The organism is Ancylobacter dichloromethanicus, assembly GCF_018390645.1.
In the GTDB taxonomy this organism is placed as follows: domain Bacteria; phylum Pseudomonadota; class Alphaproteobacteria; order Rhizobiales; family Xanthobacteraceae; genus Ancylobacter; species Ancylobacter dichloromethanicus.
Genome location: NZ_JAHBGC010000046.1, coordinates 114,170 through 159,101 on the forward strand (window position 1 = coordinate 114,170; position 44,932 = coordinate 159,101).

General features: G+C 68.8%; 38 protein-coding genes (1 of these 38 only partly in view). 31 read left to right on the forward strand and 7 right to left on the reverse strand.

Annotation, left to right across the window (positions count from 1 at the left end; all coding sequences use genetic code 11):
• Both parE and KHC23_RS19380 read right to left on the reverse strand, forming a co-directional pair.
• Positions 1–1,506, reverse strand: the 5' portion of a protein-coding gene (parE, locus tag KHC23_RS19375) for a DNA topoisomerase IV subunit B (RefSeq protein WP_213374851.1). The gene continues 528 nt to the left of window position 1, outside the view; 1,506 of the gene's 2,034 nt are visible here — the first part of the coding sequence; its start codon is at positions 1,504–1,506; its stop codon lies beyond the left edge, outside the window.
• 122 nt (positions 1,507–1,628) lie between these two features.
• Positions 1,629–1,913: a hypothetical protein gene (locus tag KHC23_RS19380; RefSeq protein ID WP_213374853.1), complete on the reverse strand. Its 285-nt coding sequence runs from the start codon at positions 1,911–1,913 to the stop codon at positions 1,629–1,631.
• A 201-nt stretch (positions 1,914–2,114) separates the two neighbouring features.
• Between KHC23_RS19380 and argC the strand changes: the two genes are divergently transcribed.
• Positions 2,115–3,170, forward strand: a complete 1,056-nt coding sequence (gene argC / locus KHC23_RS19385) for an N-acetyl-gamma-glutamyl-phosphate reductase (RefSeq protein WP_213374855.1) — start codon at positions 2,115–2,117, stop codon at positions 3,168–3,170.
• A gap of 12 nt (positions 3,171–3,182) precedes the next feature.
• On the opposite strand, the gene KHC23_RS19390 is transcribed toward argC, so the two are convergent.
• Together KHC23_RS19390 and phaC are read right to left on the reverse strand one after the other, a co-directional pair.
• The gene (locus KHC23_RS19390; protein WP_271188666.1) at positions 3,183–3,539 is read right to left on the reverse strand and encodes a lysozyme inhibitor LprI family protein; all 357 of its coding nucleotides are present in this window, start codon (positions 3,537–3,539) and stop codon (positions 3,183–3,185) included.
• Complete coding sequence (gene phaC / locus KHC23_RS19395; protein WP_213374937.1) at positions 3,536–5,269, reverse strand: class I poly(R)-hydroxyalkanoic acid synthase; 1,734 nt, start codon at positions 5,267–5,269, stop codon at positions 3,536–3,538. Before phaC ends, KHC23_RS19390 begins: the two co-directional genes overlap by 4 nt.
• Positions 5,270–6,131: 862 nt before the next feature.
• Here phaC and KHC23_RS19400 point away from each other — a divergent pair.
• The 5 genes from KHC23_RS19400 (at position 6,132) to KHC23_RS19420 (ending at position 10,788) form a co-directional block, all read left to right on the forward strand.
• Positions 6,132–6,482, forward strand: coding sequence for a hypothetical protein (locus tag KHC23_RS19400; protein WP_246544781.1), 351 nt, complete (start codon positions 6,132–6,134; stop codon positions 6,480–6,482).
• Between the two features lie 121 nt (positions 6,483–6,603).
• Positions 6,604–7,821, forward strand: coding sequence for an LL-diaminopimelate aminotransferase (locus tag KHC23_RS19405; RefSeq protein ID WP_213374859.1), 1,218 nt, complete (start codon positions 6,604–6,606; stop codon positions 7,819–7,821).
• A 57-nt stretch (positions 7,822–7,878) separates the two neighbouring features.
• Complete coding sequence (locus tag KHC23_RS19410; protein ID WP_213374861.1) at positions 7,879–9,198, forward strand: homoserine dehydrogenase; 1,320 nt, start codon at positions 7,879–7,881, stop codon at positions 9,196–9,198.
• A gap of 13 nt (positions 9,199–9,211) precedes the next feature.
• Entirely contained in the window at positions 9,212–10,207 is a 996-nt protein-coding gene (gene glpX, locus KHC23_RS19415) for a class II fructose-bisphosphatase (RefSeq protein WP_213374863.1), read from the forward strand.
• A gap of 239 nt (positions 10,208–10,446) precedes the next feature.
• On the forward strand, positions 10,447–10,788 hold the full coding sequence (locus KHC23_RS19420; protein ID WP_213374865.1) for a hypothetical protein: 342 nt from the start codon (positions 10,447–10,449) through the stop codon (positions 10,786–10,788).
• A 111-nt stretch (positions 10,789–10,899) separates the two neighbouring features.
• On the opposite strand, the gene KHC23_RS19425 is transcribed toward KHC23_RS19420, so the two are convergent.
• On the reverse strand, positions 10,900–11,595 hold the full coding sequence (locus KHC23_RS19425; protein WP_246544782.1) for an alpha/beta hydrolase: 696 nt from the start codon (positions 11,593–11,595) through the stop codon (positions 10,900–10,902).
• 239 nt (positions 11,596–11,834) lie between these two features.
• Here KHC23_RS19425 and KHC23_RS19430 point away from each other — a divergent pair, with 239 nt between their 5' ends.
• Entirely contained in the window at positions 11,835–12,710 is an 876-nt protein-coding gene (locus tag KHC23_RS19430; protein ID WP_213374868.1) for a DMT family transporter, read from the forward strand.
• A gap of 55 nt (positions 12,711–12,765) precedes the next feature.
• On the opposite strand, the gene KHC23_RS19435 is transcribed toward KHC23_RS19430, so the two are convergent.
• Positions 12,766–14,127, reverse strand: coding sequence for an esterase-like activity of phytase family protein (locus KHC23_RS19435; RefSeq protein WP_213374870.1), 1,362 nt, complete (start codon positions 14,125–14,127; stop codon positions 12,766–12,768).
• 184 nt (positions 14,128–14,311) lie between these two features.
• On the opposite strand from KHC23_RS19435, the gene recJ reads away from it, so the two are divergent.
• The 21 genes from recJ (at position 14,312) to KHC23_RS19540 (ending at position 39,596) form a co-directional block, all read left to right on the forward strand.
• On the forward strand, positions 14,312–16,132 hold the full coding sequence (gene recJ, locus KHC23_RS19440; protein ID WP_213374872.1) for a single-stranded-DNA-specific exonuclease RecJ: 1,821 nt from the start codon (positions 14,312–14,314) through the stop codon (positions 16,130–16,132).
• 245 nt (positions 16,133–16,377) lie between these two features.
• Positions 16,378–17,700 carry a TIGR03862 family flavoprotein gene (locus KHC23_RS19445; protein ID WP_271188669.1) on the forward strand — a complete coding sequence of 441 codons (1,323 nt, stop codon included), beginning with the start codon at positions 16,378–16,380 and terminating at the stop codon, positions 17,698–17,700.
• A gap of 327 nt (positions 17,701–18,027) precedes the next feature.
• Positions 18,028–18,315: a hypothetical protein gene (locus KHC23_RS19450; protein ID WP_213374874.1), complete on the forward strand. Its 288-nt coding sequence runs from the start codon at positions 18,028–18,030 to the stop codon at positions 18,313–18,315.
• A 174-nt stretch (positions 18,316–18,489) separates the two neighbouring features.
• Positions 18,490–19,782 (forward strand): imelysin family protein, encoded by a 1,293-nt coding sequence (locus KHC23_RS19455; protein ID WP_213374876.1) that lies wholly within the window; start codon positions 18,490–18,492, stop codon positions 19,780–19,782.
• A gap of 7 nt (positions 19,783–19,789) precedes the next feature.
• The gene (locus tag KHC23_RS19460) at positions 19,790–21,259 is read left to right on the forward strand and encodes a multicopper oxidase family protein (RefSeq protein WP_213374878.1); all 1,470 of its coding nucleotides are present in this window, start codon (positions 19,790–19,792) and stop codon (positions 21,257–21,259) included.
• Complete coding sequence (locus KHC23_RS19465; protein ID WP_246544783.1) at positions 21,259–22,521, forward strand: di-heme oxidoredictase family protein; 1,263 nt, start codon at positions 21,259–21,261, stop codon at positions 22,519–22,521. Before KHC23_RS19460 ends, KHC23_RS19465 begins: the two co-directional genes overlap by 1 nt.
• Before the next feature lie 13 nt (positions 22,522–22,534).
• A complete protein-coding gene (locus KHC23_RS19470; RefSeq protein ID WP_213374880.1) occupies positions 22,535–23,659 on the forward strand; it encodes an imelysin family protein in 1,125 nt (374 codons plus the stop codon).
• Positions 23,660–23,670: 11 nt separating this feature from the next.
• The gene (locus KHC23_RS19475) at positions 23,671–24,795 is read left to right on the forward strand and encodes a DUF1513 domain-containing protein (RefSeq protein WP_213374882.1); all 1,125 of its coding nucleotides are present in this window, start codon (positions 23,671–23,673) and stop codon (positions 24,793–24,795) included.
• Between the two features lie 106 nt (positions 24,796–24,901).
• The gene (locus KHC23_RS19480; protein ID WP_213374884.1) at positions 24,902–26,107 is read left to right on the forward strand and encodes an aminotransferase; all 1,206 of its coding nucleotides are present in this window, start codon (positions 24,902–24,904) and stop codon (positions 26,105–26,107) included.
• Between the two features lie 245 nt (positions 26,108–26,352).
• Positions 26,353–27,630, forward strand: a complete 1,278-nt coding sequence (gene urtA / locus KHC23_RS19485) for an urea ABC transporter substrate-binding protein (RefSeq protein ID WP_373878520.1) — start codon at positions 26,353–26,355, stop codon at positions 27,628–27,630.
• 201 nt (positions 27,631–27,831) lie between these two features.
• Positions 27,832–29,466, forward strand: coding sequence for an urea ABC transporter permease subunit UrtB (gene urtB, locus KHC23_RS19490; protein WP_246544784.1), 1,635 nt, complete (start codon positions 27,832–27,834; stop codon positions 29,464–29,466).
• Positions 29,467–29,498: 32 nt separating this feature from the next.
• Complete coding sequence (gene urtC, locus KHC23_RS19495; protein ID WP_213374888.1) at positions 29,499–30,647, forward strand: urea ABC transporter permease subunit UrtC; 1,149 nt, start codon at positions 29,499–29,501, stop codon at positions 30,645–30,647.
• A gap of 26 nt (positions 30,648–30,673) precedes the next feature.
• On the forward strand, positions 30,674–31,471 hold the full coding sequence (gene urtD / locus KHC23_RS19500) for an urea ABC transporter ATP-binding protein UrtD (protein WP_213374945.1): 798 nt from the start codon (positions 30,674–30,676) through the stop codon (positions 31,469–31,471).
• A gap of 4 nt (positions 31,472–31,475) precedes the next feature.
• Positions 31,476–32,171, forward strand: coding sequence for an urea ABC transporter ATP-binding subunit UrtE (gene urtE / locus KHC23_RS19505; RefSeq protein WP_213374891.1), 696 nt, complete (start codon positions 31,476–31,478; stop codon positions 32,169–32,171).
• Positions 32,146–33,036, forward strand: a complete 891-nt coding sequence (locus KHC23_RS19510) for an urease accessory protein UreD (RefSeq protein WP_213374893.1) — start codon at positions 32,146–32,148, stop codon at positions 33,034–33,036. The genes urtE and KHC23_RS19510 overlap by 26 nt, the downstream gene beginning before the upstream one ends.
• 90 nt (positions 33,037–33,126) lie before the next feature.
• Positions 33,127–33,747, forward strand: coding sequence for an urease subunit gamma (locus tag KHC23_RS19515; RefSeq protein WP_213374895.1), 621 nt, complete (start codon positions 33,127–33,129; stop codon positions 33,745–33,747).
• A 59-nt stretch (positions 33,748–33,806) separates the two neighbouring features.
• Complete coding sequence (ureC, locus tag KHC23_RS19520) at positions 33,807–35,519, forward strand: urease subunit alpha (protein WP_213374897.1); 1,713 nt, start codon at positions 33,807–33,809, stop codon at positions 35,517–35,519.
• A 55-nt stretch (positions 35,520–35,574) separates the two neighbouring features.
• Positions 35,575–36,291 carry an urease accessory protein UreE gene (locus tag KHC23_RS19525; protein ID WP_213374899.1) on the forward strand — a complete coding sequence of 239 codons (717 nt, stop codon included), beginning with the start codon at positions 35,575–35,577 and terminating at the stop codon, positions 36,289–36,291.
• 9 nt (positions 36,292–36,300) lie between these two features.
• Positions 36,301–37,008, forward strand: a complete 708-nt coding sequence (locus KHC23_RS19530) for an urease accessory protein UreF (protein ID WP_213374901.1) — start codon at positions 36,301–36,303, stop codon at positions 37,006–37,008.
• A 16-nt stretch (positions 37,009–37,024) separates the two neighbouring features.
• A complete protein-coding gene (gene ureG / locus KHC23_RS19535) occupies positions 37,025–37,684 on the forward strand; it encodes an urease accessory protein UreG (protein WP_213374903.1) in 660 nt (219 codons plus the stop codon).
• Positions 37,685–37,823: 139 nt separating this feature from the next.
• Positions 37,824–39,596, forward strand: a complete 1,773-nt coding sequence (locus KHC23_RS19540; protein WP_213374905.1) for an ArnT family glycosyltransferase — start codon at positions 37,824–37,826, stop codon at positions 39,594–39,596.
• Between the two features lie 6 nt (positions 39,597–39,602).
• Here the strand turns inward: KHC23_RS19540 and metC are convergent, their stop codons facing one another.
• The gene (gene metC, locus KHC23_RS19545; RefSeq protein ID WP_213374907.1) at positions 39,603–40,793 is read right to left on the reverse strand and encodes a cystathionine beta-lyase; all 1,191 of its coding nucleotides are present in this window, start codon (positions 40,791–40,793) and stop codon (positions 39,603–39,605) included.
• A gap of 282 nt (positions 40,794–41,075) precedes the next feature.
• Between metC and KHC23_RS19550 the strand changes: the two genes are divergently transcribed.
• The 3 genes from KHC23_RS19550 to KHC23_RS19560 all read left to right on the forward strand — a co-directional run bounded on the left by KHC23_RS19550 (position 41,076) and on the right by KHC23_RS19560 (position 44,790).
• Positions 41,076–42,098, forward strand: coding sequence for an amino acid ABC transporter substrate-binding protein (locus tag KHC23_RS19550; RefSeq protein WP_213374909.1), 1,023 nt, complete (start codon positions 41,076–41,078; stop codon positions 42,096–42,098).
• A gap of 113 nt (positions 42,099–42,211) precedes the next feature.
• A complete protein-coding gene (locus tag KHC23_RS19555; protein WP_213374911.1) occupies positions 42,212–43,402 on the forward strand; it encodes an amino acid ABC transporter permease in 1,191 nt (396 codons plus the stop codon).
• A gap of 11 nt (positions 43,403–43,413) precedes the next feature.
• Positions 43,414–44,790 carry an amino acid ABC transporter permease gene (locus KHC23_RS19560; protein WP_213374913.1) on the forward strand — a complete coding sequence of 459 codons (1,377 nt, stop codon included), beginning with the start codon at positions 43,414–43,416 and terminating at the stop codon, positions 44,788–44,790.
• Positions 44,791–44,932 lie beyond the last annotated feature (142 nt).

A 44,932-nucleotide genomic window follows, 5' to 3' on the forward strand; every position in this document is an offset into this window, starting at 1 on the left:
GTTCGCCGCCAGCTTGTCGCGGCCGGCGCTGGCGACGTTGAGGATTTTTCCGCGCAGCGGCAGCACCGCCTGGGTCTGGCGCTCGCGCGCCTGCTTGGCCGAGCCGCCGGCCGAATCGCCCTCGACGATGAAAAGTTCGGAGCCGGCCGCCGAATTGTTGGAGCAGTCGGCCAGCTTGCCGGGAAGACGCAGCTTGCGCACCGCGGTCTTGCGGGAGATTTCCTTCTCCTGCCGCCGCCGAAGCCTTTCCTCGGCCCGCTCCACCACCCAGTCCAGCAGGCGGTTGGCCTGCGTCGGGTTGCCGCCGAGCCAGTGGTCGAACGGGTCGCGCAGCGCCGCCTCGACGATGCGGGCGGCCTCGGCGGTGGCGAGCTTTTCCTTGGTCTGGCCCTGAAATTCCGGCTCGCGCACAAAAACCGAGAGCATGGCGACGCAGCCGGCCATGATATCGTCGGCGGTGACGATGGCGGCGCGCTTGGCGCCGCCGGTGCGCTCGGCATGGTCGCGCAGGCCCTTCAGCAGCACCGCGCGCAGGCCGGTCTCGTGGGTGCCGCCCTCGGCGGTGGGGATGGTGTTGCAGTAGGAGGAGATGGCGCCGTCGGCATCGCCGAGCCACGCCACCGCCCATTCCGCCGAGCCATGGCCGCCGGGCCGGGTGGTCTTTCCGGAGAAGATGTCGGGATGGACCAGCGTGTGGCCCTCGATATCGGCGCCGAGATAGTCGCGCAGGCCGCCGGGAAAGCGGAACACCGCCTTTTCCGGGATGTCGGTGCCGGCCACCAGCGTGGCGTCGCAGCTCCAGCGGATTTCGACGCCGCCGAACAGATAGGCCTTGGAGCGGGCCATCTTGAACACGCGGGCCGGCTTGAAGCGGGCGCTCTCGCCGAAGATCTGCGGGTCGGGGTGGAAGCTCACCCGCGTGCCGCGCCGGTTGAGGATGCGCCCGACCTCCTGGATCGGGCCCTGCGGTTGCCCGCGCGAATAGGTCTGGCGGTAGAGCGTCTGCCCGCGCGCCACCTCGATCTCCAGCACGTCGGACAGCGCGTTGACCACCGAGACGCCGACACCGTGCAGGCCGCCCGACGTCTCGTAGACCTTCGAATCGAACTTGCCGCCGGCATGCAGCGTGGTGAGGATGACCTCCAGCGCCGACTTGCCGGGATATTTCGGATGCTCCTCGATCGGGATGCCGCGCCCGTTGTCGGTGACGGTGAGGAAGCCGTCCTCGGTCAGCTCCACCTCGATGAAGCTGGCATGGCCGGCCACCGCCTCGTCCATCGCATTGTCCACCACTTCGGCGAACAGGTGGTGCAGCGCCTTCTCGTCGGTGCCGCCAATATACATGCCCGGCCGCCGTCGTACCGGCTCCAGCCCTTCCAGCACCTCGATGTCGGCGGCGGTATAGCCTGCCTCGCCGGGTGTGCCCTCGCGCAAGGCGGTGGGCCGCGCGGCGGCGCGCGGGCGCGGGGCGGGGACGGCGGCGAAGAGGTCGTCGGAATTCGACATGGGCGCGGGCAGTCTCGTCTTAGGGCAACCGATTCGGTCTCCATAGCACTATGGCAGGCATGGCGCGAAACCGGAACGCTCCGTGAACATGGCAGGCCGCGCGGGCGGGGACAGCTACAGGGTCAGCGCTTCAGCCGTCGCCGATTGGCCCGCACCTTGCGGCTGTAGAGGGCGACGATCTCGGGTCCGGCACGCTCGATATGGCCGGCCGCGGCCGCCGCGACGAGGTGCGCGTTGGCCTCGCCGAGCGCCAGCGCCTTCTCCGTCACCATGCGCACCGCCTCCACCCCGGCGGCGGCATCGCCCCGGGCGAGGCGGCTCATGCGTTCGGCCATCACGATCTGCATGTCCATGCCGAGGCGCGCCAGCTGCATGCCGGTCTCGAACCAGGAAAGGGGATCGGTCATCGGGAGGACTCCGTGCGCCGTGAAGATGGGCCGGACGAGAAGCGGCGGCCGGCGCTTTCGGTTCCGCCAGCCCGCGCGCAGCCGCCATGCGCGGGACGAGGACCCTCCCGTCTTTCGCCGGACATGCGAAAGGTGTAATGGCGCAAATCCACGCGCGCCTTTCCCAAGCAAGGCGGCGCGCCAGCAGGAGAGGTCGCCACCATGACGGACAGCAAGGCGCGGATCGCCATCCTCGGGGCTTCGGGCTATACCGGCTCGGAACTGCTGCGCCTGCTGCTGCGCCATCCGCGGGTCGAGATCGTCGCCCTCACCGCCGACCGCAAGGCGGGGCAGGCGGTGGCCGATGTTTTCCCGCAATTCGCGCCGTTCAAATTGCCGAACCTCATCACCATCGAGCAGGTGGCATGGAAGGACGTGGACCTCGTCTTCTGTGCCCTGCCGCACGGCACCACGCAACTCGTCATCAAGAACGTGTTCGAGACCGCGCCGCATGTGAAGGTGGTCGACCTCTCCGCCGACTTCCGGCTGCGCGACGATGGCGCCTATGAGCGCTGGTACGGCCATCCGCACCAGGCGCTGGAGCTGCAGCAGGAAGCCGTCTACGGCGTTGTCGAGCTGTATCGCGACGACATCCGCAAGGCGCGGCTGGTCGCCAATCCCGGCTGCTACACCACCACCGCCATCCTGCCGGTGGTGCCGCTGATCGAGGCCGGCGCCATCGAGCCCGAGCACATCGTCATCGACGCCAAGAGCGGCGTCACCGGGGCGGGACGTTCGGCGAAGGAGAACCTGCTGTTCACCGAGGTGACCGACGGCATGCACGCCTATGGCGTCGGCGGCCACCGCCACATGGCCGAATTGGACCAGGAATTCTCCAAGGCCGCCGGGCGCATGATCGCGCCCAGCTTCACCCCGCATCTGGTACCGATGAGCCGCGGCATCTACGCCACCATCTACCTGAAGACCGGCGCCGGCGTCGGGGCGGAAGGGGTGCACCGCGTGCTCGCGGACTTCTATCATGGCGAGCCCTTCGTGCACGTGCTGCCGCTCGGCCAGGTGCCGCAGTCGCGCTTCGTCAAGGGCTCCAACATGGCCTTCATCGGCGTGATCAAGGACCGCGCGCCGGACCGGGTGATCGTGATCTCGACCACCGACAATTTGGTGAAGGGCGCTTCCGGCCAGGCGGTGCAGAACATGAACCTCGTGCTCGGCTATCCCGAGACGACGGGGCTGGAGCAGATCGCGCTGTTCCCGTGAGGGGAGCGCGCGCTACCGGGGCGGCATCGACTTGAGGAAGTCGGCGATCTGCCCTTTCAGCGTCGCGATGCGCTGGCGGTAGAGCGCCGTCAGGCAAGCGGTATCCCCGCCGCATTTGCCGCGCGCCTCGAGGAAGGCGCGGGCATCGTCCTGCCGGACCCCGTTCGCGCCCATGAGCAGCGGGATGCGGCTATAGGCGTACCACAGCCCGCCCATCTCGCTGTCGAGCGCGGAAAGCTCCGGATCGGCGCACACCGCCCGCTCGTCCGGGGACTGCGCCCGGGCGCAGTCGAAGCTCGCGGCCTGCAAGGGCGCCGCCGCGGCGGACGCCAGCAGCAGGGCGAGAGGGATGGCGTGGCGCGCCCTCACGACTTCACCTTCACATAGCTGCCCGGGGCGTCCTCGATCGGCTTGTACAGGCCGGCGCCGGGGATGCGGCGGGCGGCGGGCACGTGCCTGCCGTCCTGCGCCTCGATCCAGCCGCGCCAGTCCGGCCACCATGAGCCGGGGTGCATCTCGGCTTTGGCGATCCAGTCTTCCAGCTTCCCCGCCGGCGGGCCGCCGGTCCAGTACTGGTACTTGCCGCGCGCGGGCGGGTTGATGACGCCGGCGATGTGGCCGGAGCCGGCCAGCACGAAGCGGCCCGGATTGCCGAACATCTGCAGGCCGAGGAAGACGGATGCCGCCGGGGCGATGTGGTCCTCGCGCGTCGCCACGCTGTACATCGGCAGGTCGATGGTCTTGAGGTCGAGCGTCTCGCCGGCCAGCATCAGGCTGCCCTGCGCCAGCTTGTTGTCGAGGTAGCAATTGCGCAGGTAGAACGAGTGGTTCGCCGCCGGCAGCCGGGTCGAATCCGAGTTCCAGTAGAGAATGTCGAACGGGAAGGGCGCCTGTCCCTTCAGGTAGTTGTTCACCACATAGGGCCAGATCAGGTCGTTGGCGCGCAGCATATTGAAGGCGTTGGCCATCTGCCGGCCTTCCATGAAGCCGGATTCCAGCATCTTGCGCTCAAGGCTGGCGACCTGCTCCTCGTCGATGAACACCTTGAGGTCGCCGGCGAAGGTGAAGTCGACCTGGGTGGTGAGGAAGGTGGCGCTGGCGAGGCCCGGCTTGCGCCCCCTGGCGGCCAGCCAGGCCAGCGTCATCGCCAGCATGGTGCCGCCGACGCAATAGCCGACCGCGTGGAAATCCCTGGTGCCGGCCGCCTTCTTCGCCACCTCGAAGGCGGTGAGCACGCCGTCCTTCATGTAGTCTTCGAAGCCCTTGCCGGCGAGTTCCGGGCCGGGATTGACCCAGGACACCATGAACACGGTGAGCCCGTTGGCGACCGCCCAGCGCACGAAGGATTTCTCCGCCGTGAGGTCGAGCACGTAGAACTTGTTGATCCAGGGCGGGATGATCACCACCGGCGTCGCCAGCACGGTCTCGGTCTGCGGCGCGTACTGGATGAGCTGCATCAGCTCGTTCTGGAAGATCACCTTGCCCGGAGTCGTCGCCAGGTTTTCGCCGACGCGGAACTTCGAATCGTCGGTCTGGCGGATCTTCAGGTCGCCGCCGCCGGCCTCGATGTCCTCGGCCAGCATCTTCATGCCGCGCACGAGATTTTCGCCATTGGAGGCCAGCGTGGTGCGCAGCAGTTCCGGATTGGTCAGCACGAAGTTGGAGGGCGAGACCGCGCTGGCGATCTGGCGCACATAGAACTCGGCCTTGTGCTTGGTGCGGGGGTCGATCTCGGCCTCGCCGACCATGTCCTCGGCCCAGTTGGCGGTGAGCAGATAGGCCTGCTTGAGCGCGTCGAAGAACGGGTTGGTGTTCCATTCCGCGTCGGCGAAACGGGCGTCGCGCGCGGTCGGCTCCACCACCGGCCGGGTCTTCTCGCCTCCGAGCTTCTTCAGCGCCGAGGACCACAGGTCGAGATAGCCACCGATCAGGCGCGACTGCGCCTCCAATGTGCGCTGCGGGTCGGAGAGCCAGTATTCGGCGACATTGCCGATGGTCTTGGCGACGTCGGCGAGGTCCTCGGCCACCTCGTTCTTGATGCGGCCATCCTCGCGCGGGCGCAGATAGGCGGCCATGGCGCGCCCGCCTTCCTCCATCATCCGGGCGAGATTGGCCGCGAAAACTTCGAGGTCGATCGGGCTCGCGGCGGCGCGCGCGGCCTCGGCCGGCGTCGTCTCGTGGGCGGAGGCCGCCGCGGGGGCAGGTGCCGCCGTCGGCGCGGGCCGGGCGTCGATTCGCGCCTCGGCGGTGCGGGCCGGCGTGGCGGCGGGCGCCGCCGCACGCGCGGGTTTGGCCGGAGCGGGCTTGGTTGCGGCCACAGGCTTCGGCGCAGGAAGAGGCCCGGCGGCGGCCACGGGGATCGTGGCCGTCGGCCGCCTGCGGGGCGTCGTCCCGCCCGGCGCGGCCGGTGCCGCCATCGTTTTCGTCGGCTCTGCCGCCGCCACAGCGGGCGGGGAGACCCTGGCCGAGGCGGCCTTGGTGCCGGCCGCCTTTGCGGCGGGGCGGGCCGGCGCAGGCTTTGCCGCTGGCTTGCTCCTTGCGGGCTTGGCCGCCGCTGGCTTAACCGAGACCGGCTTCCCGGCTGGCTTGGCCCCGGCGGCTCTCGCCACCGCTGGCTTTTCTACCGCTGGCTTGGCCGCCCGGCTCGCTGACGTGACCTTCTTCGCCGTGGCAGGCTTGGCCGGATCGGCGGAGGGAGGCGAATCCGTCCCCGACCGTGGCCTGGAGGAGGGTGCCGGTATCGTGCTGCTGCGTCGGTTGCTCAACGCTTGTCCCCGCGGGTAGGTGCGTTCATAGGTGGCCATAATAGACGCGCCATGCGGTGCTAGCGAGTGCGGAACGGGACGGAGACGTGCGACCTATGCACGGGGGGAGGCCGGTACTTTGAATCAGGGGGAAACCAGGCAATGCGGCGCGGCCGACCGGCGCCTGCGGGTACTTGCCTGCGTCGGCATGGCCGGCATGCTGCTGGCCGGCTGCGCCTCGGCGGGTGGAACGTCGGATCTGATCAGCGGCGCGGCGGTGGAGTCGTCTGCTCCGGAGGCGGGCGCGGTCGAATCGGCCGCGCTCCCGGTCGCCGCCGAAACGCCGGCCTCGGCCACCGCGGGCAATGGCCTGTCGCGCGCCGCGCCGGCGCCGAAGGGCCGCGAGAAGACGCCGGAACCGGAGTATCCCACCTTCGGTGCCCCGGCGCAGATCGGTGACCGCCCGGTCATGACCAAGGAGCAGACCGAGGCGATGCAGAAGAACCTCGAAGGTCTGGCGCAGCAGCGCGAAAACCAAATGCTGCGCGCCATCGAGGCGGACCAGTAGCCACCGACCATTCTTCCGCCCCTTTGCGCTGACATCGGTCGCTGTGCGGGCGCGCGAACGGTGATATGAAGCGCGTGTGACGCCGCCGCCGGGGAACGGGGTGGCCTGGAGCTTGAGACCCATGACCGATTTTCATCGTATCCGCCGGCTGCCGCCCTATGTGTTCGAACAGGTCAACCGCGTGAAGGCTACCGCCCGCAATGGCGGCGCCGACATCGTCGACCTCGGCATGGGCAACCCGGATCTCGATGCCCCGGCCCATGTGGTCGAGAAACTCAAGGACACTATCGGCCGCCCGCGCACCAACCGCTATTCGGCCTCCAAGGGCATTCCCGGCCTGCGCCGCGCGCAGGCGGCCTATTATGAGCGCCGCTTCGGCGTGAAGCTGAACCCCGACACCCAGGTGGTGGCGACGCTGGGTTCGAAGGAAGGCTTCGCCAACATGGCGCAGGCGATCACCGCCCCGGGCGACGTGATCCTGGTGCCCAATCCCAGCTACCCGATCCATGCCTTCGGCTTTCTGATGGCCGGGGCGGCGATCCGCTCGGTGCCCTGCGAACCGGGGCCGGAGTTCTTCCACGCGCTGGAGCGGGCGGTGGCGCATTCGATTCCCTCGCCGCTGGCGCTGGTGCTTTGCTACCCGTCCAACCCGACGGCGCAGGTCGCCGACCTCGATTTCTACCGCGACGTGGTCGCCTTCGCGAAGAAGCACGACCTCATCGTGCTGTCCGACCTCGCCTATTCCGAGGTCTATTTCGACGACAACCCGCCGCCCTCGGTGCTGCAGGTGCCGGGCGCGATGGACGTGACGGTGGAGTTCACCTCCATGTCGAAGACCTTCTCCATGGCCGGCTGGCGCATGGGCTTCGCGGTCGGCAATGACCGCCTCATCGCCGCGCTGGCGCGGGTGAAGTCCTATCTCGACTATGGCGCCTACACGCCGATCCAGGTGGCGGCCACCGCGGCTCTGAACGGCCCGCAGGACTGCATCGCCGAGATGCGCAGCGTCTACAGGAAACGCCGCGACGTGCTGGTGGACAGCTTCGGCAAGGCCGGCTGGGAGATTCCCGTCCCCACCGCCTCGATGTTCGCCTGGGCGCCGATCCCGGAAAAATTCCGCCATCTGGGCAGCCTCGAATTCTCCAAGCTGCTGATCGAGAAGGCGGATGTCGCGGTCGCCCCCGGCGTCGGCTTCGGCGAGCATGGCGACGATTATGTGCGTATCGCCCTTGTGGAGAACGAGCAGCGCATCCGCCAGGCGGCGCGCGGCGTCCGCCGCTTCCTTGAAACCGGCGCGGAAACATTGCACAACGTCGTCCCTCTCGCCGCGGCGCGCTGACACCCGGTCCTTTCGGGTGGCGCCGCATTCGGAACGATTGTTGAGTTCGGACACATAATGGCGCCGCCGCTGAAAATTGGCATCGCCGGCCTCGGTACGGTCGGCGCGGGTGTGGTGCGCATGCTGGCCCGCCGCGCGGACGCGATTTCCGCGCGGGTCGGGCGGCCGGTCGAGGTGGTCGCCGTCAGCGCCCGCAACCGTGCGCGCGATCGCGAGTGCGATCTTTCCGGCATGCGCTGGTACGACGACGCGGTCGAACTGGCCCGCGATCCCGACATCGACGTGTTCGTCGAATTGATCGGCGGCCCCGACGGCATTGCCAAGGCGGCGGTCGAGGCCGCCATCGCGGCCGGCCATTCCGTCGCCACCGCCAACAAGGCGCTGCTCGCCCATCACGGCGTTGAGCTGGCCGCCGCTGCCGAGGCCGCGGGTGTCGCCCTCCATTTCGAGGCGGCGGTCGCTGGCGGCATTCCGGTGATCAAGACCCTGCGCGAGGCGCTGCTCGGCAACGAGATCGCCCGCGTTTCCGGCATTCTCAACGGCACTTGCAACTACATCCTCACCCGGATGCAGGAGGAGGGGCTGTCCTTCGACACCTGCCTCGACCAGGCGCAGAAGCTCGGCTACGCCGAGGCCGACCCGACCTTCGACGTCGACGGCTTCGACACCGCCCACAAGCTGGCGCTGCTCGCCGCGCTGGCCTTCGGCGTCAAGCCGGACCCGGAGGCGATCCATGTCGAGGGCATCCGCTCGATCACGCTGGCCGACATCGAGGCGGCGGACGAGCTCGGCTACCGCATCAAGCTGCTCGGCGTCGCCGCCCGTATCGGCGGTCAGGTCGAGCTGCGGGTGCACCCGACCATGGTGCCGAAACATTGGCCGATCGCGCAGGTCTCCGGCGTTACCAACGCGGTGGCGATCGACGGCGACGCGGTGGCGCTGACCCTTGTCGGCCCGGGCGCCGGTGGCGACGCCACCGCGTCCGCCGTGGTCGCGGATCTCTGCGATGTCGCTGCCGGCAGGGGTGGCGCGCCATTAGGCTGGCGGGCCGCGAGCCTGCAGCCGGCCGAGAAGGCCGCCATCCGCCGTCACGAGGGCGGGTACTATATCCGCCTCGCGGCGGTCGACCGGCCCGGAACGGCGGCAGCTATTGCCCGCCATATGGCCGAGCAGAACATCTCGCTCGAGTCCATCATGCAGCACCGTCGCGGCCGGCCTCATGGCGGCGAGCGCGCGGAAAGCGCGGAGGACCCGGCACCGGTGGTGCTGGTCACCTACGCCACCAATGAGGACGCGGTGCGCCGCGCGATCGACGCCATTGAGATCGACGGTGTCATCGCCCTGCCGCCGCAGGTGATACGGATCGAGAAGGACTGAGGGGCTGGGGACGATGGCGGAGATCACGGTCAAGGCGGACCAGGCGCTCGAGCGCATCCTGACGCTCGAACTGGTGCGCGTCACCGAGCGCGCGGCGGTGGCGTCGGCCAGTCTGCGCGGGCGCGGCGACGAGAAGGCGGCGGACAAGGCGGCGGTGGACGCCATGCGCCGCGAACTGAACCGCCTGCCCATCGCCGGCCGCATCGTCATCGGCGAGGGCGAGCGCGACGAGGCGCCGATGCTGTTCATCGGCGAGGAAGTCGGCACCGGCAAGGGGCCGGATGTGGACATCGCCGTCGATCCGCTGGAAGGCACCACCCTGTGCGCCAAGGACATGCCCGGCTCCATCGCCGTGATGGCGATGGCCGAGGGCGGCACGATGCTCTACGCGCCCGACGTCTACATGGAGAAGATCGCCATCGGGCCCGGCTACCCCCGGGGCACGATCGACATCGACGCCTCGCCCGAGGACAACATCCAGTCGCTCGCCCGTGCCAAGGGCGTGAAGCCCTCCGAGATCACCGCGCTGATCCTCGACCGGCCGCGCCATGCCGCGATCATCGAGGCGGTGCGGCGCACCGGCGCGGCGGTGCAGCTCATCGCCGATGGCGACGTCGCCGGCGTGATCCACACCACCAATCCGGACGAGACCGGCGTCGACCTCTATCTCGGCACCGGCGGCGCGCCGGAAGGCGTGCTGGCGGCGGCGGCGCTGCGCTGCATCGGCGGCGAGATGTACACCCGCCTGATCCTCGACAGCGAGACCAAGCGCGAGCGTGCCAAGAAGATGGGTGTCGCCGACCCGAAGAAGATCTACACCATCACCGACATGGTGCGCGGCGACTGCCTGATCGCGGCCACGGGCGTCACCACCGGCAACCTGCTCAAGGGCGTGAAATACGAGAAGGGCGTGGTGAAGACCCACACCGTCGTCATGCGCTCGGCCACCGGTACGGTGCGCTGGATCGAGGCCGAGCACCGCGACCTCTCCAAGTTCCACCTCGGCTGAGGCTCCCCCTCGATCCCGACGCACCGCTTCGCGGTGGCCGCGATGAGGGAATTTCCCGCGGGACGCGCGAGTGCCCCGTTTTCGCTTCACCAGCCCGTGCCCGGCAAAAGGCGGCGCCGGTTCATCTCGCGCTTTGGCCGCGCGCCGGTGTGCTGTATACCAGAGCGGTGCCGAGGCGCGGCCCGCGAGGGACGCCCGGCACCCGAACGCCAAGCCAATTGCCAAGGGAACGCCCCATCATGACCGCTCCTCATTCGCTGCTTCCGCCCCTGCTGTCCAAGATCGACGCGCTGATCGGCGCCGAGAAGTACCAGGAGGTCGCCGAGGCCTACACGGCTTTCGTGAAGGAGCACCCGACCACCAACTACCTCGCCTCCGAGCCGATTCCGTTCAAGCTGAACACGGCCTTCTCGACCAAGTACGGCTCCTCGGCCACCAACACCTTCACGCTGCGCAACACCACCTGGGCGTCGGACGTGAAGGGCGCGCTGAAGGCCGGCCCGAGCGATTTCGCCGCGCTGATCGCCAAGTACGAGGCGGAAATCGCCGAGATCGCCAAGTCGGCGAAGAAGGCCGCGTGAGCCTCTGACGGCTGCGCACTGTCTGCGGAAAGGCCGGCGGCGCGCCGGCCTTTTTCGTTTTGTGTCCCGGACCGGCGCCGCGCCGGGCGCGGTTTGTCCGGGTGGCGGGGCTCAGCCGGCCGGCGCGACGTCCTTGAGAAAAAACTCCACCCCGAGCTGCACCATGTCCGGCTGCGAGGCGTGCGGGCCCGGGTGCTCGACATAGGTCAGTTCATAGCCGGCGGGGCGCAGCTTGGCGGCATGGGCGCGGCCGGCGGTGGCGATCGGGGTCTGGGTGTCGTTCTGGCCGTGGGCGATGAACACCCTGGGTGCGCCTTCCTGCGCCAGCACCGTCATGAAGCCGGCGGAGAAGGCGAGGATATGGGTGACGATCCGCCCGTTGCTGAGCCCGGTGGAGAGCGAATAGCTGCCCCCGTCGGAATGGCCGGCGAAGGCGAAATGGGTGGGGTCGAGCGCAAAGCGTGCGGCGACCTCGGCGAGGCCGAGATCGAGCCGCTCCAGGTCCGGTCCGTTGCCGGCGATGACGATGTCCCAGGTCGGCAGCAGCGATTGCGGCACCATGAGCAGGAAGCCGCGCGCCTCGGCATGCGCGCGCATGATCGGCAGGATCTTCTCCGCGCTGCCGCCGCCGCCATGGAACAGCACCATCAGCGGCGCCGGGCGGGCCTGTTCGAGGCCCTCCGGCACGATCAGCACGGTGTCGCGGGTCTCGAACAGGCCGAGATCGTGACGGCCGGGCGGGAGCGCCGGCCTGGTCGGCGCGGCATGGGCGAAGGTGAGGCGACCGAGCAGGGACAGGTTCAGCATGGCGCGCACCATAATCTGCCCAGCCGCCCGCGCAACCCGCCCGCGCAACCCTGGCTGCACGGGCCGGGCGAACCGCGCCATGAGGGCGGCGCAGGGCAGGCATGGGAGCGTGGAGCTTTGCAGATGCGGGGCTGTGGACTATCAGCGGAAGGTCGATGCGCGACTCGTCGCGCCGTCGGCCGCGGCTCATGTGGGGCCGCCCCACCGCCGTCTTGTCGCCTCCCGCCGCCGCCGGTCTCATGCCGCTCACGCACAAGCTGCTCGCCCTCACCGTGATCTGCGTGTGGGCGCTCAACCTGATCGTCATCAAGCTGGGCATCGCGGAAATTCCGCCGATGCTGATGAGCGCGCTGCGCTTCACGCTGGTGGCGGCGCTGCTGTGCCCGGCGCTGCGCATCACCCGCGACCAGATCAAGGGCGTGCTGCTGGTCTCGCTCACCTTCGGCACGCTGCATTTCGGGCTGCTTTTCGCGGCGCTGGCCGATTCCGAGGCGGGCACCAGCGCGGTGATCATCCAGCTCGGCGCGCCGATCGCCACGCTGCTCGCCTGCCTGGTGCTGCGCGAGCCGCTGGGCAAGGTGCGCCTCGCCGGCCTGCTGGTCTCGGTCGCCGGCATAGGCGTGCTCGCCATCGGGCCGACCCTGCCGCCGCCGCTCTCGCTTTTCCTGCTGCTGGTCAGCGCCACCGGATGGGCGGTGACCAACCTCATCGTCAAGGAACTCAGGGGCGTCCGGCCAATGACGATGATGGGGTGGTCGTCGCTGTTCGCCATCCCGCAGATTCTGCTGATGTCGTGGATCTTCGAATCCGACCGCTGGTGGATGGTGGGCACGGCAGGTTGGCACGGCTGGTTCTGCGTCGCCTACAGCGCCATCGGCTCGTCGATCGTCGGCTACGGCATCTGGTACTGGCTGCTGCAGCGCCATTCGATCAATGCCGTCGTGCCCTATTCGATGCTCAACCCGCTGCTCACCGTGCTGTTCGGCATCGTGCTGATCGGCGACGATCCCTCGCCGATGAAGATCGTCGGGGCGCTGATCATGGTGGCGGGCGTCGCGCTCATTCTGCGCCGGCCGCGCAACCTTCCCGACCCGACCCTGCCCGATACCGCGTGAGGCGCGAAGGGCCGGAGCGTCGCCGCCCCGGCCCCCGATGCAACGTGGATACGGCTCACTTCGCCTTCAGGAACTCGCCCACTTCCAGCAGGATCAGTTCGTTGTCGTCCGCCTTCGCCGGGTCGCGCGAGGAGGAGAAGGGCAGGTTGTTGTCGTTGCCGACCACGATGTGGGTGGCGTCGACCACGTCGACATTCTCGATGGTGAAGAAGGGGAAGGTCAGCACACCGTCGTTGAGCGGCTTGCGGGCCTTCTTGTCGGGGTCGGCGATTTTCATCAGGTCGATATGGCCGATCTTGCGCACCGGCTGGCCTTCATTGGCGTCGGTCAGCTCGATCTTGTAGATGCGCTTGAACTTGGCGAGGTCGTGGAAGCAGTCCGGGCCCTTGGTGCCTTCGGCGCAGGCCTTGTCGGGCGTGCCCTCGCCATTGTCGCGCTCGATGATCAGGCCGGTGGTGGCGTCGATCATGTTGAAGTCGCCGATGGCATTGCCGTTCTGCTCCAGAACGTACTGCCACATGCGGCCAGTCCACTTCTCGCTGGCGACGTCGAATTCGAGGATCGGCAGGAACTCCCGGCCGTCGGCGGTCTTCTGCCAGTCCTTCTTGTCCGCGTCCCACAGCGGGCCTTCGAGCAGGGCGTAGAGGAACTTGCCGTCCTTGGAGGCGGCCATGCCCTCATAGCCCTTGGAGCGGCGGAGATTGAAGGCGGCGGGGGCGTTCGGCGCGGCAGGGGAGGCAACGGCATAATGGTCGGGCGAGCGCACCGGCGTCTCGCCGGCCATCGTCTCGAACAGGCCGAGCACCTTGCCGGTCCTGTCGGCCTTGATCAGGTAGGGACCGAACTCCTCGCCGATCCAGATATGCTCGCCGATCGGCTGGAAGCTCTCGATGTCGAAATCGGCGCCGGTCAGATAGCGCTTCTCGGTTCCTTCATGAACGATGCGGAACGGCACCTTCTTGTCGGGATCGGTGAGGAACACCGTCTCCACCGGCTCGAACGTGCCGGTCGCCCAGTCGATCTTGTAGTGGCGCAGGAACAGCGCCGCGTCCGGGCTGTTGGCCTTGGAGCCGAAGCCGTTGTCGGTGATGATCCAGAAGCTGCCGTCCGGCATCATCTTGATGCCGGAATGGCCCTGCACCGGCTGGCCGTCGAACGGCAGCGAGACGCCGGTCGGGCGGCCGGCGGACTTGCCTTCCACTGACCCGACCGCGTCGACGCGCGTGCCGGTGGTGAACTTGCCGGAGATCTTGAGGTCCTGCGGCGCGTCGGCCGGCATGGCGATGAAGGTCTGCGCCGGCAGCACGGCATGGCCGGCGAGCGTCGCCGGATAGGTCTCGTCGGCGCGGGCGCCGGCGGTGGCGAGCACCGCGAGGGCGGCACCGGCGAGCAGGGACAGGCGGGTGAAGGGGGGCATGGGGGCTCCTTTCGGGCGGCCGGCATGGGGCCGGAAAGGCCTTCTGCCTGCCGCCCATGTCCCTCGCGTTACGGAACCGCGACGCGGCGATGACGCCGCCGGGCCGGCGGACGAACCTGCCTCGGGTGGACGTGATGCTGGCCCCCTCGACGCGGGGCGGCTTATAGGGCTTATCCTGCCGGACATGAGTCTGAACCTTCCCACCGCCGCTCCCGCTTCCCGCGCGTTTCTCGGCGTGTCCCGCTCGGCCAGCGGGCGCTTCTGGCGCGAGCGGCTCGACGCGCGCGGCGCCCAGGCCACGCTCGCCATCGTGCAGCGCCATGGCGTGCCGGAAATCCTCGCCCGCGTGCTCGCCGGGCGCGGCGTCGGCATTGCGGAGGTGGAAGCCTGGCTCGACCCGACGGTGAAGCGGTTGCTGCCGGACCCCGACACCCTCACCGACATGCCGCCCTGCGTCGCCCGCCTCGCCGACGCGGTGACGCGCGGCGAGCAGGTCGCGGTGTTCGGCGACTATGACGTCGACGGTGCCACCTCCACCGCGCTGCTGGTGGAGGTGCTGCGCGCCGGCGGGCTCGACCCGGCCTTCCACATTCCCGACCGCATCTTCGAGGGCTACGGCCCCAACATTCCCGCGATCGAGGTGCTGGCGGCGCGCGGGGCGACGCTGCTGGTTACCGTCGATTGCGGCACGATGAGCTTTGAACCCTTCGCGCGCGCCCGCGAACTCGGCCTCGACGTCGTGGTGATCGACCATCACCAGGCGGGCGAGACGCTGCCGGAGGTGAGCGCGCTGGTGAACCCCAACCGCGCCGACGACCTGTCCGGCCTCGGCCATCTGTGCGCGGTGGGCCTGGTCTTCGTGGTCGCCGTCGGGCTGCTGCGCGAGCTGCGCCAGCGCGGCTGGTGGAACGCGGAGCGCCCGGCGCCGGACCTGCTGGCCAGTCTCGACCTCGTGGCGCTCGGCACGGTGGCGGATGTGGTGCCCCTCCTCGGGCTCAACCGCGCCTATGTCACCAAGGGGCTGCTGCAACTGCGCAAGCGCGAGCGGCCGGGGCTGACCGCGCTGATGGACGCGGCGCGGCTCACCGGCCCGCCCAAGGCGTGGCATCTCGGCTTCCTGCTCGGGCCGCGCATCAATGCGGGGGGGCGCATCGGCAATGCCACGCTCGGAACCCGGCTGCTGCTCGCCCGCGACCCGATCGAGGCGCAGGCGATCGCCGCCGAGCTGGACCGGCTGAACACCGAGCGCCAGCAGGTGGAGCGCGCCATCGTCGCGGAAGCCGAGGCGGAAGCCGAGGCCGCGCTCGGCCTTGCCGGCGTCGGCGCGGTGGTGCTCTCCAGCGGGCAGGGCTGGCATCCCGGCGTGGTCGGGTTGGTGGCGGCGCGGCTGAAGGAGAAGTTCGGCCGCCCCGCCTTCGCCATCGCCTTCACCGGCGAGACCGGTGCCGGCTCGGCGCGCTCCATCCCCGGCGTCGATGTCGGCCGGGCGGTGCGCGGCGCGGTGGAACGCGGCATTCTGGCCAAGGGCGGCGGCCACGCCATGGCCGCCGGGCTCACCGTGGCGCGCGGCCGGCTCGGCGAACTGCGCAGCTATCTGGAGGAGGTGCTGGCGCAAACCGTCGAGACCGCGCGGGCGGTCGACGAGACGATGATCGACGGCGCCCTTTCGGCGGCCGGGGCGACGCCGGAACTGGTCGAGCTGATCGAGCGGGCCGGGCCGTTCGGTGCCGGCAACCCGCAGCCGGTCTTCGCCTTTCCCGCCCATCGCGTCGTCTATGCCGAACCCGGCAGCGCCGGCCAGATAAGGGTGCGGCTGCGCAGCAGCGACGGGGCGACGATCTCAGGCGTGGTGTTCCGCGCCGTCGACACCCCACTGGGGGCGGCGCTGCTCGATGCGCGCGGGCAGTTGATGCATGTCGCCGGCACGCTCGATCTCGATTCGTGGCAGGGCCGCACGCAGGTGAGCCTGCGCATCGTCGATGCCTGCTCCCCCGAAATCGCGTGACCGAACATGGAGTTATGCAGGGTTTCGGAATCAGGTCGCGAGCGGCCTCGCCGGCCATCCCCCGGTTTGATCCGGGGAACCGCGCCGGTGCGCCCCCCGGGCGGTGGGGGATGGCAGGGCCACGCCCGGACACCGCGGCGAGGGCGATATCGGGCGCCTGAATCGGGTTTTCAGCCGGCGGCCGCAAGCGTCGGGGGCGACTCCCCGATTTCCTCCTTCCTCACCCTGAATCGGAAGCTGAGCCGGTGACGCTATCGCCCCGCGACGATTCACGAATCCGCCACGTCGTCATCATCGGCGCCGGCCCGGCCGGGCTGATGGCGGCGCAGACGCTGGCGGGCGGCGGCTGCCGGGTGAGCGTGTATGACCGCATGCCGTCGCCGGCGCGCAAATTCCTCATTGCCGGACGCGGGGGGCTCAACCTCACCCATTCCGAGCCGCGTGCGCCTTTCCTCGCCCGCTACGGCGCGGCGGCGGACTGGCTGGCGCCGCTGCTCGACGCCTTTCCCCCGGCAAGGCTGCGCGCCTTGGCGGAAGAACTTGGCGAGCCGACTTTTGTCGGGTCGAGCGGGCGGGTGTTTCCGAAGAGCTTCAAGGCCTCGCCCCTGCTGCGGGCGTGGCTGGCCCGGCTCGATGGGCTCGGCGTGGTGCTGGAGAGCCGTCATCGCTGGCTCGGCTGGAGCGGCGGTGCGCTGCGCTTCGCCGCACCCGAGGGCGAGGTCGAGGTGGTGGTCGACGCGGTGCTGCTCGCACTCGGCGGCGCCAGTTGGCCCCGCCTCGGCAGCGATGGCGCGTGGACCGACATTCTGCGCGGGCAGGGGATCGAGATCGCCGCGCTGCGCCCGGCCAATAGCGGCGTGCGGGTCGGCTGGTCGGAGACGTTCCGCGCCCGCTTCGCCGGGGCGCCGCTCAAGCGCATCGCGCTGAACCTCGGCGGAATGCGCGTGCGCGGCGAGGCGATGGTCGACGGCGCCGGGCTGGAGGGCGGCGCGGTCTACGCGCTCTCCGCCGCGCTGCGCGAGGCGATCGCGCGTGACGGCTCGGCGCGGCTCCATGTCGACCTGCGGCCGGACGTGACGGAAGAAGCACTCGCCGCCCGGCTCACCGCCAGCCGCAAGGGCGAATCCATGGCCAATCGGCTGCGCAAGGCGGCCGGTCTCCTCCCCGTCGCCGCCGGCCTGCTGCGGGAAGCCGGGCCGCTGCCGGCCGAGCCCGCCGCGCTGGCGGCCCGGATCAAGGCGCTGCCGCTCGCTGTCACCGGCATGGCCGGGCTGGAGCGGGCGATCTCCTCCGCCGGCGGCGTGACCCGGGCCATGCTGGATGATCACCTGATGTTGAAGCCGCGGCCGGGCGTGTTCGTCGCCGGCGAGATGCTGGACTGGGAGGCGCCGACCGGGGGCTATCTGCTGCAAGCCTGTTTCGCCACCGGCCATGCGGCGGCGTGCGGCACGCTGGCGTGGCTCGGCCTCACCGTGCCGGAAGCGTGGCGCGGTGCCTGGGCGTGTGGCGAGGGGGCCTGCGGGGAAAGGGCGGAAACCGCCGGGAAATGGTCGCGGGACGACGGCTGAGGGAGCGCGTGCCGTCGTCCCGCGTGGTTCACGAGACCTGCCGGGAAGTGGCCTCGCGAAGTCGTTGCCTGTCAGTCGCGCCCCGCTTGGTGTATTCGCGGCTCGTCTGCGGCGTTGGTGAGTTAAATACGCGGGTTTTTTGTCGTGAACAACGATTATCTTCCGGTATTGTTATAGTTCTAAACTATTGCGCCAAACATTTACTTGATATCAGCAATTGGGTGTCCCGCCACCCGCCCGCTTGCGCCGGGCGGGTGGCGGGCTTACCTGCTGACGGGACGGGGTACCGCGCGGGGGCGCAGACGATGCGGGGATGCAGGAGAGACGATGGCACGTCTGTTTTTTCGCCGGGGCGCCAGCGCCGAGGCCGCGCCTGACGCCGCCCGCGAACTTGCCGCCAGGGCGCGGGCATTCCTCGGCGTGGATGAGGAAACCACCATTTCCATCAGCGAGATCGCGTGCGGCGACCCCGCCTGCGGCGGCGCCGAGACGGTGGTGCTGGTGATGCGGCCGGGGCGACGGACCGAAGCGGCCAAGCTGATGAAGCCGCTGTCCACGGTCACCGACGCCGAACTGGCCGAGGCGCTGCGGCCATTATTTGACCCAGCGTCCTGACGCGCGGCCTGACATAAAGTATTTTTGCGAATGGACCGGGGTTACATCCTGAAATCCGGCCGGTTTCATACTGTAAAAACATTCTAATGTGCGGTCGAACACTTGCGACTGCTTCCGACCGTGGCGTAGGAGTCTCCCGCTATGGCGCCTCGGGGGCGCGGGAGGAGAAATTCGATGCGAGCCAGATCACTGTTCGCCACGCCGCTTGTCGCGGCCATCGCGCTGGGAGCGGCCTTCGCGGTCGGTCCCGCCGCCGCCGACACGCCGGCGCCGAAGGTGCGCGACATCGTCACCACCTATGCCGATATCGCCGAGGCGATGTACACCGACAGCCTGACCACCGCCAAGGCGCTGCAGTCGGCGGTCGACACCTTCATCGCGGCGCCGACCGAGGCCAATCTCGACGCCGCGAAGACGGCGTGGAAGGCCGCCCGGGTGCCTTACCAGCAGACCGAGGGCTTCCGCTTCGCCAACCCCATCGTTGACGAGTGGGAGGGTCGCGTGAACGCCTGGCCGCTCGACGAGGGGCTGATCGACTATGTCGACAAGGGCTATGGCGAGACCTCCGACGAGAACCCGCTCTACACCGCCAACGTGATCGCCAACACCAAGATCCGCGTCGGCAAGAAGACCATCGACGCCACCAAGATCACGCCGGAGCTGCTCGACAGCCTGCAGGAGGCGGGCGGCGTCGAGTCGAACGTCGCCATCGGCTACCACGCGGTCGAGTTCCTGCTGTGGGGCCAGGACCTCAACGGCACCGGTCCGGGCGCCGGCAAGCGTCCCGCCACCGACTACGACACCGCCAACTGCACCAACGGCCATTGCGAGCGCCGCGCCGCTTATCTCAAGGCCGCCACCGACCTGCTGGTGACCGACCTCGGCGACATGGCGAAGTGGTGGGGCAAGAAGGGCAAGGCCCGCGCCGCCGTGGTGAAGCAGAAGGACAAGGCCGCGCTCGGCACCATCCTCACCGGCCTCGGCTCGCTCTCCTATGGCGAACTGGCCGGCGAGCGCATGAAGCTCGGCCTCATCCTTCACGACCCGGAGGAGGAGCATGACTGCTTCTCCGACAACACCCACAACTCGCACTATTATGACGAGGTCGGCATCGCCTCGATCTATCGCGGCAAGTACACCCGGGTCGATGGCTCGGTGGTCGAGGGCGCATCCCTCGCCGCCTATGCGGGCGCCAAGGCACCCAAGGCCGCCGCGGAAGCCGACGCCAAGGTCGACGCTGCGCTCGCCGCGCTCAAGGCGATCAAGGACGAGGCCGACAGCGGCAAGCAGGCCTATGACCAGATGATCGGCGAGGGCAATGCCGAGGGCAACGCGCTGGTGCAGAAGGGCGTGGATTCGCTCGTCGCCCAGACCCGCGCGTTCGAGGGCGTGGTCGCCGCGCTGAAGCTCAAGATCAAGGTCGAGGGTTCGGACAGCCTGGACGAACCCTCCAAGGTTAGCGAATGAGGCTGACATGAACACCGGCGGCGCGGGTCTCTCGCGCCGCGCCTTTCTCGGCGCGGGCGCGGCGATCGGTGGGCTGGCGCTGTTGGCGCCGACGCGCACCGGCATGGCGCGCGCCCCCGCTCCCTTCGCGCCGACGCACACGCTCACCCTCACCGCCGGTGAGATGGAACTGAAGCTGCTCGGGCCGGACCGGCCGCTGAGCCGCATCTACGCCTATGACGGCGTTCCCTTCCAGACGCTGCGCCTGCCGCGCGGCGCGCGGCTCAAGGCCACCTTCGTCAACGGCATTGACGAGGGCTCGACGCTGCACTGCCACGGCATCCGCATGCCGAACGAATTCGACGGCGTGCCGACCCTGACCCAGCCGCTGGTGCAGCCGGGCGGGCGCTTCGTGCACCTGCTGCCGCTCGACGACCCCGGCACCTTCTTTTTCCATCCCCATTGCGACGAGACGGGCCAGACCGGCCGGGGGCTGGCCGGGGTGCTGATCGTCGAGGACCCGCGCGACCCGGCCTTCGACGCCGAGCACGTGCTGTGCCTGAAGGACTGGCGGCTGGCGGAAGATGGCAGCTTCCTCGCCTTCTCCGAGCCGGGCGGTGCTTCCAAGGCCGGCACCTTCGGCGCCACCCGCACGGTCAACGGCGCTCCCTCGCTCGAACTGAAGGCGCCCGCCGGCGGGCATGCGCGGCTGCGCATCCTCAACCTCGATTCCACCCGCATCATGGATATCGGCGCCGAGGGCGGCGAGGGTTTCGACGCGTGGCTCATCGCGGTGGACGGGCACGCGCTGGAGCCGGTGCGGCTCGACGACCTGCCGGACGGCATCTGGCGCATGGGGCCGGCGCAGCGCATCGACGTCGACATCCGCATGCCGGCCGACGGCTCGCCGGTGACGCTGGGCGACTACCGCGCCGCCGACATCTACCGGTTCGCCACGCTGACCGCCGAGGGCCGGGTGGCGAAGCCGCGCAAGGGGCCGCTGGCCCTGCCGGCGCCCGAACTGCCGAAGCCGGACATGAAGGAGGCGACGCGGCTCTCCTTCACCCTCCAGCAGGCGACCAACCAGGCGGTGAAGGACCTTGCCCTGCCGGCCGACGATCCGCTCGCCAAGGCGTTGATCGACAGCCTGTGCGTGGGCTCGACCACCTATTGGGGCATCCAGTCCGAATCCTGGCCCACCGGCACGCGCCGCAACCTGCCGCCGCCGCTCGCCCGCATGGAGACGGGGGCCTCCTATGTGGTGGAGATCAAGAACGAGACCCGCTATCCCCACCCCGTCCATCTACACGGCCACGCCTTCGAGGTGCTGAGTTCCAGCCTCGGCCGGCTGCCCCATCACTGGGCCGACACGGTGCTGGTGCAGCCGGGCGAGGCGGTCGAGGTCGCCTTCGTCGCCGCGCCCGGCGACTGGGTGTTCCACTGCCACATTCTGGAGCATATGGAGACCGGGATGATGGGCTGGTTCCGGATCGTGTGATGGAACGCCCGCACCATGCCGCGCGCCGGCTTCCTTCCCCGGCGCAGGCTGCGCGCGGCGGCATCGCCGCCATGGTGCTCTTTTATGCCGTGCTGCTGGTCGCCCCCGCAGCCGCCGAAGACAGCCGCCTCGACGCCGCCATCGGCAAGGCGCTGTTCGAGCGGCCCTGGGTGCCGGCGCCCAGTTCCACCCGCGCCAATGACGGGCTCGGCCCGCTGTTCGACGCACGCTCCTGTTCCGCCTGCCACCCCGGCGGCGCCGGGCGCGGGGCGACGGCACTGGACGCGGAGGGACGGCCCGAAGGGCTTGGCCTCGTGCTTTCCCTGTTCCGCAGTGATGGCGCCGGCGATCCCGTCTACGGCCACCGGCTGGAGACGATGACGCTGCCGGGCGTGCCGGCGGAGGGCGCCATCGCGGTCGCGGTCGAGGATGGCCGCCGTACCCCCCGGCTTGCCGCTCCCGGCTACGGCCCGCTCGACCCCGCGACGCATATGTCGCTTCGCGCCGCCCCCGATCTGCGCGGGCGCGGCAAGCTGGAACAGGTGGACGACGCGGCGATCCTCGCGCTGGAGGACCCCGACGACCGCGACGGCGACGGGGTGCGCGGCCGCGCCCACCGGTTAGAGACCGCCGAGGGCGGCTCGTCCATCGGCCGCTTCGGCTGGAAGGCGAGCCACCCGACGCTGGCCGGCCAGGCCTCGGAAGCGTTCGCGCTCGATCTCGGCCTGTCGACGCCGCTGCGGCCCGAGCCGTGGGGTGACTGCACCGAGGCGCAGGCGGCCTGCCGCAACGCCCCGCACGGGCGCGACGCGGAAGGCGAGCCGGAGATTTCCGACGCCATCGTGCAGCGCATCGTCGCCTATCTGCGCGCGCTCAAGCTGCCGGAGGGCGGCGGGGATGCGGGCGGCGCCCAGCTCTTCGCCACCACCGGCTGCGCCGCCTGCCATCGACCATCGCTGCCCACCCGCGCGGGCGGAGCCGTGGCGCTGCACACCGACGTGCTGCTGCACGAGATGGGCGAGGGGCTTTCCGACCCGGCCGGCGTGCCGGGCGTGGCGGCTTCCGAATGGCGCACCGCGCCGCTCGCCGGTCTTTCCGGCGCGCTGGCGCGCGGTGTCGGCCTGCTGCACGATGGCCGCGCCACCGGTGTGGCGGAGGCCGTTCGCTGGCATGGCGGCGAGGCGGCGGGCGCCCGCGCGCGGTTCGACGCCCTCGACGCGGGCGACCGCGCACGACTGATCGACTATGTATCATCCCTTTAGAGCGAGGCCTCCCATGAACCGATCCCCCTTCGCGGTGGCACTGGCGCTGGTGAGCCAGATCGGACAGGCGGCGCAGGGCGTGCCGGTGCTCGCCGCCGCCACCACCCTGCTCACCACGCTTTTCATCGGCCGCGCCCATGCCGCGCCGGTGTCGGCGCCCGATGTGGTCGAGAGCTGGCTGCTGCCGCGCTACGACACGCTGCTCGCCTCCGCCAAGGCGCAGCAGGAGGCGTGGGAGGCGTTCTGCAAGGCGCCCTCGGCGGAGGGGGCGGCGACGCTTAAGACCCGCTTCGCCGCCGTGTCCGACGCCTGGGCGGCGGTGGAGTTCATCACCTTCGGCCCGGTCATGCTGTCGCTGCGGCCGGACCGCTTCAACCTGTTTCCGGAGCGCCGCAACGCGGTCGGCCGCTCGGTGGCCGAACTCATTGCCGACCCCACCGACGAGCGGCTCCAGCCGAAGCGCTTCTTCCGCCTCAGCGCGGCGGCGCAGGGCCTGCCGGCGCTGGAGCGCCTGCTCTATGACGAGGGCGCGCAAGCCGCGTTGCTGTCCGGCCCGGAGGCGGCGCGGCGCTGCGCGATCGGCGAGGCGGTCGCGCTCAATCTCGCCACCATCGCCCAGGAAATCCGCACCGGCTGGGGCGACCGCAGCGAGGGGCTGCTGGCGCAGCTTCTCGCCGGCAAGGCCGACCCGGTCTATTTCCCCGATCCGAACGCCCTGCTCAGCCAGATGGTGACCGATCTGGCCGGGGCCTATCAGCGCGTGGTCGACCAGCGCCTGCTGGTGGTGCTCGGCAAGAACAGCGACGAGGCCCGGCCGCTCATCGCCGACCGCCGCCGCAGCGGGCTGTCGAAGCAGACGATTGTCACCATCATCGAGAGCGCCGGCACGCTGGCCGGGGCGCTCGCCGCCGGGCTCGACCCGAAGGACCGGGCGGGCCTCGCCACGACGATGCAGGCGGCGGGCACGGCGGCGGAGGGGCTGCCCGACGACATCGGCGCGGCCGCCACCACCGACGAGGGCCGCAAGACGCTGCAGGCGGCGATCGTCGCCTTCAAGGCGGCGCAGGCGAGCGTCGCCAAGCCGCTGGCCTCCGGGCTCGGCGTGCCGCTCGGCTTCAACGCGCTCGACGGCGACTGAGGGAGGCGCATATGGGTATTATCGATGTCACCCGCCGCTCGCTGATCGGCACCTTCGGCGCGCTTGCGGCCGCGCCGCGGGTGCTGTTCGCCAGCGGTGCCGCGCATGCGCGCGATCATCTGCTGGACGCGGAATGGCTGGCCACCGCCGGCGTCGGCGACGGCTTCGCCCCCGTGGTGCTCTCCCCCGAATTCGGCGCCACCGCTGTCGGCGCAGGGACGCAGCGCCTGCACTGGGTGGAGCCGAGCCCGGACGGGCGCACGGCGGTCGCGGTGGCGCGCCGGCCCGGCACCACCGCCGTGCTGTTCGACCGCCGCGAAGGCACGGTGCGCGCCACCTTCGAGCCGGGCGGGGGGCGGGTGTTCTCCGGCCATGGGCGCTTCATCGACGGCGGAAGGCGCTTCCTCGCGGTCGAGATCGCGCGGGCGGACGGGCAGGGCGTGGTCACCCGCCGCGTGGTCGAGGCCGGCTTCGCGGTGGAGGCGGAATGGGCCTCCGCCGGCATCGGGCCGCACGACATGCTTCCGGTTCAGGATTCTCGGGGCGGCGCGCTCATCGTCGCCAATGGCGGCGTCGAGCCGCACACGCCGGAGGCGCTGGGCGCCGAGGTCGCCGGTTCCGGCATCGCGCAGCTCGACCCGGTGAGCGGCGCCGTGCGTGCCACGGCGGCGCTGGGCGAGGATCTCGCCTCGCTCTCGCTGCGCCACCTCACCGCGGGCGCCGACGGCTTCACCGTGGTTGCGGCGCAGGACCTGCTGGCCGACGGCGTCGCCCGGCCGCTGCTCTACGCGGTGGAGGGCGAGGGGCTGCGCGCCTTCGACGCGCCGGACGAGGCGTGGCGCGGGCTGCGCACCTATGTCGGCTCGGTGGCGCTCGACGCGTCGGGCGCCTATGTCGCCGCCGCCAGCCCGCGCGGCAACCGGGTGGCGCTGTGGCGGCGCGACGGGCGTTACATCGGCTCGCTGCCGCTGGTCGATGGCTGCGGCCTGGCCCCGACCCGCGCGGCCGGCCAGTTCCTCGCCACCAGCGGCCTCGGCGAGACCGTGTTGATCGGCACCGATGGCGACGAGGTGGGCGTGATCGCCCGCCGCTCCGGCGGGCCACGCTACGACAACCACGCCGTGCTGGTGGCGTGACGGGCGGGGATGGGCGCCTCGCTTTTGCTGATGCCTAAATGAGCCGGGCGGGGTAAAACGCAGCGGTTGCGTTCGATCGCTCCATATCCCGCTCCGAGCCCGTGAAATGAATTCCCTGTTCGCCGCCCTGCCGACCACCGTGTTCGAGACCATGTCGCGCCTCGCCCGCGAACATGACGCGGTCAATCTCGGCCAGGGCTTCCCGGACGATCCCGGCCCGCGCGACCTGCGCGAGAAGGCGGCCGAGGCGGTGCTGAACGGCTGGAACCAGTACCCGCCGATGATGGGGACGCCCGAACTGCGCCGCGCCGTCGCCGATCACTATAGAGAATGGCAGGGGCTCGACCTCGACCCGGACACCGAGGTGATGGTCACCTCGGGCGCCACCGAGGCGATCGCCGGCGCTCTGCTGGCGCTGATCGAGCCCGGCGACGAGGTGGTGCTGTTCCAGCCGCTCTACGATGCCTACCTGCCGCTGGTGCGCCGCGCCGGCGGGGTGCCGCGTCTGGTGCGGCTGGTGCCGCCGCTGTGGCGGCTGACGGAAGAGGCGCTGGCGCAGGCGTTCACCCCGCGCACCCGGCTGGTGCTGTTCAACAACCCGCACAACCCGACCGGCCGGGTGTTCGACGAAGGCGAACTCGCGCTGCTCGCCGGCTTCTGCGCCCGCACCGGTGCCGTGCTGGTGAGCGACGAGGTGTGGGAGCACGTGATCTTCGACGGGCGGGAGCATTGCTCCGTGCTGTCGCTGCCAGAGATGCGCGGGCGGGCGGTGAAGATCGGCTCGGCCGGCAAGATTTTCGGCATGACCGGCTGGAAGGTCGGTTTCGTCTGCGCCGCGCCGGAACTGATGCGGGTGCTCTCCAGGGCGCACCAGTTCCTCACCTTCACCACGCCGCCCGCGCTCCAGCAGGCGGTCGCCTATGGGCTGGGCAAGGAGCGCGATTGGTTCCTCGCCACCCGCGCCGGGCTGCAACGCTCGCGCGACCGGCTGGCGGAGGGGTTGTCGCGGCTCGGCTTCGCGGTATTGCCCTCGGCCGGCACCTATTTCCTCAATGTCGACCTCGCCCCGCTCGATCTTTCCCCGCTCGATGCTGCCCCGGTCGATGCCGGCCCGCGCGACGAGGCGTTCTGCCGCCGTCTGGTGGCGCGCGAGGGCGTGGCGGCGATCCCCGTCTCCGCCTTCTATGCCGGGCAGCCGGTGGACAGCGTGGTGCGCTTCTGTTTCGCCAAGACCGACGCCACCATCGACCGCGCGCTGGAGCGCATGGGCGGCGTGAGTGCCCGCAAACGGGCAGCGGGTGCCGCGCAATAAATAGGCAGGCGCAACCCGTCCGCCGATAATTGGGCAGTTGAGCGCGACATTGCACAATGGGTGGGCAGATTTCCGTTTCGTGAGGGGGCGCGCGGCGATGTGTGCATCGGCGGGTCCCGCCATCGCCCTATTCCCGGCCTTGGCACGCGGGTTGCAAACCATTCCCCTGGCACGCGGACGGGGGTCCTGCGTGTGAACTCCAGAAGGGAATAAAGATGCTGAACATGTTCACGCATGCCCGGCGCATGGCCGGTCGCGCGCTTGTGGGTGCGGCTGCGCTGGCGCTGGCCGGAGGCGGTGTCGCGGGCGCTCAGGAGACGATCAAGGTCGGCGTGCTGCATTCTCTGTCCGGCACCATGGCGATCAGCGAGACGACGCTGAAGGACACCGTGCTGTTCATGGTGCAGGAGCAGAACGCGGCCGGCGGGGTGCTCGGCAAGAAGCTGGAAGCCGTGGTGGTCGATCCGGCCTCCAACTGGCCGCTCTTCGCCGAGAAGGCCCGCGAGCTTATCGAGAAGGAGAAGGTCGCGGTCGTGTTCGGCTGCTGGACCTCGGTCTCGCGCAAGTCGGTGCTGCCGGTGTTCAAGGAGCTGAACAGCATCCTGTTCTACCCGGTCCAGTATGAGGGCGAGGAGAGCGAGCGCAACGTGTTCTACACCGGCGCGGCGCCGAACCAGCAGGCGATCCCGGCCGTCGACTATCTGATGGAAAACGAGGACGTCGAGCGCTGGGTCCTCGCCGGCACCGATTACGTCTACCCGCGCACGACCAACAAGATTCTTGAGGCCTATCTGAAGTCGAAGGGCGTCAAGGAAGAAGACATCATGATCAACTACACGCCGTTCGGTCATTCCGACTGGCAGACCATCGTCGCCGACATCAAGAAGTTCGGCTCGGCCGGCAAGAAGACGGCCGTCGTTTCCACCATCAACGGCGACGCCAACGTGCCGTTCTACAAGGAGCTCGGCAATCAGGGCATCAAGGCGACCGACATCCCGGTCGTCGCCTTCTCGGTCGGCGAGGAAGAACTGGCCGGCATCGACACCAAGCCGCTGCTCGGTCATCTCGCCGCGTGGAACTACTTCCAGTCGGTGGACGTGCCGGAGAACGCCGCCTTCATCAAGAAGTGGCAGGCCTACACCAAGAACGACAAGCGGGTGACCAACGACCCGATGGAAGCCACTGTCATCGGCTTCAACATGTGGGTCAAGGCGGTCGAGAAGGCCGGCACCACCGATGCTGACGCCGTCATCGACGCGCTGATCGGCGTCACCGTGCCGAACCTGTCGGGCGGCTTCTCGGCGATGATGCCGAACCACCACATCACCAAGCCGGTGCTGATCGGCGAGATCAAGGAGGACGGCCAGTTCGACATCGTCGAGCAGACGCCCGGCCTGATCGTCGCCGAGGAATGGTCCCCCTATCTCGAAGGCTCCAAGGACCTGATCGCCGATTGGCGCAAGCCGCTCAACTGCGGCAACTTCAACGTCAAGACCGGCAAGTGCGGCGGCGCCGGCCAGTGAGGCCGACGCCCGGGCGGCTTCGCTCCGGCGCTGCCTGAACCGCTCCACGACCTCCGGCCGCCCGCGCGGCGGCCGGACCCGGCCGAGGCGTCGCGCCGGCGGGCAGTGCTGCCTTGCCCAAGCCCCTCGCCGGAACGCGTACCGCCGTCGCCGCCGGAGACCTGTCTCCGGCCATCCGCAGCGCCCCATCGACGGACGATGATGACCTCACGCGCTCGCCTTTTCCCCTCCCTTCGCGTGCTCTGCGCCGCGCTCGCCCTCCTGTTCGCTGCCGCGCTTGTCGGGACCTTCCCGGGGCGTGCCGAGGCGCAGGACATCAGCGGCGCGCTGGGGCAGTTCACCAGCAACAAATATGACGACACCGAAGCCGCGCTTGGCGCGCTGGCGCTGAGCGGCAGTCCCGCCGCCGCCGGTATCGTCTCCGCCCTTGCCGACGGCAGGCTGGTGTTCGGCGGCTTGCCGCCGCGCGTCTTCATCGAAGGCGAGGGCGGCGCGCTGCTCGACCCGCTCACGATGCAGCCGGTCGCGGACGCGCCCCCCGTCAAGCCGGTGCGGGTCAACAACCGCGTTCGTCGCGCTATCGAGGCCGCCAACGGCGCGCTGTCGCTCGTCAGCCCGGATGCGGGCAAGCGCCGGGAAGCGGCGCTGGCGGTCGGCCGCTCGCGCGACGAGGCGGCGCTGCCGGCGCTGGACGCCGCGCTCGCCAAGGAGAGCGACCCGCAGGTCAAGTCGGCGATGAACCTGGCGCGGGCCTCGATCCTGATCGGCAAGGAGGGCATCTCCCCCGCCGAGCGCATCGCCGCCGTCGAGCTGGTGGGAGCCGAAGGCAACCAGGACGCGCTCGCCATCCTGCGCGGCGTGCCCGACAGCGCGGCGCCCGAGGTGAAGCAGGCGGCAGCGCAGGCGATCGAGGGCATCGAGCGCAACCTCGCCATGTGGGGCATGGCGCAGAATGTCTGGTACGGCCTCTCGCTCGGCTCGGTGCTGCTGCTCGCCGCCATCGGCCTCGCCATCACCTTCGGCGTGATGGGGGTCATCAACATGGCGCATGGCGAGATGGTGATGCTCGGCGCCTACACCACCTTCGTGGTGCAGGAGGTGATCCGCACCTCCTATCCCGGCCTGTTCGACGCCTCGCTGCTGATCGCCATCCCGCTGGCCTTCCTGTTCACCGGGCTGATCGGCGTCATCATCGAGCGCACCGTGATCCGCTTCCTGTACGGCCGGGCGCTGGAGACACTGCTCGCCACCTGGGGCATCTCGTTGATCCTGCAGCAGGCGATCCGCACCATTTTCGGGCCTACCAACCGCGAGGTCGGCGCCCCGAGCTGGATGTCCGGCAGCTTCGAGATCGGCCATCTCTCCATCACCTCGGGGCGACTCTGGATCATCGTGTTCGCGCTGCTGGTCTTCTTTGCGCTCCTCGCGACCCTGCGATTGACCCGCATCGGTCTCGAAATGCGCGCCGTGACCCAGAACCGCCGCATGGCGGCCTCCATGGGCATCCGCACCAACTGGGTCGACGCGATGACCTTCGGCCTCGGCTCCGGCATTGCCGGTATGGCCGGCGTGGCCCTCAGCCAGATCGACAACGTGTCGCCAAACCTCGGGCAGAGCTACATTATCGACAGCTTCCTGGTCGTCGTGTTCGGCGGGGTGGGCAATCTGTGGGGCACCCTTGTCGGCGCCATGACGCTCGGCGTCGCCAACAAGCTGCTGGAGCCCTATGCCGGCGCCGTGCTCGGCAAGATCGCGCTGCTGGTCATCGTCATCCTCTTCATCCAGAAGCGCCCCCGCGGCCTGTTCGCCCTCAAGGGGAGGTCGATCGAGGCATGAGCACGCCCCCTGCAAGCACGAGCACGACCGGCATGAGCATCACCCGCCAGCCCGCCCTGCTGGGCACCAGTGGCATCATCTTCCTCGCCGTGCTCTTTGCCGCGTCGGTGCTGGTGCCGGTGCTGAACCTCGCCGTGGCGCCGGATTCGGCCGTGCATGTGCCGACCTATGTCGTCTCGCTGCTCGGCAAGTACCTGACCTATGCGCTGCTGGCGCTCTCGGTCGACCTGATCTGGGGCTATGTCGGCATCCTCTCGCTCGGCCAGGGCGCCTTCTTCGCGCTCGGCGGCTACGCGATGGGCATGTATCTGATGCGCCAGATCGGCACGCGCGGCGTCTATGGCGATCCCGTGCTGCCGGACTTCATGGTGTTCCTGAACTGGAAGGAACTGCCCTGGTTCTGGTACGGCTTCGACTGGTTCCCCTTCGCCGCGCTGATGGTGCTGCTGGCGCCGGGTATTCTCGCGCTGGTGTTCGGCTGGTTCGCCTTCCGCTCGCGCGTCACCGGCGTGTACCTCTCCATCATCACCCAGGCGATGACCTTCGCCCTGCTGCTGGCCTTCTTCCGCAACGACATGGGTTTCGGCGGCAATAACGGCCTGACCGACTTCAAGGACATTCTCGGCTTCAACATCCAGGCGGACGGGACGCGGCTGACCTTGTTCGTGCTCTCGGCGCTGGCGCTGGGGCTGGGCTATGTGCTGTGCCGGTTCCTCGTGCGCTCGCATTTCGGCAAAGTGCTGGTCGCCATCCGCGATGCCGAGACGCGGGTGCGGTTCACCGGCTACCGGGCGGAGAACTACAAGCTGGTCGCCTTCGTGGTCTCGGCCATGCTGGCGGGCATCGCCGGCGCGCTCTACGTGCCGCAGGTCGGCATCATCAACCCCTCCGAATTCTCGCCCGCCAACTCGATCGAGATCATCGTCTGGGTGGCGGTGGGCGGGCGCGGCACGCTGGTGGGCGCGGCGCTGGGGGCGGTGCTGGTGAACTACGCCAAGACCTACTTCACGTCAGGCATGCTCGCCCCGTACTGGCTGTTCATGCTCGGCGGCCTGTTCGTCGCCGTCACCCTGTTCCTGCCCAAGGGCATCGTCGGCACCTATTACGACTGGCGCGAGAAGCGCCGGCGGCATGACGACATACCGGCCGCGCCGCTCGCCGCGCCCGGCCCGGCCGAATGAGGGGACGCGACATGACCGACACCGCCATGCTGGCCCCCTCGACCCCTTCCGAGCCGGCTCCCGCCGAGAAGAAGGAATTGACTGAGGCGCTGCTCTATCTCGACGCCGTCACCGTCACCTTCGATGGATTCCGGGCGCTGAACGCGCTGTCCTTCACCGTCGATCCCGGCGAGATGCGGGCCGTCATCGGTCCCAACGGCGCCGGCAAGACGACGATGATGGACGTCATCACCGGCAAGACCCGCCCCGATCGCGGGGACGTGTTCTTCAATGGCGGCACCACCGACCTGACCAAGCTGGACGAGACGCAGATCGCCACGCTTGGCATCGGCCGCAAGTTCCAGAAGCCGACCGTGTTCGAGAACCACACGGTGCTCGACAATCTGCGCCTGGCGCTGAAGGGCCAGCGCCGGGCGCTGCCCAACATCTTCCACCGCGAGAGCGCGGCGGCGCGCGAGCGCATCGACGAGATCTTCGAGACCATACGGCTGACCGAACATCGCGAGCGGCTCGGTGGCGCGCTGTCGCACGGCCAGAAGCAGTGGCTGGAGATCGGCATGCTCCTGGCGCAGGACCCCAAGCTCCTGCTGGTCGACGAGCCGGTGGCGGGGATGACCGACGCGGAGACGGCCCAGACTGCGGAACTGCTGCGCGAGATCAACGCCAACGGCCATTCGGTGGTGGTGGTCGAGCACGACATGACCTTTGTGCGCGACCTCGGCGTGCGCGTCATGTGCCTGCATGAGGGCTCGGTGCTGGCCGAAGGAACGCTCGATCAGGTCAGCGCCAATGAGCGCGTGATCGAAGTCTATCTGGGACGCTAGGCGCATGCTGGAAGTTCAGGACGTCAACCTCTTCTACGGCGCGGCGCAGGCGCTGCGCGGCGTCTCGCTCGCCGCCGAACCGGGCAAGGTGACCTGCGTGCTCGGGCGCAACGGTGTGGGCAAGACCAGCCTGATGCGGGCCATCGTCGGGCAGGCGCCTGTCGCGACCGGCGCGATCCACTTCAATGGCGAGGACATCACCACGATGGCACCCTCCGAGCGGGCGCGCCGGGGCATCGCCTTCGTGCCGCAGGGGCGCGAGATCTTCCCGCTGCTCACCGTGGCGGAAAATCTGGAGACCGGTTTCGCGCCCCTGAAGCGCGCGGAGCGGTTCATTCCCGACGATGTATTCTCGCTGTTCCCGGTGCTCGATTCGATGATGCGCCGGCGCGGCGGCGACCTTTCCGGCGGCCAGCAGCAACAGCTTGCCATTGGCCGCGCGCTCACCATGCGGCCCAAAGTGCTGGTGCTGGACGAGCCGACCGAGGGCATCCAGCCCTCGATCATCAAGGATATCGGCAACGCCATCCGCTATCTGCGCTCCAAGGGCGACATCGCCATCGTGCTGGTCGAGCAGTATTTCGACTTCGCCAAGGAACTCGCCGACCATTTCATCGTGATGGAGCGCGGCGCGGTGGTGATGTCGGGTGATGGCGCAGCCCTTGAGGACCCTGATGTTCGCAACCGCATTGCCGTCTGACGCCGCCGCCACGATCCCGCTCGAGCGACGCGGGCGGGGGCGGCTCGTGGTCGAGGCGCGGGCGCTGGACGGGCGCACGGTGCGCGGGCGCATTGAGGAAGAAGGCTTTGCCCGGGTGCGCTTTCCGCGTTCGGGCCGGCGCGGGCGCGCGCTGGAGGCGGTGATGATCAACACCGGTGGCGGATTGGCGGGGGGCGATGCCTCGCAGAGCTGCCTTCATGCCGGGCGCGATGCCCATTTGGTGGTCACGACGCAGGCCGCCGAGAAAATCTATCGCTCGGACGGTGCCACCTCGCGCATTGCCGTCGAACTGACGGTGGAGGGCGGTGCCGGCCTCCACTGGATGCCGCAGGCGACCATCGTGTTCGATGGCGCACGGGTCGAGCGATCCATCGGTGCCGAGGTCGCGCCCGATGCCCGCCTGCTGCTGGTCGAGCCGGTCATTCTCGGCCGCACGGCGCGCGGTGAACGCCTGTCTTATGGCCGGCTGCACGATCGCTGGCGCATCCGTCGCGGCGGGCGCCTGATCTACGCCGACGGGCTGCAACTCGATGGCGACATCGCCGCCACGCTGGACCGCCGCGCCACCGCCGGCGGCTGGGCCGCCTTCGCGACGCTGCTGCTGGTCGCGCCCGATGCCGAGAGCCGGCTGGACGATGTGCGCGTCGCCCTCGGTCTTGGCGGCGCGGCGGAAGATGTCGAGCCCGCCGAACTTCCCGATGGCCTCGATGCCGGGGCGAGCGCGTGGGACGGCATGCTGTCGGTGCGCCTGCTGGCCCGTGACGGCGCGCCGCTGGAGAGCGCGATCCGCCGGGCGATCGCCGCGCTGGGCGTCGGCGAGGTGCCGCGCATCTGGCACTCCTGATGCAGGTCACCCGACGCAAGCCGCCCACCCGATGCTAATCACCTTCGCTTCCTACCCGACATTCGCCTTTGCAGAGCCGGAGACGCATCCATGAACCTCAGCCCGCGCGAGAAGGACAAGCTGCTCGTCGCCATGGCGGCCCTGGTGGCCCGCCGCCGTCTTGAGCGCGGCGTGAAGCTCAACTATCCCGAGGCGGTGGCGTTGATCACCGATGTGGTGGTGGAGGGCGCGCGCGACGGCAAGACCGTCGCGGAACTGATGACGCTGGGCACCACGGTGCTGTCCGGCGACCAGGTGATGCCGGGCGTCGCCGAGATGATCGTCGAGATCCAGGTCGAGGCGACGTTTCCGGACGGTACCAAGCTGGTCACCGTGCATGAGCCGATCGCCTCCAGCCATGGTGCCGGGGCGCCGGGCGAAATGCTGCTGGAGGAGGGCGAGATCGAGCTTCTGGCCGGGCGCGAGTTCGTTTCCGTCACCGTCGCCAACACCGGCGACCGGCCGATCCAGGTCGGCAGCCACTACCATTTCTTCGAGACCAATCCGGCGCTCGCCTTCGACCGCGACAAGGCGCGTGGCATGCGCCTCGCCATCGCGTCGGGCACGGCGGTGCGCTTCGAGCCGGGACAGAGCCGCGAGGTGACGCTGGTGTCGCTTGCCGGCAAGCGCGAGGTCTACGGCTTCCGCCAGGGTGTGATGGGCAAGCTGTGACGCCCGCCGCCTGAGAGCACCCGCCGCCCCACAGCCTCTTTGCCGAAACGGAATGCCGCATGTCCATCAAGATTTCCCGCGCCTCCTATGCCGAGATGTTCGGGCCGACCACCGGGGACCGTGTGCGTCTCGCCGATACCTGCCTCGTCATCGAGGTGGAGAAGGATTTCACTGTCTATGGCGAGGAGGTGAAATTCGGCGGCGGCAAGACGATACGCGACGGCATGGGCCAGTCGCAGGTGATGCGGGCGGAAGGGGCGGTCGACACCGTCATCACCAACGCGCTGATCCTCGACCACTGGGGCATCGTGAAGGCCGATATCGGCATACGCGACGGGCGCATTCACGGCATCGGCAAGGCCGGGAACCCGGACATCCAGCCCGGCGTCGACATCGTCATCGGCGCCTCGACCGAGGTGATCGCGGGCGAGGGCAAGATCATCACCGCCGGCGGCTTCGACAGCCACATCCACTTCATCTGCCCGCAGCAGATCGAGCACGCGCTGATGAGCGGCGTCACCACCATGCTGGGCGGCGGCACCGGCCCGGCGGCGGGCACCAATGCCACCACCTGCACCCCGGGGCCGTGGCATATCGAGATGATGCTGCGCGCCTTCGACAGCTTCCCGGTCAACCTCGCGCTCTCCGGCAAGGGCAATGCCTCGCTGCCCGGCCCGCTAGTCGAGCAGATCGAGGCCGGCGCCTGTTCGCTCAAGCTGCACGAGGACTGGGGCACGACCCCGGCGGCGATCGACAATTGCCTCTCGGTGGCGGACGAGTACGACATCCAGGTGATGATCCACACCGACACGCTCAACGAGAGCGGCTTCGTCGAGGACACCATCGCCGCGTTCAAGGGTCGCACCATCCATGCCTTCCACACCGAAGGCGCGGGCGGCGGCCATGCGCCGGACATCATGAAGGTCGCAGGCCTGCCCAACGTGCTGCCGTCCTCCACCAACCCGACGCGGCCCTTCACCATCAACACGCTCGACGAGCATCTCGATATGCTCATGGTGTGCCACCACCTCGACCCGCTGATCGCCGAGGACCTCGCCTTCGCCGAGAGCCGCATCCGCAAGGAGACCATCGCCGCCGAGGATATCCTGCACGATCTCGGCGCCATCTCGATGATGGCTTCCGACAGCCAGGCCATGGGCCGGCTGGGCGAGGTCGTCACCCGCACCTGGCAGACCGCGCACAAGATGAAGCTGCAGCGCGGCGTGCTACCGGGCGATTCTGAGCGCAACGACAATGCCCGGGCCAAGCGCTACATCGCCAAATACACCATCAACCCCGCCATCGCGCACGGCATCTCGCGCCATATCGGCTCGGTGGAGAACGGCAAGCTGGCTGACCTCGTGGTCTGGTCGCCGGCCTTCTTCGGCACCAAGCCGGACATGGTGATCAAGGGCGGCACCATCGTCGCGGCGGTGATGGGCGACCCGAACGCGTCGATCCCGACCCCGCAGCCGGTGCATTACCGGCCGATGTGGGGTGCCTATGGCAAGGCCCGCACCGCGACCTGCCTCACCTTCGTCTCGCAGGCGGCGATGGAACTGAACGTCGCGCACAAGCTGGGGCTGGAGAAGCGTGCCGTCGCGGTGGAAAATGTGCGCGGCGGCATCTCCAAGGCATCGATGATTCACAACAGCGCGACCCCGCATCTGGAGATCGACCCGGAAACCTATGAGGTGCGGGCGGATGGCGAGTTGCTGACCTGCGCGCCGGCCACCGAACTGCCCATGGCGCAGCGCTACTTCCTGTTCTAAGGATCGGAGCCTCAGGCTGCCGCACAGCCGAATGCGAGCTCCGAAGGAGACGACCATGATCCGTGCCCGCCAGATTCTTCCCGCTGGTAGCTGGGACGCCACAACCGCCGCCGACCGTGTCGTGCTGCCCCATGACGGGCGCTACCGCCGGCGCATCGCCATGCGCGGCGATGGCGACGTCGCGTTTCTGCTCGACCTCGACGAGGCAACCCGGCTCAAGGATGGTGACGGGCTGAAGCTGGAAGACGACCGTGTCGTCGCGGTGGTCGCGGCCGAAGAACCCGTGGCGGAGATCGTGGCGCAGGACGCGCACCATCTCGCCCGCCTTGCCTGGCACCTCGGCAACCGGCATGTGCCAGCCCAATTGCTCGCCGACCGCATCCGCATCGCCCGCGACAGCGTGCTGGAAGACATGGCGCGCGGTCTCGGCGCCGGCGTCGAAACCGTCGAGGCGGCCTTCGAGCCGGAAGGCGGCGCCTATGAGGCCGCCGAGGCGCACGGCCATGCCGGGCACGCACACGCGCACCATCACCACGATCACGCGCATGGCGACGCCTGCGGTTGCGGGCACGATCATCACGGCCATGAGCATGGGCACGATGACCGCGAACATGCGCATGAGCATCACGGGCACGGCAAGGAGCGCGACGTGCTGCATGTTCAGGCCGCCGCGGCGGTGGCCCACGAGCACGGCCCCGACTGCGGTTGCGGCCATGACCATGACCATGGCCACGATCATGCCCATCATCACGACCACAAGCACGGCCACTAGGCTCCTTTCATGAGCAAGGCCGCTGCGGCGCCGGCCGGCGCCTCGCCCGACCTGCTGGCTCTGTTCGTCTGGCTCTCGCCCGCTTATCCGGTGGGTGCCTTCGCCTATTCGCACGGTCTCGAATGGGCGGTCGAGACGCGGGAGATTTCCGACCTCGCCTCGCTTACGGGTTGGGTCGAGGCACTTCTGCGCCATGGCGGCCCCTTCGCTGACGCAGTGCTGCTGGCGCATGCCTTCGAGGCGGTGCGCGCGGCCGACGATGGCGGGCTGCGCGACGTGCTGGAACTCGCGGCCGCCTTCGCCCCCTCGCGCGAGCGCCAGATGGAAACGCTGAACCAGGGTGACGCCTTTCTGGCGGCCACCCGCGCCGCCTGGCCGGCGCCGGCGCTTGAGCGGCTGGGAGAGGTGTGGGACGGGCGTGTCGCCTATCCGGCAGCGGTCGGCATCGCGGCGGCGGCGCATGGCCTGCCATTGCCGGCGACGGCCTCGCTTTATCTCAATGCGGTGGCGGCCAATCTGGTCTCCGCCGCCGTGCGCCTCGTGCCGCTGGGCCAGAGCGACGGCAACAAGGCGCTGGCTGCGGCGACGCGGACCGTCCGGAAGGTCGCGCCGCAGGCGATCGGCGTGCCGCTCGACCAGCTCGGTGGCGCGGCGCTGAAATCCGATATCGCGTCGATGCGCCACGAGACGCAGTACACGCGACTGTTCCGAAGCTGAAGCGAAGGGGAATTCCATGGCGAGCGACAGCAGCGGCCCGCTCCGGGTCGGCATTGGCGGGCCGGTCGGTTCGGGCAAGACGGCGCTGATGGAGGCGCTGTGCCGGGTCTTCCGCGAGCGCTACGATCTGGCCGCCATCACCAACGACATCTATACCAAGGAGGATGCGGAAATCCTCACCCGCGCCGGGGCGCTTCCGGCCGAGCGCATCATGGGGGTGGAGACGGGGGGCTGCCCGCACACCGCCATCCGCGAGGACGCTTCCGCCAACCTCGCCGCCATCGCCGAGATGCGCGGGCGATTTCCCCGGCTCGACCTGATCCTCATCGAGTCCGGCGGCGACAACCTCGCCGCGACCTTCTCGCCGGAACTGGCGGACCTCACCATCTATGTGATCGACGTCTCGGCGGGCGAGAAGATCCCACGCAAGGGTGGGCCGGGGATCACCCGTTCCGACCTGCTGGTGATCAACAAGGTGGACCTCGCGCCGATGGTTGGCGCCTCGCTGGAGGTGATGGACCGCGATTCGCGCCGCATGCGCGGGCGGCGCCCCTTCGTGTTCGCCAATGTGCGCGCCGGCGACGGCGTGGCCGAGGTGGCGCGGTTCATCGAGGCGGCGGGCGGTCTCGCCGTCGCGGTGCCCGGCCCGCGCGACGAGGCGGTGCCGGCGGCTTGAGCCAAGCGCGGCTGGCGAGAGCGGACATTGTCGACCCGCCGGCCACACCTTCGGATATCGTGTCCCGGGTGAGCGCCGGCCGATGCGGCGTGGCCCTTCCGTCTGGTATGAGTTCATCGGGGCGGAGGGATTCCATCAGATGAAGTCACCGATTGCGGGCGGCAACGGACGTGCCGCCCCGCTCTACACCCAGCGCGGCCTGCGCCTTCCCGACCGGATCGTCGAACTGTTCGATCTCGGCTGCGGTTCCCACCGGCGGGCCTGCCTGTTTCTTGTCGTGCTCTGTCTGGTGGCGCTGCTGCCGGGATTCTTCTCCATTCCCCCGGTGGACCGGGATGGGGCCCGCTTCGCCCTGATCAGCCGTCACATGGTCGAGACCGGCGATCTGACCGAGACGAGGCTGGGCTGGGAGGCGAAGCGCACGCGGGCGCTGGGCCTGCACTGGTTCCAGGCCGCCGTGGTGAAGGCCGCCGATCTGGTCGGCGTGCCGGATGCGCACACCCGGATCTGGCTCTACCGGCTGCCTTCGCTCGCTGCCGCAATCGGCGCCGTTCTGCTGACCTACTGGGCAGCGCTGGCCTTCATCCACAGGCGCGCCGCCGTGCTCGCCGCCAGCCTGCTGGCGAGCAGCGTCGCCCTCGGGGTGGGGGGACGTCTCGCCGTGCCGGAAGTGTTTCTGCTCGGCTCGGTCGCGGCGATGATGGGTGCGCTGGGTCGTCTCTATCTCGCCGAGCGCCGGAGCGGGCCCGCCGGCAACTGGGACCAGTCGCCCCATGAGGCCCGCCTCGCCCTGGCGTTCTGGGCGGCGCTGGCCTTCGGCCTGTTCACCAAGGGACTGATGACGCCGCTTTATCTGCTGCTGCCGCTGGCGGCGCTGCTAGCGATGGACCGCTCGGCGCTGTTCCTGCGGCGCGCGCGCTCCTATCCAGGGCTCGGTCTTCTGGTCCTCGTCGCCGGCGGCTGGTTCCTGCTGCGCCGCTACGCGCCGCCGGAGACACAGGACGAGTTCGTCATGCGCACATTGCTCGGGCAGGTGGCGGGCGCGTATCGGGGCTTTACCGGCCTGCCCGGGATCTACACGCTGCTGTTCTTCGCGCTGTTCTGGCCGGCGGCGCCTCTGGCAGCACTGGCCGCTCCCATCGTCTGGAAAGCCCGCCGCATCGGCTCCGTGCGCTTCCTGCTGGCGTGGGTGGTGCCGGCCTGGTTGCTGTTCGAACTGCTCCCCACCAAGGTGCCCGCCTATGTGGCGCCGACCCTGCCGGCGATTGCCATACTGATCGGCGTCGCGGTGGAACGCGGGGCGCTGGCCCTCGGCAATATGCGCCTGACGCGGGTGTTGTGGCTGTGGCCGCTGATCGGCGCGGTGATAGCGGTGGCGGCACTGCTGGGCATGGCGGTGTTCGACCGCACGACAAGCGTGCTGGCCTGGCCGCTGCTGCTGGTCGGATTCTTCGCGCTGGTGGTCGCGGCGGGCTCGGTGCGCGACTATGGCATCGAGAAATCGGCGCTGGTCGCCATTGCCGGCATGCTGGTCTCCGGCTTCGGCGTGATGCAACTGGTGCTGCCGAACATAGAGAGCTTCTGGATGGCGCCGCGCGTGGTGGCCGCGGCAGCGCGCGAACCCTGTGGCGCGGAGGCCGGCGACATCGAGGTCGGCATTGCCGGTTTCAATGAGCCGAGCCTCGCCCTGCTTCTGCCGGACGCGCCGCGCTTTCTGGATGGTGCCGGCGCCGCCGATTTCCTCAAGGCCGGGGGAGGCTGCCGCGTCGTCTTCGTCGAACGGCGGCAGGAGCCGCGGTTCGCCCGGCGGGCTGAGGCGATCGGCCTGCGCATCCAGCGCGGCGCCGATTTGCGTGGCTTCGACTACAACAGCCTGCGCGAGGTGCGGCTGGCGCCCTACCGTCGCGGCTGACGGCGCTCAACCCGCCGCTGCCATCGCCGCAAAGCCGCTGTCGAGATCGGCGACGAGGTCGGCCGGGTCCTCAAGGCCGATCTGCAGCCGGATGGCCGGGCCTCCGGGCGCCCAGTGCGTTGCCGAGCGGTAGGGGCTGCAATCGAACGGGATGGCGAGGCTCTCGAAGCCGCCCCAGCTATAGCCCAGCCCGAACAGCGAGAGCGCGTCGAGGAAGGCGTCGACGGTTGGCTTCGGCACTGGCTGGAGAATGATGCTGAACAGCCCGGAGGCGCCCTTGAAATCGCGCTTCCACAGCGCGTGGCCGGGATGTTGCGGCAAGGCGGGATGCAGCACAAGCCGCACTTCCGGCCGCGTCGACAGCCAGTGGGCGAGGGTGAGCGCCGATTGCTGGTGGCGCTCCAGCCGCACCGCCATGGTGCGCAATCCCCGCGAGGCGAGGAAAGCGTCTTCCGGCGCGACGGTGATGCCGAGGTCGCCATGGGCCAGGTGGACCCGCCGGTAGGTGCGCGCATTGGCGGATATGGTGCCGATGTTGAGATCGGAATGCCCACCGAGATATTTCGTGCCGGCCTGGATCGAGATGTCGACGCCGAAATCGTGCGGGCGGAAGAACAGCGGCGTCGCCCAGGTGTTGTCCATCAGGGTGACGATGTCGTGCTGGGACGCGACATCGACGATGGCCGGCACGTCCTGAATCTCGAAGGACTGCGAGCCGGGCGATTCCAGGAAGATTGCCCGCGTGTTCGGTCGGACGAGGCTGGCGATGCCGCTGCCGAGCAGGGGGTCGTAATAGGTGGTCTCGATGCCATAGCGAGTCAGCACCTCATCGCAGACGCGGCGGGTCGGCTGGTAGGCGCTGTCGACCATGAGCAGATGGTCGCCGGCCTTGAGCACCGCGAGCAGCGCGAGGCTGACGGCGGACAGCCCGGACGGCGTGAGCACCACGCCGGCGCCGCCCTCGATGCGGGTAAGGGCGATCTCCAGGCTCTCCACGGTGGGATTGCCGCGCCGGCCATAGCTGTAGCGTCCTGTATGGCCTTCGAGATCGGCGACGGTCGGCGAGAGCACGGTGGAGCCGCGCACGATCGGCGTATTCACGAAGCCGTCATGGCGAAACGGCTCGCGGCCGGCGACGACCAGTTCGGTGTCGACCGAGAGGTTGCCGGGGATCGTGCTTTTCGTCTTGTTCGCCATGGTTATAGCCTGTCTGGTCCGCTTCATCGAAGGTCGCATAGGGAACGGGCCTGCATCGCCCCGTCAAGCGCTTGACCGGACCGAATTGCGGCGCTCTGATGACGGTACGTCTGCTGCGGTGGTGCCCGAGGGGGTCTTCTGGGGCGCCGTCAGACGAAGGAAGTAGGCATGTTACGTTTCCGGATGCCCTCGGCGGCATGCGAATTGCCTTTTCTGTCACTCGTGCCGCTCGCCCTCGCGGCGGACACGTCAGCTCCAATCCGAATGAAGAAGGCTGCCATAATGAAACGCCTCCTCTCAACGTTCGCCCTTGCGGGTGCCATGGGCCTGTGCGCGTTCGGCGCGCAGGCTGCCACGAAACTCGAGCAGGTGAAGTCAAAGGGCTTCGTCCAGTGCGGCGTCAGCCAGGGGCTGCCCGGCTTCTCCAACCCCAACGACAAGGGTGAGTGGAGCGGCCTCGACGTGGAATTCTGCCGCGCTGTCGCCGCCGCGATTTTCGGCGATCCCACCAAGGTGAAGTTCACGCCGCTTTCCGCCAAGGACCGCTTCACCGCGCTTCAGTCGGGCGATATCGACGTCTTGTCGCGCAACACCACCTGGACCATCACCCGCGACACCTCGCTGGGCCTCAACTTCACCGGCGTCACCTATTATGACGGCCAGGGCTTCATGATCCGCAAGGACAAGAAGGTGAATTCGGCGCTCGAACTGTCTGGCGCCTCGGTCTGCACCCAGACCGGAACCACGACCGAGCAGAACCTCGCCGACTTCTTCCGCGCCAACAACATGACCTACGAAGTCATCGCCTTCGCCACCAATGACGAAGTGGTCAAGGCCTATGACGCCGGCCGCTGCGACGTGCTCACTACCGACCGTTCAGGCCTTGCCGGCGAACGCCTCAAGCTGACCAATCCCGACGACCACATCGTGCTGCCCGAGATCATCTCCAAGGAGCCGCTCGGCCCCGTGGTGGCCCATGGCGACGACCAGTGGTTCGACATCGTGAAGTGGGTGCTGAATGCTCAGCTTATCGCCGAGGAACTCGGCGTCACTTCCCAGAATGTCGACGAGCAGGTGAAGAGCGCCACCAACCCGGAGATCAAGCGCCTCGTGGGTACCGAGGGCAAGTATGGCGAGGGCCTGGGTCTCGGCAATGACTGGGGCTACCTGATCATCAAGAATGTCGGCAATTACGGTGAGATGTACGACCGTACCGTCGGCCCCGACACCCCCCTGAAGCTCTCGCGCGGCCTCAACGCGCTGTGGAACAAGGGCGGCATCCAGTACGGCATGCCGATCCGCTGAGGCTGTGAAATCTGGAGGCTTCCGGCGTTTCGGGAGCCTCCACTCTCCGGCAGAACCGACTTCAAGTTCGGCGTCGGAGACATGCGTGGCCTCGATCCGAGGCGAGGGGGACTATGACGGATTTGGCTGGGCCCGTCGGCGGGCGTGCGAAGACTTCATTCATCAACGATCCGAAGGTACGGAGCATCGGCCTTCAGCTTATCGCGCTGGTCGTGGTCGTGTTTCTGGGCTGGAGCTTCGCGGAAAATGCCCGCGACAACCTCGCCGCGCAGAAGATCGCCACCGGCTTCGGCTTTCTCGACAACACGTCCGGCTTCGGCATCAACCAGACGCTGATTCCCTATAGCGAAACCTCGACCTATGGCCGGGCCTTCTTCGTCGGTCTGCTCAACACCATCCTCGTGGCAGTGGTGGGCATCATCCTCGCCACCATCATCGGCTTCCTGGTCGGCATCGGCCGGCTGTCGAAGAACTTCGTCGTGCGAACGATCTCGACCGTCTATGTCGAGGTGCTGCGCAATCTGCCGCCGCTGTTCCAGATCCTGTTCTGGTATCTCGCGGTGCTCAGCGCGATGCCAAGTCCACGCCAGAGCATCAGCCTTTTTGGCGAGGTGTTCATTTCCAACCGCGGCATCATCCTGCCGCGCCCGCTGTTCGGCGAAGGGGCCGGCATCGTGGTCTGGGCGATCGGCCTCGCGGTTCTCCTGGTCATTTTGTTCCGCCACTGGTCGGCGAGCCGTCAGGAGGAGACCGGCCGGCGGCTGCCGGTGCTGTGGATCAATCTCGGCCTGCTGATCGGCCTTCCGCTCGTGGCGATGATCGTCACCGGCTTTCCGATCAGCTTCGAGACGCCCGAACTCAAGGGTTTCAATTTCGTCGGCGGCGTGCAGGTCATCCCGGAATTCGTCGCGCTGACGGTGGCGCTGGCGACCTATACCGCCGCCTTCATCGCCGAGAATGTGCGCTCCGGCATCCAGTCGGTGAGCCACGGCCAGTCCGAGGCGGCGCATTCGCTCGGCCTGCGCAACGGGCAGACGCTGCGGCTGGTGATCATTCCGCAGGCCATGCGGGTGATCATTCCGCCACTGACCAGCCAGTATCTCAACCTCACCAAGAACTCCTCGCTGGCGGTCGGCATCGGCTATCCCGATCTCGTGGCGGTGTTCGCCGGCACGGCGCTGAACCAGACCGGGCAGGCGATCGAGATCATCGCCATCACCATGGGTGTCTACCTGCTGCTGTCGATCATCACCGCGACGATCATGAACGCCTACAACAGGCGCGTCGCGCTGGTTGAACGGTAGAGGGCCCGGCCATGAGCATGACCTTCGACGACGGGACCTTCATCCGCAACGAGATGGCGCCGGCGCTGCCGCCGCCCACGCAGCGCATCGGCGCGGTGGCCTGGATGCGGGAGAACCTGTTCTCCGGCGTCCTGAACACCACGCTGACCGTTCTTGGCATCCTGCTGGTGGCGTGGGTAGTGCCACCTTTCATCCGCTTCATGTTCCTCGATGCGGTGTGGACCGGTGAAAACCGCGAGGCCTGCCTCGGCCCGCAGGTTGGCGCCTGCTGGCCGTTCATCCATGCCAAGTTCGGCCAGCTCATCTATGGCTTCTACCCGATCGCCGAGCGCTGGCGGGTGGATATCGTCTTCGCGGCCGGTGTGCTCCTGCTGGTGCCGCTGCTGGTGCCGAGCCTGCCATTCAAGCGGCTGACCTCGTTCCTGTTCTTCGTCGTCTATCCGGTGGTCGCCTTCGTGCTGCTGACCGGAGGCAACATCGACGCCTCGGCCTTCCTGCTGGAACGCTTCGGGCTGATCGGCAGCTTCGTCGGCGATGCAGCCATCGGCGGTATCAACCTTGTGTTCTGGGTCGACTATGTACTGACCGCGTTGCTCGCAATCGTGGCGATGGGCGGCCTAATCGCCCTGCTCGGCGGTAGCGGCCGATCCGCAGCGCTGAGCACGTTCTGGGTGTTCCTCGCGCTCGGTCTGGTCATCTTTGCCTGGGACGTCGATGTCGGGCTCGAATATGTCGAGACCCGCCAATGGGGTGGCCTGCTGGTCACGTTGGTCATCGCGGTGACCGGCATCGTCGCCTCGCTGCCGCTCGGCATCGTTCTGGCGCTCGGGCGCCGCTCGCAGATGCCGATCGTGCGGTTGCTCTCGGTGATCTTCATCGAGTTCTGGCGCGGCGTGCCGCTGATCACCGTGCTGTTCTTCGCCACCTACATGCTGCCGCTGTTCCTGCCGCAGGGGGCCAATCCGGACGCGCTGCTGCGGGCCCTTGTCGGGGTGGCTCTGTTCTCGGCCGCCTATATGGCGGAGGTGGTGCGCGGCGGCCTGCAGGCGATCCCGAAGGGGCAGTATGAGGGCGCGATGGCGATGGGGCTGACCTGGAGCCAGATGATGCGCCTTATCATCCTGCCGCAGGCGCTGACGCTCGTCATTCCCGGCATCGTGAACAGCTTCATCAGCCTGTTCAAGGACACGACGCTGGTGCTGATCGTCTCGATCTTCGACTTTCTCGGCCAGCTCCGCGCCTCGTTCACCGACCCGAACTGGGCGACGCCGGTGACGCTCTATACCGGCTTCGCCTTTGCCGGCGTGGTCTATTTCCTCTTCTGCTTCGGCATGTCACGCTACTCGCTCTTCGTGGAGCGGCGGCTGAACACCTCTCACCGGCATTGACGGAGATCTGTGCTTATGTCCGACACTCATTCGATCGTTCCGAGCGACGTATTGCACGCCGTCCATACGCCCCCGGGGCGGGAGGTCGCCGTCGATCTCGTCGGCGTGCATAAATGGTATGGCGAATTCCATGTCCTGAAGG

Coding starts and splice junctions, on each gene's coding strand:
- KHC23_RS19380 (WP_213374853.1), bottom strand. CDS start 1,913: ATGACCGATCCCCTTTCCTGGTTCGAGACCGGCATGCAGCTGGCGCGC.
- argC (WP_213374855.1), top strand. CDS start 2,115: ATGACGGACAGCAAGGCGCGGATCGCCATCCTCGGGGCTTCGGGCTAT.
- phaC (WP_213374937.1), bottom strand. CDS start 5,269: ATGATGGAGGAAGGCGGGCGCGCCATGGCCGCCTATCTGCGCCCGCGC.
- KHC23_RS19400 (WP_246544781.1), top strand. CDS start 6,132: ATGCTGCTGGCCGGCTGCGCCTCGGCGGGTGGAACGTCGGATCTGATC.
- KHC23_RS19405 (WP_213374859.1), top strand. CDS start 6,604: ATGACCGATTTTCATCGTATCCGCCGGCTGCCGCCCTATGTGTTCGAA.
- KHC23_RS19410 (WP_213374861.1), top strand. CDS start 7,879: ATGGCGCCGCCGCTGAAAATTGGCATCGCCGGCCTCGGTACGGTCGGC.
- glpX (WP_213374863.1), top strand. CDS start 9,212: ATGGCGGAGATCACGGTCAAGGCGGACCAGGCGCTCGAGCGCATCCTG.
- KHC23_RS19420 (WP_213374865.1), top strand. CDS start 10,447: ATGACCGCTCCTCATTCGCTGCTTCCGCCCCTGCTGTCCAAGATCGAC.
- KHC23_RS19425 (WP_246544782.1), bottom strand. CDS start 11,595: ATGCTGAACCTGTCCCTGCTCGGTCGCCTCACCTTCGCCCATGCCGCG.
- KHC23_RS19430 (WP_213374868.1), top strand. CDS start 11,835: ATGCCGCTCACGCACAAGCTGCTCGCCCTCACCGTGATCTGCGTGTGG.
- KHC23_RS19435 (WP_213374870.1), bottom strand. CDS start 14,127: ATGCCCCCCTTCACCCGCCTGTCCCTGCTCGCCGGTGCCGCCCTCGCG.
- recJ (WP_213374872.1), top strand. CDS start 14,312: ATGAGTCTGAACCTTCCCACCGCCGCTCCCGCTTCCCGCGCGTTTCTC.
- KHC23_RS19450 (WP_213374874.1), top strand. CDS start 18,028: ATGGCACGTCTGTTTTTTCGCCGGGGCGCCAGCGCCGAGGCCGCGCCT.
- KHC23_RS19455 (WP_213374876.1), top strand. CDS start 18,490: ATGCGAGCCAGATCACTGTTCGCCACGCCGCTTGTCGCGGCCATCGCG.
- KHC23_RS19460 (WP_213374878.1), top strand. CDS start 19,790: ATGAACACCGGCGGCGCGGGTCTCTCGCGCCGCGCCTTTCTCGGCGCG.
- KHC23_RS19465 (WP_246544783.1), top strand. CDS start 21,259: ATGGAACGCCCGCACCATGCCGCGCGCCGGCTTCCTTCCCCGGCGCAG.
- KHC23_RS19470 (WP_213374880.1), top strand. CDS start 22,535: ATGAACCGATCCCCCTTCGCGGTGGCACTGGCGCTGGTGAGCCAGATC.
- KHC23_RS19475 (WP_213374882.1), top strand. CDS start 23,671: ATGGGTATTATCGATGTCACCCGCCGCTCGCTGATCGGCACCTTCGGC.
- KHC23_RS19480 (WP_213374884.1), top strand. CDS start 24,902: ATGAATTCCCTGTTCGCCGCCCTGCCGACCACCGTGTTCGAGACCATG.
- urtA (WP_373878520.1), top strand. CDS start 26,353: ATGGCCGGTCGCGCGCTTGTGGGTGCGGCTGCGCTGGCGCTGGCCGGA.
- urtB (WP_246544784.1), top strand. CDS start 27,832: ATGACCTCACGCGCTCGCCTTTTCCCCTCCCTTCGCGTGCTCTGCGCC.
- urtC (WP_213374888.1), top strand. CDS start 29,499: ATGAGCATCACCCGCCAGCCCGCCCTGCTGGGCACCAGTGGCATCATC.
- urtD (WP_213374945.1), top strand. CDS start 30,674: ATGCTGGCCCCCTCGACCCCTTCCGAGCCGGCTCCCGCCGAGAAGAAG.
- urtE (WP_213374891.1), top strand. CDS start 31,476: ATGCTGGAAGTTCAGGACGTCAACCTCTTCTACGGCGCGGCGCAGGCG.
- KHC23_RS19510 (WP_213374893.1), top strand. CDS start 32,146: ATGTTCGCAACCGCATTGCCGTCTGACGCCGCCGCCACGATCCCGCTC.
- KHC23_RS19515 (WP_213374895.1), top strand. CDS start 33,127: ATGAACCTCAGCCCGCGCGAGAAGGACAAGCTGCTCGTCGCCATGGCG.
- ureC (WP_213374897.1), top strand. CDS start 33,807: ATGTCCATCAAGATTTCCCGCGCCTCCTATGCCGAGATGTTCGGGCCG.
- KHC23_RS19525 (WP_213374899.1), top strand. CDS start 35,575: ATGATCCGTGCCCGCCAGATTCTTCCCGCTGGTAGCTGGGACGCCACA.
- KHC23_RS19530 (WP_213374901.1), top strand. CDS start 36,301: ATGAGCAAGGCCGCTGCGGCGCCGGCCGGCGCCTCGCCCGACCTGCTG.
- ureG (WP_213374903.1), top strand. CDS start 37,025: ATGGCGAGCGACAGCAGCGGCCCGCTCCGGGTCGGCATTGGCGGGCCG.
- KHC23_RS19540 (WP_213374905.1), top strand. CDS start 37,824: ATGAAGTCACCGATTGCGGGCGGCAACGGACGTGCCGCCCCGCTCTAC.
- metC (WP_213374907.1), bottom strand. CDS start 40,793: ATGGCGAACAAGACGAAAAGCACGATCCCCGGCAACCTCTCGGTCGAC.
- KHC23_RS19550 (WP_213374909.1), top strand. CDS start 41,076: ATGAAACGCCTCCTCTCAACGTTCGCCCTTGCGGGTGCCATGGGCCTG.
- KHC23_RS19555 (WP_213374911.1), top strand. CDS start 42,212: ATGACGGATTTGGCTGGGCCCGTCGGCGGGCGTGCGAAGACTTCATTC.
- KHC23_RS19560 (WP_213374913.1), top strand. CDS start 43,414: ATGAGCATGACCTTCGACGACGGGACCTTCATCCGCAACGAGATGGCG.